At 65.8% G+C, this 53,516-nt stretch carries 49 protein-coding genes; 21 read left to right on the forward strand and 28 right to left on the reverse strand.

What is annotated here, in order from left to right; translation table 11 throughout:
• Positions 1-573 (reverse strand): UvrD-helicase domain-containing protein (locus tag ASE66_RS14565; protein ID WP_156412176.1); only part of this gene is annotated, 573 nt, incomplete at its 3' end.
• Positions 574-693: 120 nt separating this feature from the next.
• Here ASE66_RS14565 and ASE66_RS14570 point away from each other — a divergent pair.
• From ASE66_RS14570 to ASE66_RS14580, 3 genes are all read left to right on the forward strand, one after another.
• Positions 694-1,503 carry an exodeoxyribonuclease III gene (locus ASE66_RS14570; RefSeq protein WP_057190417.1) on the forward strand — a complete coding sequence of 270 codons (810 nt, stop codon included), beginning with the start codon at positions 694-696 and terminating at the stop codon, positions 1,501-1,503.
• Between the two features lie 288 nt (positions 1,504-1,791).
• Positions 1,792-3,024, forward strand: coding sequence for a putative DNA modification/repair radical SAM protein (locus ASE66_RS14575; RefSeq protein WP_057190556.1), 1,233 nt, complete (start codon positions 1,792-1,794; stop codon positions 3,022-3,024).
• Positions 3,024-4,475: a UdgX family uracil-DNA binding protein gene (locus ASE66_RS14580; protein WP_057190419.1), complete on the forward strand. Its 1,452-nt coding sequence runs from the start codon at positions 3,024-3,026 to the stop codon at positions 4,473-4,475. The genes ASE66_RS14575 and ASE66_RS14580 overlap by 1 nt, the downstream gene beginning before the upstream one ends.
• A gap of 180 nt (positions 4,476-4,655) precedes the next feature.
• On the opposite strand, the gene ASE66_RS14585 is transcribed toward ASE66_RS14580, so the two are convergent.
• Together ASE66_RS14585 and ASE66_RS14590 are read right to left on the reverse strand one after the other, a co-directional pair.
• Positions 4,656-6,719, reverse strand: coding sequence for a catalase (locus tag ASE66_RS14585; protein WP_274532956.1), 2,064 nt, complete (start codon positions 6,717-6,719; stop codon positions 4,656-4,658).
• Positions 6,720-7,001: 282 nt separating this feature from the next.
• The gene (locus ASE66_RS14590; RefSeq protein ID WP_057190557.1) at positions 7,002-7,718 is read right to left on the reverse strand and encodes an FCD domain-containing protein; all 717 of its coding nucleotides are present in this window, start codon (positions 7,716-7,718) and stop codon (positions 7,002-7,004) included.
• A 147-nt stretch (positions 7,719-7,865) separates the two neighbouring features.
• On the opposite strand from ASE66_RS14590, the gene ASE66_RS14595 reads away from it, so the two are divergent.
• From ASE66_RS14595 to ASE66_RS14640, 10 genes are all read left to right on the forward strand, one after another.
• The gene (locus tag ASE66_RS14595; protein ID WP_057190422.1) at positions 7,866-8,990 is read left to right on the forward strand and encodes a cupin domain-containing protein; all 1,125 of its coding nucleotides are present in this window, start codon (positions 7,866-7,868) and stop codon (positions 8,988-8,990) included.
• 12 nt (positions 8,991-9,002) lie between these two features.
• A complete protein-coding gene (locus ASE66_RS14600) occupies positions 9,003-9,914 on the forward strand; it encodes a fumarylacetoacetate hydrolase family protein (RefSeq protein WP_057190424.1) in 912 nt (303 codons plus the stop codon).
• 61 nt (positions 9,915-9,975) lie between these two features.
• Positions 9,976-11,172, forward strand: coding sequence for an ABC transporter substrate-binding protein (locus tag ASE66_RS14605; protein WP_156412166.1), 1,197 nt, complete (start codon positions 9,976-9,978; stop codon positions 11,170-11,172).
• A 62-nt stretch (positions 11,173-11,234) separates the two neighbouring features.
• On the forward strand, positions 11,235-12,149 hold the full coding sequence (locus ASE66_RS14610; RefSeq protein ID WP_200964600.1) for a branched-chain amino acid ABC transporter permease: 915 nt from the start codon (positions 11,235-11,237) through the stop codon (positions 12,147-12,149).
• Positions 12,150-12,157: 8 nt separating this feature from the next.
• Positions 12,158-13,129, forward strand: a complete 972-nt coding sequence (locus ASE66_RS14615; RefSeq protein WP_320409769.1) for a branched-chain amino acid ABC transporter permease — start codon at positions 12,158-12,160, stop codon at positions 13,127-13,129.
• Positions 13,122-13,898 carry an ABC transporter ATP-binding protein gene (locus tag ASE66_RS14620; protein WP_057190428.1) on the forward strand — a complete coding sequence of 259 codons (777 nt, stop codon included), beginning with the start codon at positions 13,122-13,124 and terminating at the stop codon, positions 13,896-13,898. Before ASE66_RS14615 ends, ASE66_RS14620 begins: the two co-directional genes overlap by 8 nt.
• Positions 13,892-14,587 carry an ABC transporter ATP-binding protein gene (locus ASE66_RS14625; protein ID WP_057190429.1) on the forward strand — a complete coding sequence of 232 codons (696 nt, stop codon included), beginning with the start codon at positions 13,892-13,894 and terminating at the stop codon, positions 14,585-14,587. Before ASE66_RS14620 ends, ASE66_RS14625 begins: the two co-directional genes overlap by 7 nt.
• Before the next feature lie 10 nt (positions 14,588-14,597).
• Complete coding sequence (locus tag ASE66_RS14630; RefSeq protein ID WP_057190431.1) at positions 14,598-15,491, forward strand: alpha/beta hydrolase; 894 nt, start codon at positions 14,598-14,600, stop codon at positions 15,489-15,491.
• A 46-nt stretch (positions 15,492-15,537) separates the two neighbouring features.
• On the forward strand, positions 15,538-16,506 hold the full coding sequence (locus tag ASE66_RS14635) for a carbon-nitrogen hydrolase family protein (protein ID WP_057190433.1): 969 nt from the start codon (positions 15,538-15,540) through the stop codon (positions 16,504-16,506).
• Positions 16,503-17,108 (forward strand): flavin reductase family protein, encoded by a 606-nt coding sequence (locus ASE66_RS14640; RefSeq protein ID WP_057190435.1) that lies wholly within the window; start codon positions 16,503-16,505, stop codon positions 17,106-17,108. The genes ASE66_RS14635 and ASE66_RS14640 overlap by 4 nt, the downstream gene beginning before the upstream one ends.
• Positions 17,109-17,610: 502 nt before the next feature.
• On the opposite strand, the gene ASE66_RS14645 is transcribed toward ASE66_RS14640, so the two are convergent.
• From ASE66_RS14645 to ASE66_RS14700, 12 genes are read right to left on the reverse strand one after another with little or no spacing between them, the layout of a single operon-like run.
• On the reverse strand, positions 17,611-18,522 hold the full coding sequence (locus ASE66_RS14645) for a hydroxymethylglutaryl-CoA lyase (RefSeq protein WP_057190560.1): 912 nt from the start codon (positions 18,520-18,522) through the stop codon (positions 17,611-17,613).
• 1 nt (position 18,523) lies between these two features.
• On the reverse strand, positions 18,524-19,771 hold the full coding sequence (locus ASE66_RS14650; protein ID WP_057190437.1) for a CaiB/BaiF CoA transferase family protein: 1,248 nt from the start codon (positions 19,769-19,771) through the stop codon (positions 18,524-18,526).
• A 39-nt stretch (positions 19,772-19,810) separates the two neighbouring features.
• Positions 19,811-20,503 (reverse strand): cysteine hydrolase family protein, encoded by a 693-nt coding sequence (locus tag ASE66_RS14655; RefSeq protein ID WP_057190439.1) that lies wholly within the window; start codon positions 20,501-20,503, stop codon positions 19,811-19,813.
• 15 nt (positions 20,504-20,518) lie between these two features.
• Entirely contained in the window at positions 20,519-21,778 is a 1,260-nt protein-coding gene (locus tag ASE66_RS14660) for a TRAP transporter large permease (RefSeq protein ID WP_057190442.1), read from the reverse strand.
• The gene (locus tag ASE66_RS14665; RefSeq protein WP_057190444.1) at positions 21,775-22,284 is read right to left on the reverse strand and encodes a TRAP transporter small permease; all 510 of its coding nucleotides are present in this window, start codon (positions 22,282-22,284) and stop codon (positions 21,775-21,777) included. The genes ASE66_RS14660 and ASE66_RS14665 overlap by 4 nt, the downstream gene beginning before the upstream one ends.
• A 21-nt stretch (positions 22,285-22,305) precedes the next feature.
• Positions 22,306-23,301, reverse strand: a complete 996-nt coding sequence (locus ASE66_RS14670) for a TRAP transporter substrate-binding protein (RefSeq protein ID WP_057190446.1) — start codon at positions 23,299-23,301, stop codon at positions 22,306-22,308.
• A 53-nt stretch (positions 23,302-23,354) separates the two neighbouring features.
• Entirely contained in the window at positions 23,355-24,158 is an 804-nt protein-coding gene (locus ASE66_RS14675) for an alpha/beta fold hydrolase (protein ID WP_057190448.1), read from the reverse strand.
• 26 nt (positions 24,159-24,184) lie between these two features.
• Positions 24,185-24,805, reverse strand: coding sequence for an isochorismatase family protein (locus tag ASE66_RS14680; protein ID WP_057190449.1), 621 nt, complete (start codon positions 24,803-24,805; stop codon positions 24,185-24,187).
• Positions 24,802-25,911: a CaiB/BaiF CoA transferase family protein gene (locus ASE66_RS14685; protein ID WP_057190451.1), complete on the reverse strand. Its 1,110-nt coding sequence runs from the start codon at positions 25,909-25,911 to the stop codon at positions 24,802-24,804. Before ASE66_RS14685 ends, ASE66_RS14680 begins: the two co-directional genes overlap by 4 nt.
• Positions 25,912-25,920: 9 nt before the next feature.
• The gene (locus ASE66_RS14690) at positions 25,921-27,108 is read right to left on the reverse strand and encodes a CaiB/BaiF CoA transferase family protein (protein ID WP_057190453.1); all 1,188 of its coding nucleotides are present in this window, start codon (positions 27,106-27,108) and stop codon (positions 25,921-25,923) included.
• Complete coding sequence (locus ASE66_RS14695; protein WP_057190454.1) at positions 27,105-28,268, reverse strand: acyl-CoA dehydrogenase family protein; 1,164 nt, start codon at positions 28,266-28,268, stop codon at positions 27,105-27,107. Before ASE66_RS14695 ends, ASE66_RS14690 begins: the two co-directional genes overlap by 4 nt.
• 8 nt (positions 28,269-28,276) lie before the next feature.
• Positions 28,277-28,795, reverse strand: coding sequence for a MaoC family dehydratase (locus ASE66_RS14700; protein WP_057190455.1), 519 nt, complete (start codon positions 28,793-28,795; stop codon positions 28,277-28,279).
• Positions 28,796-29,098: 303 nt separating this feature from the next.
• On the opposite strand from ASE66_RS14700, the gene ASE66_RS14705 reads away from it, so the two are divergent.
• Positions 29,099-29,890: a GntR family transcriptional regulator gene (locus ASE66_RS14705; protein ID WP_057190456.1), complete on the forward strand. Its 792-nt coding sequence runs from the start codon at positions 29,099-29,101 to the stop codon at positions 29,888-29,890.
• A 274-nt stretch (positions 29,891-30,164) separates the two neighbouring features.
• Here ASE66_RS14705 and ASE66_RS14710 read toward each other — a convergent pair whose 3' ends face one another.
• The gene (locus ASE66_RS14710) at positions 30,165-31,259 is read right to left on the reverse strand and encodes a helix-turn-helix domain-containing protein (RefSeq protein ID WP_057190457.1); all 1,095 of its coding nucleotides are present in this window, start codon (positions 31,257-31,259) and stop codon (positions 30,165-30,167) included.
• Positions 31,260-31,423: 164 nt separating this feature from the next.
• On the opposite strand from ASE66_RS14710, the gene ASE66_RS14715 reads away from it, so the two are divergent.
• The gene (locus tag ASE66_RS14715) at positions 31,424-34,504 is read left to right on the forward strand and encodes an autotransporter domain-containing protein (RefSeq protein ID WP_057190458.1); all 3,081 of its coding nucleotides are present in this window, start codon (positions 31,424-31,426) and stop codon (positions 34,502-34,504) included.
• Positions 34,505-34,993: 489 nt separating this feature from the next.
• On the opposite strand, the gene ASE66_RS14720 is transcribed toward ASE66_RS14715, so the two are convergent.
• From ASE66_RS14720 to ASE66_RS14730, 3 genes are read right to left on the reverse strand one after another with little or no spacing between them, the layout of a single operon-like run.
• Positions 34,994-36,499, reverse strand: coding sequence for a tripartite tricarboxylate transporter permease (locus tag ASE66_RS14720; protein ID WP_057190459.1), 1,506 nt, complete (start codon positions 36,497-36,499; stop codon positions 34,994-34,996).
• A gap of 15 nt (positions 36,500-36,514) precedes the next feature.
• A complete protein-coding gene (locus tag ASE66_RS14725; protein ID WP_057190460.1) occupies positions 36,515-36,964 on the reverse strand; it encodes a tripartite tricarboxylate transporter TctB family protein in 450 nt (149 codons plus the stop codon).
• 14 nt (positions 36,965-36,978) lie between these two features.
• Positions 36,979-37,968, reverse strand: a complete 990-nt coding sequence (locus ASE66_RS14730; RefSeq protein WP_057190461.1) for a Bug family tripartite tricarboxylate transporter substrate binding protein — start codon at positions 37,966-37,968, stop codon at positions 36,979-36,981.
• A 242-nt stretch (positions 37,969-38,210) separates the two neighbouring features.
• Here ASE66_RS14730 and ASE66_RS14735 point away from each other — a divergent pair, with 242 nt between their 5' ends.
• The 4 genes from ASE66_RS14735 to ASE66_RS14750 all read left to right on the forward strand — a co-directional run bounded on the left by ASE66_RS14735 (position 38,211) and on the right by ASE66_RS14750 (position 42,496).
• Positions 38,211-39,203, forward strand: a complete 993-nt coding sequence (locus tag ASE66_RS14735; protein ID WP_162262489.1) for a Bug family tripartite tricarboxylate transporter substrate binding protein — start codon at positions 38,211-38,213, stop codon at positions 39,201-39,203.
• Between the two features lie 47 nt (positions 39,204-39,250).
• Positions 39,251-40,168: a LysR substrate-binding domain-containing protein gene (locus tag ASE66_RS14740; RefSeq protein WP_057190463.1), complete on the forward strand. Its 918-nt coding sequence runs from the start codon at positions 39,251-39,253 to the stop codon at positions 40,166-40,168.
• Positions 40,169-40,251: 83 nt separating this feature from the next.
• Entirely contained in the window at positions 40,252-41,202 is a 951-nt protein-coding gene (kdgD, locus tag ASE66_RS14745) for a 5-dehydro-4-deoxyglucarate dehydratase (RefSeq protein ID WP_057190464.1), read from the forward strand.
• A 208-nt stretch (positions 41,203-41,410) separates the two neighbouring features.
• Positions 41,411-42,496 (forward strand): lactonase family protein, encoded by a 1,086-nt coding sequence (locus ASE66_RS14750; protein WP_057190465.1) that lies wholly within the window; start codon positions 41,411-41,413, stop codon positions 42,494-42,496.
• A 229-nt stretch (positions 42,497-42,725) separates the two neighbouring features.
• On the opposite strand, the gene ASE66_RS14755 is transcribed toward ASE66_RS14750, so the two are convergent.
• From ASE66_RS14755 to ASE66_RS14795, 9 genes are all read right to left on the reverse strand, one after another.
• Positions 42,726-44,165: an NAD-dependent succinate-semialdehyde dehydrogenase gene (locus ASE66_RS14755; RefSeq protein WP_082613461.1), complete on the reverse strand. Its 1,440-nt coding sequence runs from the start codon at positions 44,163-44,165 to the stop codon at positions 42,726-42,728.
• A gap of 17 nt (positions 44,166-44,182) precedes the next feature.
• Entirely contained in the window at positions 44,183-45,907 is a 1,725-nt protein-coding gene (gene araD / locus ASE66_RS14760) for an L-arabinonate dehydratase (RefSeq protein ID WP_057190466.1), read from the reverse strand.
• Positions 45,904-46,725, reverse strand: coding sequence for an SDR family NAD(P)-dependent oxidoreductase (locus ASE66_RS14765; RefSeq protein ID WP_057190467.1), 822 nt, complete (start codon positions 46,723-46,725; stop codon positions 45,904-45,906). Before ASE66_RS14765 ends, araD begins: the two co-directional genes overlap by 4 nt.
• Positions 46,722-47,363 carry an ATP-binding cassette domain-containing protein gene (locus tag ASE66_RS14770; RefSeq protein ID WP_057190468.1) on the reverse strand — a complete coding sequence of 214 codons (642 nt, stop codon included), beginning with the start codon at positions 47,361-47,363 and terminating at the stop codon, positions 46,722-46,724. The genes ASE66_RS14765 and ASE66_RS14770 overlap by 4 nt, the downstream gene beginning before the upstream one ends.
• A gap of 2 nt (positions 47,364-47,365) precedes the next feature.
• Positions 47,366-48,061, reverse strand: coding sequence for an ABC transporter ATP-binding protein (locus ASE66_RS14775; protein WP_057190469.1), 696 nt, complete (start codon positions 48,059-48,061; stop codon positions 47,366-47,368).
• Positions 48,054-48,803, reverse strand: a complete 750-nt coding sequence (locus ASE66_RS14780) for an ABC transporter ATP-binding protein (RefSeq protein ID WP_057190470.1) — start codon at positions 48,801-48,803, stop codon at positions 48,054-48,056. Before ASE66_RS14780 ends, ASE66_RS14775 begins: the two co-directional genes overlap by 8 nt.
• A complete protein-coding gene (locus ASE66_RS14785; RefSeq protein WP_082613462.1) occupies positions 48,803-49,831 on the reverse strand; it encodes a branched-chain amino acid ABC transporter permease in 1,029 nt (342 codons plus the stop codon). Before ASE66_RS14785 ends, ASE66_RS14780 begins: the two co-directional genes overlap by 1 nt.
• Before the next feature lie 4 nt (positions 49,832-49,835).
• Positions 49,836-50,756 carry a branched-chain amino acid ABC transporter permease gene (locus tag ASE66_RS14790; protein ID WP_057190471.1) on the reverse strand — a complete coding sequence of 307 codons (921 nt, stop codon included), beginning with the start codon at positions 50,754-50,756 and terminating at the stop codon, positions 49,836-49,838.
• Positions 50,757-50,828: 72 nt separating this feature from the next.
• A complete protein-coding gene (locus ASE66_RS14795) occupies positions 50,829-52,118 on the reverse strand; it encodes an ABC transporter substrate-binding protein (protein WP_082613463.1) in 1,290 nt (429 codons plus the stop codon).
• A gap of 157 nt (positions 52,119-52,275) precedes the next feature.
• Between ASE66_RS14795 and ASE66_RS14800 the strand changes: the two genes are divergently transcribed.
• Positions 52,276-53,133 (forward strand): MurR/RpiR family transcriptional regulator, encoded by an 858-nt coding sequence (locus ASE66_RS14800; protein ID WP_057190472.1) that lies wholly within the window; start codon positions 52,276-52,278, stop codon positions 53,131-53,133.
• Positions 53,134-53,387: 254 nt separating this feature from the next.
• Positions 53,388-53,516 (forward strand): Rid family hydrolase (locus ASE66_RS31395; protein ID WP_244494935.1); only part of this gene is annotated, 129 nt, incomplete at its 3' end.

Here is a 53,516-nt window from a genome sequence, read left to right on the forward strand (position 1 = left end):
TTTCAGCTCCTCCGCCCAGGCGATGCACCAGGGATAGGACAGCCGCAGCACCGCCTCGATCGGCTGCTCGGCGTTGACGCAGCGCGAATAGATCGACAGGCACGTTCCCTTGGTCGGAAAGCGCGCCTCGGTCTTCGAGAAGCCGAGCTCGTGCCGGACGAGGTTCATCAGGTCGGCGGCGTCCTCGCGATCATGGATGGTGAAGGCGGGGTCGAGCCCGATCTGCTCGGCAAGATCTCGCAGCAACCGCGCGCCGACGCCATGGAAGGTGCCAGCCCAGTTGAGCGCATCGACCGCGACGCCGGCGCCATCGCCCATTACTTTGCGGGCGATGCGCTCGACGCGGCGGATCATCTCCGAGGCGGCACGGCGCGAGAAGGTCATCAGCAGGATACGCCGCGGGTCGGCGCCGCAGACCAGCAGATGGGCGACGCGGTGCGCCAGCGTATTGGTCTTGCCCGACCCGGCACCCGCGATGATCAGCACGGGTGGGGCAGGGTCCGCACCACCGCCATGCGATACGGCCCGTCGCTGCGCCGGGTTGAGGCTGTCGAGATAAACGTGCGCGTTCATGCGTGATTCGTTCCGTGCTCACGAACAAGAACATACCATGACCGCTAGGGACCACATCGAATGACAACAGCACCACCGCGGGCGAGCGGAACAGCCGCCGCCCGAGGTAGTTCTGCCGCCATGGCTAAGAGAAATCCGTACCGGGAACAGCGGCTCGTCATTGCGACCTACAACGTCAACAATGTCCGGCGCCGCCTCGACAATCTCCTGAATTGGCTTGCCCATGCCGGGCCTGACATCGTCTGCCTGCAGGAGTTGAAGTGCCGGGACGATCAATTTCCCGAAGACGCCATCAACAAGGCCGGTTATCAGGCAGTCTGGCACGGGGAGAAGACTTGGAACGGAGTCGCTATCCTCTCCAGGAACGCAACGCCGATCTTGATCCGCGACGAACTGCCTGGGGATCCGTCAGATCGCCAAAGCCGCTATATCGAAGCCGCGGTGCGGGGCATCGTGATTGGTTGCCTCTATCTCCCCAACGGCAATCCGCAGCCTGGGCCGCGCTTCGATTACAAGCTCACCTGGTTCAAACGCCTGACGCGTCACGCGGCGACGCTCAAGGCTGCAGGCGTTCCGGTCGCTCTGGTGGGCGACTACAATGTCGCGCCAACCGAGCTCGACATCTACCCGACCCGATCATGGGATGATGATGCGCTGATCCAACCCGAGAGCCGTGCGGCTTTCGCCAAGCTCTTGAAACAAGGCTGGATCGACGCGTTGCGCGAAGCCCATCCTGCCGAACAGCTCTACACCTTCTGGGACTACAAGCGACAGCGCTGGCCGCGCAATGCGGGTCTTCGTCTCGACCACATTCTGCTTTCCCCTGATCTGGCTCAGCGGTTGATCGATGCTGGTGTCGATCGGGAGGAGCGGGGGCGCGAAGGTGCTAGCGACCACGCCCCGGCTTGGGCGCTCCTTGCCGCGGATTGACGTAAACATTTGCAGATATGTGCGGTGGGGGCCGAGCGGACTGCGCCCGAATCGCCCCGGGATTTCGCTTGGTCAAACTGCTCGCCATCGACACCGCGATCGCCCTTTCACACGGCAACTCAACAGCCATACAGGCCGTCAATTCGTTGGCTTCTCTCTGATCCAGTTGCCGCTTGAGAGGCAAACTGCTCATCGAGCAGGTGCGACGATCATGCAACCTGGAACCTCTGGCGGCTCCGCGGCGTTCGGTTCAAGATAGAACATACCATGAACATGGAGGCGCGCCTGGTGCAACTCACCACGCTTCAGAAGCTGGAGATCCTCAGCGACGCGGCGAAGTATGACGCCTCCTGCGCTTCCTCCGGCACGACCAAACGCAACTCGCTCGCCGGCAAAGGCATCGGCTCGACCACCGGCTCGGGCATCTGCCATTCCTATGCGCCGGACGGGCGCTGCATTTCGCTGCTCAAGATCCTGCTGACCAATTTCTGCACCTACGACTGCGTCTTCTGCATCAATCGCAGTTCGAGCAATGTCCAACGAGCGCGCTTCTCGGTCGAGGAGGTCGTCGCGCTGACGCTGAACTTCTACAAGCGCAACTATATCGAGGGCCTGTTCCTCTCCTCCGGCATCATCCGCTCGCCGGATTACACGATGGGCGAGCTGGTTCGCGTCGCCGAGAGCTTGCGCCTCGATCACGATTTCCGCGGCTACATCCATCTCAAGCTGATTCCGAGCGCGAGCCAGGACTTGATCGACCGCGCGGCGCTGTTCGCCGACCGGGTCTCGATCAACGTGGAACTGCCGAGCGAGACCTCGCTCAAACGCTTCGCGCCGGAAAAGCAGCCGCTCGATATCCGCAGTGCCATGGGCGGTCTCAAGTTGAAGATCGACGAGGCCGCTGCCGAGCGCGAGCGCTCGAAGCGGGCGCCGGCCTTCTCGCCGGCTGGGCAGAGCACGCAGATGATCGTCGGTGCCGATGAGGCGAGCGACGCGACCATCCTGCAGCGCAGCGCCCATCTCTACGGCGCCTATGGCCTGCGCCGGGTCTACTATTCCGCCTTCAGCCCCATTCCCGACTCCTCGAAGCAATTGCCTTTGTCGGAGCCGCCCCTGATGCGCGAGCACCGACTCTACCAGGCCGATTGGCTGACGCGCTTCTACGGCTTCGAGGTCGACGAGATTCTCGATGCGGCGCCGGGCGGCATGCTTGACCTTGCCGTCGATCCCAAGCTTGCCTGGGCCCTGCGCCATCGCGGGCGCTTCCCGGTCGACGTCAACCGCGCCGATCGCGAGATGCTGCTGCGGGTGCCGGGGCTTGGTACCCGCAGCGTCGATCGCATCCTTGCCATGCGGCGGTTCCGGAGCCTGAGGCTGGAGGATGTCGGGCGGCTGGTGCGCTCGCTGCGCGTGCTCAGGCAGTTCATCGTCACCACGGACTGGCGGCCGGGGGCCGCGCTAGACGGCGAGAGGCTGAAGGCGCAACTGGCGCCAAAGCCGCAGCAACTGGCGCTGCTCTGATGTTCGTCGCGCGCCTTTCCCATCCCACCGATTTCGAGGGCTGGCGCGGCTTTGCCCGGCGCTTCGCCCAAGCCCTGGTCGCGCCGTCGGCGATCGACTGGCGCGTCGGCGATGGCGATTCCGGCCTCTTCGGCGAAGATGTCGTCGCGGGCGGCGAGGGCAAGGCCTTGAGCGTGCCGCGTGCCTTCATCGCATTGGCGCAAGAGGTGATCTGCCATAGCGACCCCGCGCGCTTCGACCTGCTCTATCGCCTGCTCTGGCGGTTGCAGGAAGAGCGGGAATTGCTCCAGATCGCCTTCGATTATGACGTCCATCGCGCCGAGGCGCTGGCACGCTCGGTCCGGCGCGACATGCACAAGATGACCGCCTTCGTGCGCTTCCGCGAGGTCGATGACGGCGAGGGCGGCGAGGCCTTCGTCGCCTGGTTCGAGCCCGAGCATCATATCCTGGAGAAGATTGCGCCCTTCTTCGTCGAGCGCTTCACGACGATGCGCTGGACGATCCTGACACCGCGGGGGACGCTGCTCTGGAACGGCCGCGAACTCAGGCTCGGCGAGGCGGCGACGCGGGCGCAGGCGCCAACCAGCGACACGATGGAGGAGTGGTGGCGGACCTATTACGCCAGCATCTTCAACCCGGCCCGGTTGAAGCCGAAGGCGATGAAGGCGGAGATGCCGGTGAAATACTGGCGGAATCTGCCCGAGGCCGAGCTGATTTCTCCCTTGATCGCCGATGCGGCACGGCGAACGCAGGAGATGATCATGAGCGCTCCGACCTCACCGCAGAAGCGACGCACCGCAGCGGCCGCGCCCGAACCGGCTGCTGCCGATCTCTCGGCAATCGAGAGCTGGGAGGAAGCCGCGGCCGCCGCGCGCTCCTGCCGGCGCTGCGACCTCTGGTGCGATGCGACGCAGACGGTCTTCGGCGAGGGGCCGCGCAGCGCGCCGGTCGTCTTCGTCGGCGAGCAGCCCGGCGATCAGGAGGACCTTGCCGGCAAGCCCTTTATCGGCCCGGCCGGCAAGGTCTTCGACCGCGCCATGGCCGATGCGGGGCTTGATCGCGGCCGTGCCTATGTCACCAATGCGGTGAAGCACTTCAAATTCCAGTTGCGCGGCAAAAGGCGCATCCACGAGAAGCCGAATGCCGGCGAGGTCAAGGCCTGCCGCTTCTGGCTCGATATCGAGCTCGGTTTCGTCAAGCCGCAACTGGTGGTGGCGCTGGGCGCGACCGCGCTCAAGGCGCTGACCGGCCATGCCGGCTCGCTGACGGCGGCACGCGGACGCGAGCTCACTCTGCCGGATGGGACGCCGTTGCTGGCGACCGTCCACCCATCCTATCTGCTGCGCCTGCCGGACGAGAATGGGAAGGAGGCGGAGACCAAGCGTTTCATCGCCGACCTGAAGCATGTCGGTAGCCTTGTGCCGGGCTTACGCCTGCCCAAGGCGGCTTGATCGGGATTGGCGTCTTTTCCAGCTGCGGCCGCGTCCGTGCTCCCACTACCAGCCGTGTCCCATCAAACTTTGCTAAACGGCTTGTTTCGTCCTGCGCCGGCCCGCACGCAGACGCCGAAGGGGCGGCGAGGCGCTTTCAGCAACTCATCGCTGCTTACGGTGCCTCGCAGCCTCGTAGTCTCAGGCCAACATCCGGACATTTGGCTCACGCGCCCATTGCCGCGTTCGTGCCGGAGCCAGGAACGTTTCGGCCGACTTGCCGAGCGCAACGACACCGTCATCGACCTCGACACCGGCCTTGTCGAGCAAGGGCTTGGCCGCGGCACTGTAACCGATCCCCTTGAGATGGCCGAAGGCGTCCTTGGCAAAATCGACGGCGGCGCCCTCTTTCATCAGCATTTGGCAGCCCGCGTCCGAGAGGATGATCGCGACGGCGTCGAAGATCACCGACGGTGAGCCTGCCAACTGCCCGTCGGCCTTCAGCATCTTGCCGTCGTTCAGCTTCACGCCACCGATTTTTGGCGCGACAATCTTCACCGTCCCTCCTTCGCCTTCGACCGCTGCCTTCACGGCAGCGACCATGGCTCCGTCCGCGCCGTCAGAGACGAGGATGCCGACCGATCGGCCCTCCAGCGTCTGCGGGTATTTGCCGACGATGCGTAGCGCCGGAGAAGGCTCCATGTCGATCGCTGCCACGGCTGCAGTCGACGCCTTCGGCAAAGCCATGGCGAGGCCATCTGCCACACGCTGGGCCAGCGTCTCGTCGACATTGACGAGGTTGGCCATCACGCGGGTGCGGACATGCTCGAGCGTGACTTTCGACAGCTCGAAGACGAGTGCACTTGCCATATGCGCCTGCTCGATCTCGCTTTGCGAGCGGAAGAACAGGCGCGCATGGCTGTAATGATCCGCGAAGCTCTCCGCGCGCAGACGGACCTTGTGCTCTTCGACCGGAATTGCGGCCGTGCGGAATCCGCCGACCGGATCCTCGCGGGGACCACCGGCCTCGCCCGCGTCGGTGAGGCTGTTGGGTTCGTAATTGGCCCGGCCCGTGAAGACCTGTGTCTGCATCTGGCCGTCGCGCTGCAGGTTCTGGAAGGGGCAGCCCTTGGCGCTGTTGATGGGTAGCTGGTGGAAGTTGACGGTTCCGAGGCGCGAGAGCTGGGTGTCCTGATAGGAGAACAGGCGCCCCTGCAGCAGAGGGTCCTCCGAGACATCGATGCCCGGCGGCATGTTGGTCGGCAGGAAGGCGGCCTGCTCGGTCTCGGCAAAAAAATTGTCCGGATTGCGATTCAGCACCATGCGGCCGACGACCCGGATCGGAACTAGCTCTTCGGGGATGACCTTGGTCGCATCGAGGATGTCGAAGGGTAATGCGTCTGCCTCGTCCTGGCTCAGCAGCTGCACGCCGAATTCCCATTCCGGGAAATCGCCCTTGGCAATGGCTTCGTGGAGGTCGCGGCGATGATAGTCAGGATCGGCGCCGGCGATCTTCACCGCCTCGTCCCAGCAGGTCGACTGCGTGCCGAGCTTGGGGCGCCAATGAAACTTGACGAAGGTCGGCTCATCCTTGTCGTTGAGCAGGCGGAAAGTGTTGACGCCGAACCCCTCGATCATTCGCAGCGAGCGCGGGATGGTGCGGTCGGACATCGCCCACATGATCATATGGGTCGATTCCGGCATGAGCCCGATGAAATCCCAGAAGGTGTCGTGGGCGGTCGCTGCCTGGGGATAGCCGCGATCGGCTTCCATCTTCACCGCGTGGACCAGGTCCGGGAACTTGATCGCGTCCTGGATGAAGAACACCGGGATGTTGTTGCCGACGAGATCCCAGTTGCCTTCCTTGGTATAAAACTTGACCGCAAATCCGCGCACATCCCGGGGCGTGTCGACTGAGCCCGCGCCACCGGCGACGGTCGAGAACCGCGTGAACACTTCGGTCTTGGCCCCCACCTCGGTCAGCACTTTGGCGCGGGTGAATTCGCTCAGCGACTCCGTCAGTTCGAAGAAGCCGTGTGCTGCCGAACCGCGCGCATGAACGATGCGCTCGGGGATGCGCTCATGGTCGAAGTGCTGGATTTTTTCGCGCAGAACGAAATCTTCGAGCAGCGTCGGTCCGCGGCCGCCCGCCTTCAGCGAGTTCTGGTTGTCGCTGACAGGTACGCCATGATTGGTCGTGATGCGGGCCTCCGGCGCGGATGCCGTCTGATGCAGCTCTCCGCCATTGCCGGAGCTGGCTTTCATAGGAGCGGTGTCGTCGCGCGGGGTACGGGCCATGGGTTTGTCTTTCGTTCGGGGTGCTGAGGCTTTTAGGCGAACGAACTGGAATGGCTCTAAGTTCCGGCACGAGAGTGTGAATTCGAGACAGAGTCGTGCGCGTGCCGCTGCTGGTCGACGTGCCCGTAATCTGTTCGACGCGAGCAGGATTCGCCCCCCTATTCGAAGCAGAGCAGCTGTTGCGCTAGCATATCGCGCCCGTCGCAGAGCGAGCGGGCTTGGCAGCGCTTGGGCCCGTCCCGACGCAGGTCAGCCGGATCGAGGCGACATCTGCGCCTCGATCAGTTCGGCCGTCCTCCGGTAATGCGCGGCCAGAAGAGCCTCGGCCTTGTCGGATTCTCTCGCAAGCGTCGCGTCCATAATCTGCCGATGTTCGAATGCGACGTCGCGCGGGCCCGTCGGCATCTTTCCCGCGAGCGCTGGCAAGCGATAGCGCTGGGTCTCGACATGGAGCTGGTCGGACAGGTTGATCAGCCGGCGCGAGCCGCATTTGGCGATGAGCGCGCTGTGGAACTCCTGATGGCGGATTTCGAGCGCTGAAAGCTCGTCGACGCTGAGCTCACGGCCAAGCGGAGCGAGGCGGCGCACCTGCAGGTCGAGGGCGTGGAAGGCCGCGACGATGCCGGCCTCCCAGTCATCGTCGCCACGATCGATCGAGCGTTTCAGAGCCTCGCATTCGATCAGCGTTCTTGTCTCGGTCACATCCCACATCTCCTCGATCGAGACGGGCGCGACTGAAAACCCGCGCAGCGCTGCCGCGAGGACGAGCCTTTCGGTCTGCAGGCGGTTCAAGGCCTCGCGCAGGGGCGAGAAACTCAGGCCGTAGCGCTGGCGCAGGAATTCGAGCCTTAGCGGCTGGCCGGGCTCGAAGACGCCCGCGACGATGTCGCTCCGCAGCCGCCGATAGGCAGTTTCGGCCGCCGTGAACGACGCCTCGGGGGACGCCGTCTCGTCGTGGCTGGCCATGGCTGCCGCATTCCGCTTCGCGCGCACGTTCGATTCCAATCCTCGGTTCCGGGGCAACCCTACACGAATGCAGAACTAACGCAAAAACATCTTTCTTTCGAAAATCCTGCGTGATAACTAAAATCCATCGAATGAGAGGAGGCCGCAATGTCAGCTCCGAAGCAAAACCATCGCGAGGACGTCGCCGGGCGTGCGAACGTCGAGGATACGCCAGAGCTGCTGGCCTATTACGAGGAGCTGGAGGCGCTCGAAGCGGGCGCGCTCTGGACCGTGGCCAACAAGATCGAGCCCTGGGCGCCGAAATCGGCCTCCGTCCCCGTGCTCTGGCGCTATCGCGACCTGCGCGAGCATGTCCTGCGCTCGGTCGAGCTGGTGACGCCCGAAAAGGCCGGTCGCCGCGTGATCTACCTGAACAATCCCGGTCGCCGGGATGTCTCCGCCGCGGTGGGCTGGCTCTATTCCGGCCTGCAGGTCATGCATCCCGGCGAGACGGCGTCCGCTCACGCCCACAGTGCTTCGGCGCTGCGCTTCATCATGGAGGGCTCGGGCGCCTACACGATCGTCGACGGCCACAAGATGACGCTCGGAGCCAACGACTTCGTGCTGACGCCGAACGGCACCTGGCACGAGCATGGCGTCTCGTCGGATGGCTCGACCTGCATCTGGCAGGACGGTCTCGACATCCCGCTGGTCAACACGCTGGAAGCAAATTTCTACGCGGTCCATTCCGACCTGCGCCAGGCGGTCGGCTATCCCGTCGACGACATGACAGGGGCCTGGGGCAATCCCGGCCTGCGACCGGCCGGCCATGACTGGGGCAAGCCCTACTCGCCGCTGCTGAAATACGAATGGGCGCCGACCTACGAGGCGCTGACGCGCTTTTCCAAGGTGACGGACGGATCAAGCTTCGACGGCGTGCTGATGAACTACGTCAATCCGGTCACCGGCGGACCGGTGATGCAGACCATCGGCGCCTCGATGCAGATGCTGCGTCCGGGCGAGAAGACCAAGGCGCATCGCCACACCGGCAGCTTCATCTACCAGGTCGCCAAGGGCAGCGGTCACTCGGTGATCGATGGCAAGCGCTTCGATTGGCAGGAGCGCGACATCTTCTGCGTGCCGTCATGGGCCTGGCACGAACACGCCAACGCCTCGGACAGCGACGATGCCTGCCTCTTCGCCTTCAACGACATGCCGGTGATGAACTCGCTCGGGCTCTACCGCGAGGAAGCGTTTGGCGACAATGGCGGCCACCAGCCGCTCGCACTCTGAGGGCTGCCGATCATGCGTCTCGTAACCTATCGCAGCACGATCGAAGCTGCAGCGCGCCTCGGCGTCATCGAGGGTGACCTCGTCATCGACGTCGCCACGCTCGGCGCCGGCGCCGGGCTTGCCCTGCCCTCTGCGATGCTCGATCTGATCGATCTCGGCCCGGCCGGGCAGGCATCGCTGAGCGCGCTGCTCGACCAGTGTCGTGGGCGCTGGCCCGCTCATTCGGCCTTTCCGCTCGTCAATGTCAGGCTGCTCGCGCCGATCCCGCGTCCGCGGAAGAACATTTTCGGCATCGGCCTCAATTATGTCGAGCATGTCGCGGAATCGGCCGCCACGCTCGACACGCCGAAGGACTTGCCAAAGCAGCCCGTGATCTTCTCGAAGCCGCCGACCAGCGTCATCGGCCCCGGCGAGGCGATCGAGCATAACGCCAGGATCACGCAGCAGCTCGACTGGGAGGTCGAGCTCGCGGTGGTCATGGGCCGGACCGCGCGCCGCGTCACGGAGGCCGAGGCGATGGGCTTCGTCTTCGGTTACAGCGTGATGATCGACGTCAGCGCCCGCGACAACCGCCGGGCCGGCCAGTGGATCTACTCGAAGGGCCAGGACACCTACGCGCCCTTCGGCCCCTGCATCGTCACGGCCGACGAGATCACCGAGCCGCATGCGCTCGACCTCTGGCTGACCGTCAACGGGCAGACCAAGCAGCGCTCCAACACCCGCCACATGCTGTTCAAGATCCCGACCCTGATCGCCGACATCAGCGCCGCGATCACGCTTGAGGCCGGCGACATCATCGCCACCGGCACGCCGGACGGGGTCGGGGCTGGCCGGACGCCGCAGGAGTGGCTCTGGCCGGGCGACGTGGTCGAAGCCGGCGTCGACGGCATCGGGGAGATCCGCCACCCGGTCGTGGCGGCCTGACATCCAGGGATCAACGACAAAGGGCGACGGCAACGGCCGCGCCGAAACGGAGGGGAATTCGATGAACAGGTCAGCATTCACACGCCGGATGATCGTCGCGAGCCTCGCATCGGCAGCGGCGCTGCCGATGACGCAGCAGGCCTTCGCCCAGACCGGGGCTAGCGCTCCGGTCACGATCGGCTTCATCACCACGCTATCGACGCCAGCCGGCTATATCGGCGAGGACATCCGCGCTGGCTTCCAGCTCGCCTTGACCGACGGCAAGCTCGGTGGCGTACCGGTCAACCTCGCGGTCGAAGACGACGCGCTGAAGCCGGCGAACGCCAAGCAGGCCGCCGACCGGCTGATCCAATCCGGCGTCAAGCTATTCACCGGCGTGAACTTCTCGAACGTGCTCGCTGCCGTGGTTCCCGGTGTCCTGGAATCGGGCGGCTATTATGTCAGCCTCAATCCCGGCCCCTCCTCCTTCGCCGGCGAGCGCTGCCACCGGAACTATTTCGTCGCCTCCTACCAGAACGACGCCTTCCACGAGGCGGCCGGTCTCTCAGCCAACCGGCTCGGCTACAAGCGCGTCGCGCTTTTGGCGCCGAACTACCAGGCCGGCCGCGATGCGCTGGAGGGCTTCAAGCGCACCTTCAAGGGCGAGATCACCGGCGAGATCTACACCAAGCTCGACCAGACCGACTTCTCGGTCGAGCTCGCGCGCGTCCGCTCGCTCGCACCGGAAGCGATCTACCAGTTCCACCCCGGCGGCGCCGGCATCAATTTCGCCAAGCAATATGCCAATGCCGGCCTGGGCAAGAGCATTCCCATGCTGATCCCGGCCTTCTCGATGGATGCGCATATGGTCGGCGCGACCGGCGATGCCGCAGACGGCATCTACGCCTCCGCGCTCTGGACGCCCGAGGCCACCAGCCCAGCCTCCAAGGCCTTCGTCGAGGCCTTCCGCAAGGCCTATTCGCGGACACCGACCATGTATGCCCAGCAGGCCTATGATACGGCCAACCTGATCGGCAGCGCCCTCAAGGCGGTGAACGGCGACATCGGCAAGCAGGACGAGTTCCGCAAGGCGCTGCTGGCGGCGCAATTCACCGCGGTGCGCGGCAAGTTCTCATTCGGGCCCAACCAGCACCCGGTGCAGGACTACTACCTGACGAAGTTCGAGAAGCGTCCGTCCGGCGAAATCGTGCAGACGATCGTCCGCAAGATCGCCGAGGACTACGGCGACGCTTACGCTGCCCAGTGCAAGCTCAACTGAGCCCTGAAAAATCGACCGGCACGTTTGACGCCTGATTCACCGCGCAACAAGGGCGTGTGGAGATGATCCTTTTTATCGAGCAGGCGCTCAATGGCCTGCAATACGGATCGATGCTGTTTCTTCTGGCATCGGGATTGACGCTGATCTTCGGCATCATGGGGGTGATCAATCTCACCCATGGCGCCTTCTACATGGTCGGCGCCTATTGCGCGGCGTTCGCGGTCCTCTCCACCGGCTCCTTCCTGGTCGGCATCGCCGCCGCCTTGATCGGTGCCGGGCTCTATGCGGTGCTTGTCGAGGTCGCGGTGGTGCAATGGCTGTATCGCCGCGACCATCTCTACCAGGTGCTGGCGACACTCGGCCTGATCCTGTTCACCAACGAAGCGGTGAGCATGATCTTCGGGCGCCGTCCGCCGCTGATGGACATCCCGCCCTTGCTGCAGGGTTCGGTTCCGCTGCTTCCGGGCCTTGATTACCCGCTGATGCGCATCGCCCTCATCGTGACCGGGGGGCTGGTCGCGATCGGCCTGTGGGCACTGGTCAACCACACCCGCGTCGGCATGCTGATCCGGGCCGGCGCCGACGACCGCGAGATGGTCGATGCGCTGGGCGTCGACATCCGCCGGCTCTATACGCTGGTCTTCGGCCTGGGCGGCGCGCTGTGCGGGCTGGCCGGGGTCATGGCGGCACCGCTGCTGGCCATCGAGATCGGCATGGGCGAGCGGGTGCTGATCACCACCTTCGTCGTCATCGTCGTCGGTGGCGTCGGTTCGGTTCGCGGCGCGCTGGTCGGGGCGCTGCTCGTCGGCATGGTCGACAGCCTGGGACGAGCCTACATCCCGCAGCTCCTGCTCTTGTCGCTGCCCGCCACGACCGCCGACACGCTCGGCGCCGGGCTGGTGTCGGCCAGCATCTACCTGCTGATGGCGATCGTCCTGCTCGTCCGGCCGAACGGCCTGCTGCCGGCCAGGGGATGAGCGCGATGATGACCTCCCGTCTCCGCCTGGCCGTTGTCGCCGGCGGACTCTTCCTCCTGCTGGCGGCGCCCTTTCTCGCGCAACCGACCGGCTCGGCCGGGCTGCTCGGCCTCGCCAACCGCATTGCCATCTACGCCATCGCCGCCGTCAGCCTCGACCTCATCCTGGGCTATGGCGCGCTGGTCAGCTTCGGGCACGCCATGTTCTTCGGGCTCGGCGGCTACGCCGTCGGCATCGTCGCCTTCCACACCGGCTCGGGCGAGCCGCTCCTCGGCTGGTCGGGCTCGAATGCGGCGCTGATCGTCTGGCCGCTGGCGCTGGTGGCCTGCGCGCTTTTGGCCGCCATCGTCGGGACGCTCTCGCTGAAGACCAGCGGCGTCCAGTTCATCATGATCACGCTGGCCTTCGCACAGATGGTCTTCTTCGTGCTGGTCTCGCTGCAGAGCTATGGCGGCGATGACGGCCTGCTGCTCGACCGGCGCAACACGCTGCCCTTCATCGATCTCTCGCGGCCGACGACCTTCTACTATGTCTGCATCGCGCTGCTGATCGGCTGGACGGCCTTCTGCGCCAGGATCGTGAACTCGCGCTTCGGCCTCGTCCTCCAGGCGCTGCGGCAAAGCGAGCGACGCTCGATCAACCTCGGCGTCGATCCGTTCCCGTTCCGGCTAACCGCCTTCGTCATCTCCGCAATCGGGACCGGCCTCGCCGGCGTACTCTGGGCCAATTACGCCCGCTTCGTCTCGCCCGACATGGCCGCATGGAGCAAGTCGGGCGAGTTCATCGCCATCGTCGTGCTCGGCGGGCTCGGCACGCTGCTCGGCCCGATTGCCGGAGCCGCCGTCTTCATCGCGCTCGAACAGATCCTCTCGATCTGGACCGAGCACTGGATGATCGTGATGGGACCGATCCTGACGCTGGTGGCGCTGTTCGGTCGCCGAGGCCTCGCCGGGCGCCTGTTCGGAGAGCGCAATGGCTGAATGGTCCGCTCAGCAGCAGGCGCCCATCCTGGCGATCGACGGCCTGCGCAAGGCCTTCGGAGCCCTGGTCGCGACCGACGACGTCACGCTCGATATTCGCGCCGGCGAACTCCACGCGCTGATCGGCCCGAACGGCGCCGGAAAATCGACGCTGATCACCCAGATCTGCGGGGAATTGAAGCCGGATGCCGGGCGCATCCTGTTCGACGGGCGCGACGTCACGCGGTTGCGTCCCCATCTGCGCTCGCGGCTCGGGCTCGGGCGGACCTTTCAGATCACCCAGCTCTGCCCGGACTTCAGCGCGATCGAGAACGTGCTGCTGTCGATCGAGACCCGCGGCGGCGGCTCGTTCGACATGGTCTCGAACCCGCGCGGCAATGCCGGCGCCATCGCCAGCGCGCGGGAACGGCTCGCCGAAGTCGGCCTCGGCGATCTCGCCGCCAGGCGGGCGGAAACGCTCGCCCATGGCCAGCGCCGGCAGCTCGAGATCGCGGTTGCGCTCGCACGCGAGCCGAGGCTGCTCCTGCTCGACGAGCCGATGGCCGGGCTCGGGCCGGAGGAAACGGCGGCGATGACCCGGCTGCTCGACGGGCTGAAGCGGCGCTACGCCATCCTTCTGGTCGAGCACGACATGGCCGCCGTGTTCGCGCTGGCCGACCGCGTCAGCGTGCTGGTCTATGGGCGCCTCATCTTCACCGGCACGGTGGCGGAGGTGCGCAGCGACCCGCAAGTCCGCGCCGCCTATCTCGGGGGAGAGCCGGCATGCTGAGCGTACGCGACCTCGCGGCCGGCTACGGTCATGCCCGGGTCCTGTTCGGATTATCGTTCGAGGCCCGTGCCGGCGAGGTCGTCTCGCTGATCGGCCGCAACGGCATGGGCAAGACGACCACCATCCGCGCCATCATGGGGCTGACGCGGCCCACCGCCGGCGAGATCGCCTTCGACGGCCTGCCTCTGGCCGGGTTGGCGCCGAACGCCATCGCCCGCCTCGGCATCGGGCTCGTGCCGGAAGGGCGGCGGGTGTTCCCTTCGCTGACGGTGGAGGAGAATCTCATCGCCACCGCCCGCGGCGGCAGCGCCGGGCACTGGACCCTGCCGCGCGTCATCGACCTGTTCCCGCGCCTCGGCGAGCGCCGCCGCCAGTCGGCGAGGACCTTGTCGGGCGGGGAGCAGCAGATGCTGGCGGTCGGCCGGGCGCTGATGACCAATCCGCGCCTGCTCATTCTCGACGAGGCGACCGAAGGGCTCGCGCCACTGATCCGCGCCGAGATCTGGCGCTGCCTGCAGATGCTCAAGCAGGCCGGGCAAACCATCGTCGTCGTCGACAAGAACCTGGCGGAGATGGCGTCGCTGGTCGACCGCCACCACGTCGTCGAGAAGGGGCGGATCGTCTGGGCCGGTACGCCCACCGCACTGCACGACGATCCCGATCTTGCCAGCCGCTATCTCGGTCTGTGAGGACACCGCCATGGCACAAACCGCCAGCGAACTAGTCTATCGCGGCTTCGACCGCGCTACGCTCGACCGCGAGTACAATGCCCGCGAAAGCGTCGCCTCCTTCGACGCGGAATATGCCAAATACGTCTCCGTCAGCGCAGAGGTGCAGAAGCACGAGCGCATCGCCGACATCGTCTATGACGAGACCAGCGGCGAGACGCTCGATCTCTACCCGGCCGAGCCGGGCGCACCGCTCTTCCTCTGGGTCCATGGCGGCTACTGGCGGGCGAGCTCGAAGGATGACAACGCTTTCGTCGTGCCGGGCCCGAAGGCGCATGGCTTTGCCGTCGCGGTAATGAACTACACGCTGGCGCCGCAGGTCTCACTCGACGAGATCATCAGACAGACGCGCACCGCTGTCGCCTTCCTTCATGCCCGCCGCGCGCAATACGGAACCGGCGGTCTTGCCGTCGGCGGCTCCTCGGCCGGCGGCCATCTCGTCGGGATGCTGCTGGCTGGCGGCTGGCAGGCCGATTTCGGGCTGCCGGGCGATGCGATCACAGTCGGTATGGCTTTGTCGGGGTTGCACGACATCGAACCGCTGCGCTCCACCCATGTCGATGCCTGGCTCGGGCTGGATGATGCCGCCATCGCCCGCAACAGCCCGATCCGGCACATCCCCCAAAGCTCGCGTACCCGGCTGCTGACCTCGGTCGGCGGACTGGAAACCAGCGAATTCCGGCGCCAGACCGCCGACTATGCCGCGGCCTGGATGGCAGCGGGGCACGACGGCGAGGTGATCGCCATGCCGCAGCACAACCATTTCGACATCGCGCTCGACCTGGCCCGGCCCGATGGCGTGCTGGCGCCAGCGCTCGCAACGGCGATGGGCAAGTCGGCCAGACATTCTAAAAACCGCCCGTAGCTAACCTGCTCACCCCTGCCCTTTCACTCCAACGAGGCGATCGGCGATGTCCCGACTTCCCTTCAAGGCTGCGGTCGCGCAGGCGGCCTCCATACCGGGCGATCCGCTCGCCTCAGCCCGCAAGGCGGCCGATCTCATCGCGGAAGCCGCGGTGGCCGGGGCGCGGCTCCTGGTCTTCCCGGAGGCCTTTCTCGGCAGCTATCCCAAGGGCAACTCCTTCGGCGCGCCGGTCGGCATGCGCAAGCCGGAAGGCCGCAAGGCGTATCAGGCCTATTGGGAGCAATCGATCGCGCTCGATGGCGCCGAGGTCGAGGTCGTCGCGGAAGCGACGGCCCGGACGGGGCTCTTCGTCGTCATCGGCTGCATCAAGCGCGAGTTCGGCACGCTCTATTGCACGGTCCTGTTCTTCGACGGCGAGCGCGGCCTGGTCGGCAAACACCGCAAGCTGATGCCGACGGCGGGCGAGCGCCTGATCTGGGGCTTCGGCGACGGCTCGACCATGCCGGTGTTCGAGACGCAGTTCGGGCGCGTCGGCGCGGTGATCTGCTGGGAGAACTACATGCCTATGCTGCGCATGCACATGTTCGCGCAGGGCATCGAGATCTACTGCGCCCCGACCGCCGACGATCGTGAGACCTGGCTGCCATCGATGCGCCATATCGCGCTGGAGGGACGCTGCTTCGTCCTGACGGCCTGCCAGTACATCACCCGCGCCTCCCACCTGGACGATGACGAATGCGCGCTCGGCCATGACCCGGCGACGATCCTCATGCGCGGCGGCAGCGCGATCATCGATCCACTCGGGGCGGTGCTGGCCGGGCCGGACTTCGATGGCGAGACCGTTCTCTACGCAGAGATCGATCCCGGCGCGATCATCCGCGGCAAGTTCGATTTCGACGTCGCCGGCCACTACGCCAGGCCCGACGTGTTCCAGCTCGCGGTCGACGATCGGCCCAAGCAGGCTGTGTCGCTCGTCAGCCTGAGCTCCGGCCGAAGGACTGAGGCCCGGGCATGATCTTCGATATGGGCGCACTGCCGCCGCAGGACCGCTACAAGATCATGACGGCGACGATCGTGCCGCGGCCGATCGCCTGGATCACCACGCTATCGCGCAACGGCGTCGTCAACGCCGCCCCGTTCAGCTTCTTCAACATGATGGGCAACGACCCGCCGACCGTCGCCATCGGCATCATGCCGAAGGCCGGCCTGCTCAAGGACACCGCCGCAAACATCCTCGAAACCGGGGAGTTCGTGGTCAACCTTGTGGCGGAAGCCGACGCTTCGGCGATGAACCTGACCTGCATCGATGCGCCGCCGGAGGTCGACGAACTGGCGCTGGCCGAGCTTGAGGGTGCGGCGTCACGTTTCGTCGCTCCGCCGCGCATCAGGACAGCGCGCGTCGCGTTCGAATGCCAGGCGCTCACCTCGCTCGTCACCGGACCGCTGCAGACCATCGTGATCGGCCGCGTCCTGTGCGCCCATGTCGAGGACCGCTTCGTGCTGGATGCGGAACGCTGCCACATCGACACGGTGGCGCTCGAGCTGGTGGCTCGCATGCACGGCGGCGGCGCCTATCTCCGGAGCTCAGACTTGTTTCACCTGGAGCGGCCGAGTTAGGCCGAGCGGCGAGCGCAGGCACCGCGAGAGGAGAGCGCCGCTGCGACCTGAGCCGGCCCGTGCTGCGACCTCTCTATAATGCTGTGCTGAATCAGGACCCCAAATCGCTTCCCATGACGGGGCGATCCGAAGGGGCGCTGCTACCCCGCATATGTTCGCGCGAGCGGCGGCGGTATTCGACAGCACGCGCGGTTCTCCGTTACGCCAACCTCAACCGGCTCGTCTCACCGCCCGAAACCGGACCTCGCTAAAGTCGGCTTGGGCCAAGACACGACCTTAGCCCGCGGCCCGAACGCGAACTTCAAAGCGCCGCATGAGCAAGATCGGAGCTCGCCGATTACAGACTTTGGCAACGTCCGGTTGCAAGCAGCTCGAGCGCTGGTGTGAGCGGGCGAAGCTGGCGTGAAGGCGGGCTGAAGCGTCAGTTTCGTGGCGAGGTCCCCACGCTAGGTGGAACTTTGCCGGGACCGGCCAAATTGGCCGTTCGGGTAAGCATTGCGAATTAGCCGAACCAGCCGGCCTTGCCCAGCGAGCCGGGAACGGCATGGCCCAGCAACTCCGCGAGCCAGGGATCGAGCGCTGCGAGTGCACGCCCGTCAATGCCTGAAGCGACACCCATGCCGTCGAGCAGGTAGACGAGATCCTCGGTCGCGATGTTTCCGGTCGCGCGCGGCGCAAACGGGCATCCGCCGATGCCGCCGCAACTGGAATCCAGGATGCTGGCGCCGGCGCCGATCGCGGCAACGGCATTGGCGATGCCGGTGTTGCGGGTGTCGTGGAAATGCGCGCGAAGCGGCAGCTCGCCTAACAGGGCATGTGCGACAGCGAACAGATCGCCCACCTGCCCGGGTGTCCCGACCCCGATCGTGTCGGCGAGGCCGATCTCGTCGGCGCCGATCTCGGCGATCCTGGCGACGATTTCGATGACCGCCGCTTCCGCGACCCGTCCTTCGAACGGGCATCCGAACGCCGCTGCCACGAGGACGTTCCGGCGCCGGTCGGCAGCCCGCGCCAATGGCTCGATCTGACGCCAGCCGTCGAGGGCAGCGGCAATGCCGCGCCCCTGATTGCGCATGCTGAAGGTCTCGCTCGCCACGACGACATAGGTCAGCTCGTGGCAGCCGGAAGCGATCGCTCGCTCGGCGCCACGCGCGTTGAGCACGAGACCTGAGAAGCTGACCCCCTCATGGCGGTCCTTGAGGGCGGCCATGATCGCCTCGGCGTCGGCCATCTGCGGCACGCGCGTTGGGTTGACGAAGCTCGTCGCCTCGATCCGGCGTGCGCCCGCGTCGACCAGCCGGGCGATGAGGGCGAGCTTGTCGGTGGTGGACACCGGCCGCGCTTCGTTCTGCAGCCCGTCGCGCGGCGAGACTTCGACGATCGCGACTCGCGCCGGCAGCTTGCCGTATGTCATCTCAGGCCACGCGCGCGAGCGCTGCACCGATGACGCCGCTCTCGCGCAGTGCCGCCAGCCGTCCCTCGTCCAGGCCGAGCAGATCCCCGAAGACCTCGGCATTGTGCTGGCCGAGTTCGGGACCGACATCGCGGACCTCTCCCGGCGTCGCCGAGAGCTTGGGCGCGACGTTCTGCATGCGCAGCTTGCCGAGCCGCGGATGGAGCACGTCAACGATGGCCTTGCGGGCCTGGAAATGCGCGTCGGCCAGCATTTCAGGAGCGCGGTAGATGTCGCCACGCGGGACGCCTGCCGCGTCGAGCTTCTCGCCGAGTTCCTCACGCCCGAGGCCGCCCGTCCATTCGGCGATCAGCGCATCGAGTTCGGCCTGCCGCTCGCCCCGCGCCGTATGGGTGGCGAAGCGTGCGTCGGTGCCCAGTTCCGGACGGCCCATCGCCTCGGTCAGGCGGCGGAAGACACCGTCCTGATTGGCGGCGATGAGGACAAAGATGCCGTCCTTGGTCGGGTAGACGTTCGAGGGCGCGACAAAGGGCAGGATCGCACCCGTCCGCTCGCGGACATAACCGGTCTGGTCGTATTCGGTGACGAGGCTCTCCATCACCGCCAGCACCGCTTCGTAGATCGCGCTGTCGACGACCTGACCGCGGCCGAGCCGGTCGCGGGCATGCAGGGCCATCAGCCCGCCAATGCAGGCGAAGGTCGCCGCCAGCGTATCGCCAATCGAGATGCCCATCCGGCTCGGCGGAGCCAAGGGATCGCCCACGACATAGCGCAGACCGCCCATCGCTTCGCCGATCGAGCCATAGCCGGCCTTGCCGGCATAGGGGCCGGTCTGCCCGTAGCCGGAAACGCGGATCATGATCAGCCTGGGGTTGATCTTGGCGAGCTCCTCATAGCCGAGCCCCCATTTCTCCATCGTGCCGGGCCGAAAATTCTCGATCAGGATGTCCGATCTGGCCACGAGGTCCCGCACGATCTGCTGGCCCTCGGCGCCGCGCGCATTGAGCTCGATCGACTTCTTGTTGCGGGCGACGACCGGCCACCACAGCGATACGCCCTGGGGCTTCTCGCGGCCCCATTCGCGCATCGGATCGCCGATGCCAGGCTGCTCGATCTTGATCACCTCGGCCCCGAAATCGGCCATGAGCTGACCGCAGAACGGGCCGGCAAGAAGCTGCCCCATCTCGATCACCCGGATATCGGACAGCGGGCCCGATCGGCCGGTCGCTCTGGCGCTGGCATTGCTCATCATGGACTCCTGATTTCTTGCAACTGCGGATGCCGCGGCCTATTCGGCCGCGACACCGAGGGCGCGTCCGGCGCGCAGTTCGGCGATGACCTCGTCGGTCGCCGCGACCCGGCCCCAGAGCCGCGAAAAGCCTTTGAGTGTCGCGTTCTGCATCTCGTCGCTGCAGGTGCCGGTCGCATCGGAGACCATCACCACGCCAAAGCCGCGGTCGGAAGCCTCGCGGGCGGTCGTCTCGACGCAATTGTTGGTGGAGACGCCGGTGACGACGATCGTCTCGATGCCCAGGCCGCGCAGGGCGGATTCGATGCCCGAGGAAGCGAAGGCGCCCTGGGTGCGCTTGTTGATGACGAGTTCGCCCGGCAGCGGCTTGATCTCGTCGACGATCTCGTGCTCGCGGTTGCCGATTGTGTTCTTCGTCGCGGTGAAGAAGGCGCGGGTGCTCGGTGCCGCATCCGCATAGTCCGGCAGCTCGCAGCCGAGGGTTACGTAGATCACCCGGGCGCCGAGCCCGCGCCAGGCATCGAGCAGGCGCTTCGTGTTCGGGATCACGAGCTTCTCGATCCGGTCGAAGCGGTAGCTGGCCTCGTCGAGCTTGCCCTGGCTCGCCAGCAGGGCGCCGAGCCCGTGCTCGCGGCTGCCCGAGGCATATTGCAGGTCGACCGGGACCAGCGCGGTCGTACGGGGGTCGATGCCGACCTTGCGGGTGAAGGCTTCGATGTATTCGGGATGCATGGAGGTCCTCCGTTTTCAGCCGAGCAGGAAGAGCGCCGGCAGATAGGTGATGAGCAGGAGAGCGAGAGTCAGGATCAGGATGAAGGGCAGGACGCCGCGTACGACGGTCTCGAGCGGAGTGCGCGAGATGCTGCCGATGACGAACAGGTTCATCCCGACCGGCGGGGTGATCGAGGCGATCTCGATGTTGATGCAAAGGATGATCGCGAAATGGATCAGGTTGATATCGAGCAAGCGCAGGCTCGGCAGCAGCATCGGCATGATGACCGTGAGGATCGTGATGCCGTCGAGGAAGCAGCCAAGAATGAGCAGGATGATGTTGATGATCAGCAGGAACTGCCACGCTGAGAGGTTGAGTGCCTCGACGGCTCCGACGATCGCCTGGGGTATGCCTGCGAGGGTCGACAGCATGCCGATGAAGATCGCACCGGCGAGGATGATCAAGATCGTCGCCGTCATGCGCGCGCTGTCGACGAACAGAGCGGGAAGGTCGGCAAGGGACATGCTGCGGTAGATCAGGAGGCCGGCGACCAGGCCGTAGAGGGCCGAGACTGCGGCCGCCTCCGTCGGCGTGAAGATGCCGCCATAGATGCCGCCGAGCACGATCCCCGGCATGACCAGCGCCGGCAACGCCTTGACGCCGGTCTGCAGTATCTCGGTCGGAGAGAAGCGTTCGGCCCGGCTCCAGCCATTGCGAAGGCATAGCACGAAGGCGACGAGGCCGATCAGGAAGGCGAGGAAAATGCCGGGCACGATGCCGGCTGTGAAAAGTTCCGCCACCGAAACCTGGGCGATTGCTCCGTAGATGACGAAGACGATGCTGGGCGGGATCAGGATGCTGAGCGTGCCGCCCGCCGCCATGACGCCGGCCGAGAAGCTGCGCGGAAAGCCGAGCCGGTCGAGCTCGGGGATCGTGACGCGGCCAAGTGCCGCCGCCGCTGCGGCGGACGACCCGCTCATTGCACCGAAGATGGCTGATGCGAGCACTGCCCCGACCGCGGGGCCGCCGGTGATCGGGCGGGTCAGGGCCCGCATGAAGCCGTAGAGATAGGCCGCCAGATGCCCCTTCACCATGATGTTGCCGGCGAGCACGAAGAACGGGATCGCGAGCAGCACGAAACTGTCGAGATTGGCGAACTGCGATTGCGCGAGCTGGGTGAAGGAGGTCCCTTGGAAAATCGCCACCGCTCCGAGTCCCACGAGGCCGAGGGCAAAGGCGACGGGCACGCCTATCGCAAGCAGGATGAACAACGTGCAGACGATGAACAGCGTCATTGGGCACCAACGGTTTCGGGCTGAGCGCCAAGCGGCATCGGTCGGTCGCGGCTCGCGCGAACGGCCCTTGCGAGGAAGCGCAGGGTCATGATGGCGAAGCCGACCGGCACCACTGCCTGGAAGACGTAGATCGGGATCACCAGCGAGCTGTCGGCCGAGGAGAGGCCGAGCGCGGCACTGCCTTCGACCCAGCGGTAGCCGAAATAGCCGACCACGCCGGTGAAGAGCGCGCAGAGCAGGGAGACCAGCACTTCCAGAGCCCGCCGCAACGGGGCGGGCAACAGATCGATCAGCAGCTCGACGCGGATGTGATCATCGGTGCGGACGGCAGCAGCCGCACCGAAATAGGTCGAGACGATGATGAGGTAGCGCGAGAGCTCCTCGGACCAAAGGTGGGAGGTGTTGAAAAGCGACCGTCCGCCCATCTCGAAACAGACGACGGCGAAGCAGGCGAACAGCGCCAGTCCCGCGAGCCATTCGTCCAACCTGTTGAACCAGCGCAACATGGCGTCCTCCCACTGGCCCGGTCAGCCGCCGAAGGTTCGCATCTTGTCGATAAGCGGCTTGCCGAACTGTTTCTCGCTGGCTTCCCAGATCGGCGACATCCCCTTGGCCCAGGCCTTGGCCTCGTCGGCGGTCTGCTCGTGGAACTTGACGCCCTTCTGGGCGAGCTCGGCCTTGGCATTGTTGGCCGCTTCGCGCGCCCGAATCTTGTGTCCCGAAATGGTCTCGGCCGCGGCGTCGCCGATCAACTTGCGATCGGCCTCGGAGAGCCCCTCCCAGAACTTGCTGTTCACCGTCCAGGGATAGAATGCGAAGAAATACCTGGCGTAGGTGATGTTCTTGATCGCTTCGTGGAAGCGGTAGCTGAGGAAGGCATCGAGCGGAGTGTTCAACCCATCGATGACGCCCTGCTGGATGGAAGTCGCAACCTCGGTGATGTTGATCGCGACTGCGGTGGCTCCGATGGCGGAAAGGGCGGCGGCGTTGGTCTTGCCGACGGCACGCAGCTTCAGGCCCTTGAAGTCCTCGGGCTTGACGATTGGTCCCTTGCGGGAGCCGGGAACCACGTAATCATAGGGCAGCATGCCGAGCACCTTGACGCCCTTGCCCTCGAGTTCGTCGAAGACCTCCTTCTGGAAGTCGCGGTCGTCCATCGCCTTGTAGAAGGCTTCGTGGGTCGGGAAAGCGTAGGGCAGGTCGAAGACGCTGAGCTTCGGCGAAACGCCGACCCAGTAGGCGGAGACCAGCGTGGTCATTTCGGCGTCGCCGCGGACAACGCCCTGAAGCAGGTCCAGTCCCTTCAGCAGGCTGCCATTCGGATAGAGCTGGACCTTGATGCGCCCCTTCGAGCGCTCTTCCACCAGCTTCTTGAAGGCCTGGTTGGCAAGCCCCGGCGCGACATCGGCCGCGTATTCGAACGGGAAGCGGATGGTGATCGACTTCTCCTGCGCACTGGCCGTGGAGCCGAGCGCGAGCGTGGAGGCGATGGCGGCGACCGCATGGCGGCGGGTGATGGACATGGCATTCTCCCTCGATCTTGTTGTTTTCCCGGAGACGGCCGGGGCCGGCAGGCTCAGTGCTTCCCCAGGAAATCGAAGAGCAGCTCGGAGAAGCGCGCCTTCATCGCCTTGCCGGCGATGACATGGGCGGCTTCGGCGAGCAGGTAGCCTTCCGCGCCGGGAATCGCGTCCTGGATCGGCTGCGTCGTCCTGGGGCCGGTGACCTGGTCGAGGCCGGCATGCAGGACGAAGGTCGGCGCCTTGATCTGGCCGGCGCGCGCGGTCGTGTCATGGGCGATGCAGGCGTCGATCAGGCGCGAATGGGCAGGGTAGCGCCCGTTGAGATGGCCCCAGACGCCGTCGATGCCGAGCAGCCGGTCGATTTGCCGGTTGTAGTATTCCGGCTCGAAGGACAGCACCGTCACCGCATGCTGGAAGGGCAGGAAGCCCATGTCGCGATGAACGATCCGGAACAGCTCGAGCTGGTCGGTCAGGAATCGGTCGGTCTTCAGCCAGGCGCCGGTGTTGACCATCGAGCGGACGAGCTGCGGATGGCTGATCGCCATCTCCTGCGCGATGCAGGCGCCCATCCCGATCAGGCCGATCACATGCGCGTTCGGTATCTCCAGATGTGCGAGCAGGCCGATCGCGTCGTCGGCATACATCCGGGTCGTTGCCGGCCTGTCGAGCTCGTCGCCGGAATCGCCGATGCCACGATGATCGAAGATCACGACGGAGTAGCGATCGGTCAGGCCCCAGGGCAGGTGATGATGCTCACCGTGACAGAACGTGCCCCATCCCCCCATGAGGAGGACGGGTTCACCCTTGCCGTGGATCTCGTAATACATGTCGTGGCCGTTGATATGGGCGATCGGCATGGGTTTTCCTCGTCGATAGGCCGGCGTCAGGACGCCGTGAGCTTGCGGATTTCGGAGAGGCAGGCCTCGGCATCGACCACATCGGCATAGCGGCGGCCGACATCGAGCAGGTTGGCGCGGTGCGCCTCGATGCCCATGTCGCCGACGCAGTCCTCGGGGACGATCGTCCGGAAGCCGTAGGAGAAGCAGTCGATGATCGAGGCGCGCACGCAGCCGCTGGTCGTGCAGCCGGTGACGATCACCGTGTCGACCTGCGCCTTGATCAGATAGGAGACCAGTGGCGTGCCGAAGAAGATCGACGGCCCGGCTTTGACGAAGTTGACGTCATAGGCCGGGTCGAAGACGCGCGGATCCATCTGCGTCGGCCTGTCGCCATGGAACATGCCGTCGCGCACGCCGGTCGCCTTCCACAGGATCATGTCCTTCTCGCCGCACCAGGCGGTGCGGCAGGAGGCAACGGGCACGCTGTTGGCCCGGGCGAATGCCAGAAGGGCGGCGGTCCGGTCGACCGCTGCATGGATATGTGCCGACTGGCCCAGCGCGTAGGCCGGATCGGTAAACGCGAGCTGGAAGTCGACCACGATCACCGCTGGGCGCTTGCCCCAGCCGATGCCGATCTCGCCATAGCCTCCCGCTTCGAAGCTCATGCTCCCACCTCATTGCCTTCTGCAGCTTCGGCGGCCAGCCGCGGCACGCTCAGCCGCGGACGCGCCGGCTCGTGCCGGAATTTGATCGCCGGCCCGATCTGACGCGTCGCGCCGCCACCCAGCACCATGCCGCGATGCTGCGCGTGCGGATCGTCGAACGCCTCGCTGATGCGCTTGACCGGTGCGAAGCAGATGTCGCGCCCCGCGAACCATTCGACCCATTCAGCCTGGCTGCGGCGCACGAATGTTTCGGACAGGAAGGTGATGGCCGGAGCCTGATGCGGCCCGGGGCCGGCTTCGCAGAGCACGGCGAGATCCGGGCGTTCCAGCGCGGAGAGCAGGTTTCGGACGAATTTCGCCTCCTGGCCGCCGAGCACAATGTGACGTCCATCGGCTGTCGCGTAGATCCGGTAGAAGGCCGAGCCGCCCATGCTGCGTTCGTGCTTCGGCACGGGATCCCGGCCATGGGCGAAGACCGGGCCGACGACATTGGGATAGGCGGCGAGCACGGCGTCGTGCATCGACATGTCGAGATAGTCGCCGCGCCCGGTACGTTCGCGCCGAAGCAGCGCCATCAGCACGCCGGACAGGGCCTGCAGCGAGCTCAGCATGTCGGCCGCGGGGATGCCGGGAATGGCGGGGGTGCCGTCCTGCCCCTCGTTGATCGAGATCGCCCCGCCAAGCGCTTCGACAGCGAGGTCATGCGCCGGTCGATCGCGATAGGGGCCATCCTGGCCGAATGCGCTGATCGAGCAGTAGACGATGCCGGGATTGCGGGCGCTGACGGTCTCGTAGTCGACGCCGAGCCGCCGCACGACGCCGGGGCGGAAGGTTTCGACCACGACATCGGCCTCGTCGCAGAGTTTCAGCAGTCTTTCGCGTCCGACCGGGTCCTTGAGGTCGATGACGAGGCTCTCCTTGCCGCGGTTCGTGTTGCGGAAGAATACGGTCTCGCCGTCGACGCGCGGGCCGATCTCGCGGCCGGGATCGCCACCCGGGGGCTCGATCTTCAGCACGCGCGCGCCATGGTCGGCGAGCGTCATCGTCAGATAGGGCCCCGGCAGGAAGACCGAGAGATCGACGACACGGAGGTCTTCGAGCTTCATTGCCGCGGCCTAGGCTGCTGCGCCGGCGCGCAATGACGCGATCTCTTCGGCGCCTAGCCCGATCTCGCGAAGCACGCTTTCGGTGTCCGCTCCGAGCGCGCTGCAGGCGCTGGCCTTCGGTCGCTCGCCATTGATCCGCAACGGGCTGGCCAGGCAGCGCAGATCCGGGCGCTGTGGATGGGGGACCTGCGCGACCATGCCGGTGCGTTCGACGAAGGGGTTGGCGAAGGCCTGCGGTATGTCGAAAACCGGCGCCACCGGCAGCAGGCCGTTGAGGCGCGACAGCCATTCCCGCGTGCCTGCCTTGGCGAATTCGGCGTCGAGCTCCTGGGTCAGCAGGCCGCGATTGGCTCGCCTTGCCTTCATGGCCGAGAAGCGCTCGTCGTTCGCCAGATCCGGCCGGTTCATGGCACCGACCAGCGCGGTGAAGAACTTGTCGGTCATGCACATGATGAAGAGCCAGCCATCGGCCGTCTCGAAGGTCTGCACCGGCACGGCCGAGAGATGGGCGCTGCGGGCCATCCGCGCCGGTACGTCGCCCTCGTTCAGATACCAGGTCGCCGGATAGGAGAGCTGGTGCAGCGCGACGTCGAACAGGCAGGTATCGACATCGGCGCCGATGCCGCTGGTTCGCGCACGCAGGATCGCAGCGAGCAGGCCGACCGCACCGGTGATGCCGGTCATGAAGTCGATCATCGACAGGCCAAGCCTGGTCGGCGCGCCGTCGGGCTCGCCGGTGACGCTCATGATGCCAGCTTCGGCCTGCATCAGATAGTCGTAGCCCGGCCAGCCGCGCCGCTCATTGTCGCGGCCATAGGCCGAGATGTGCAGGCAGACGATGCGGGGGTTGACCGCCTTGAGGGCGTCATAGGTCAGGCCGAGCTTGTCGGGCTGGTCGCCGCGCAGATTATTGACGACCGCGTCGGCAGTGGCGACGAGCCGGCGGAAAGCCTCGGCGCCGAGCGGTGTCTTCAGGTCGAGAGAAACGCTCTTCTTGTTGAGGTTGAAGGTCTGGAAGTACTGGCTGTCGTCCTGGCCGAGCATATGCGGGCCGACATGGCGCGAGGCGTCGCCGCCCAGCGTCGGGCTCTCGATCTTGATCACCTCGGCGCCGAGATCGGCGAGCGTCATCGAGCCATAGGGCCCGGCTCCGAATTGCTCCAGCGTTAGGACGCGCAGGCCGGCGAGCGGGCTCATGCGGCTGAACTCCTCTTGATCCATTGCTTGGAAATGATGATGCGCTGCATCTCGTTGGTGCCTTCGCCGATGCACATCAGGGGCGCATCGCGGAAGTAGCGCTCGACGTCGAACTCCTTCGAATAGGAGTAGCCGCCGTGGATGCGCATGCTCTCGAGGCTGTTCTCGACGGCGGCCTCGGAGGCGAAGTACTTCGCCATGCCTGCCTCCATGTCGCAGCGCTCGCCGCGGTCATAGGCCTGGGCGGCATCGAGGGTGAGCAACCGCGCGGCGCGGGCCCGGGTGACCATCTCGCCGAGCTTGAGCTGGATCGCCTGGTGCTCGGCGATCGGCTTGCCGAAGGTTCGGCGTAGCTGCGCGTACTCCGTCGCCAGCCGTAGGGCACCTTCGGCGAGGCCGACGCCACGAGCGGCGACGTTGATGCGTCCGAGCTCGAGTCCGCCGGTCGCCTGCTGGAAGCCCTGGCCTTCGACGCCGCCGATCAGATGGCTGCCGTCGAGCTCGTAGTCGTCGAAGACGAGTTCCGCCGAGTCGATGCATTTGTAGCCTAGCTTCTCGATCTTCTTGCCGACACGAAAGCCCGTCTTCTTCGGCGCGAGGAAGAGGCTCATGCCCTTGTGGCGCGGCTCGGCTGCCGGGTCGGTCTTGACCAGCAGCGCGAAGCAGGACCCTTCGATGCCGTTCGAGATCCAGGTCTTGGTGCCGTTGATGATGTAGCGGCCGTCGTGGCGTCGCGCTGTCGTCCGGATTGCCTGGAGGTCGGTGCCGCAATCCGGCTCGGTCAGGGCAAGGCCGCCACGGATCTCGCCACTGGCGAAGCGCGGCAACCATTCCGCCTTCTGCTCGGGCGTGCCGAAGCGCTCGACCGCGGCAGCCATGATCAGATGCGAATTGAAGATGCCGGTGATCGCCATCCAGACATCAGAAATGCGCATGACGATCTTGGCATAGGTCGTCGCCGGCAGGCCGAGCCCGCCATATTCCTGGCCGATCGTCGCGCCGAACAGCCCGAGCTCCTTCATCTGCTCGACGATCTCTACGGGATAGATGTCGTCATGATCGTGCCGGCGCACCACCGGCCTGACCTTCGTGTCCAGCCAGCGATCGATCGTGTCGAAGAGCGCCTGTTCTTCGTCGGCAGGGAGCGGGGCGTTGCGCATCGGCCGGCTCAATAATTGGCTGCGTCGTCGACGCCGTGGCCACGCTTCGGGACCAGCATCGAGCGGACGAAGTCGCAGACGGCCTTGCCGTCCTGATTACGGCCGGTCGTCTTCACCGTGACGATGCCGTCGCCTGGCCGGCTCGCCGATTCACGTTTTTCGAGTACTTCGGTCTCGGCATAGAGCGTGTCGCCGCAGAACACGGGTGCGGTCAGGCGGATTTCCTTCCAGCCGAGATTGGCTTTGGCTTTTTGCGAGACGTCGGAGACGCTCATGCCGACGACGATCGACAAGGTCAGCGGGCTGGCGACGAGGAGCTGCCCGAATTCCGAATGCGCCGCGTATTCGCGGTCGAAATGCAGCGGATGGGTATTCATCGTCAGCAGCGAGAACCAGGTGTTGTCCGTCTCGCTGATGGTGCGGCCCGGCCTGTGCTCGTAGAGGTCGCCGATCGCAAACTCTTCATAGTAGCGACCGAACGTCTCGCGGTAGCGTTGCTGAGCTAGAGTTTTGACGGCGTCACGCATGGCGGCTCGCGGGGCTGCTGATATGTCCGGACAACTTTCAATGATATGCCTGGGCAGTCAACCACCTGGATATGCTGCGCAGCATTAAATCGATGCTGCGACGCAACAGTCCGCCACGTGACACACCGGCCGGATGAGTGGAGCCGAGTCACCACGCAACCGAGCATGGCCCTAAAATCATACGTATCGGCAGATTTTCCTTACCGCACTTGTCAAAACACCTGTGCTGCCGGCGAGATTTTCGCTCTGGAGTAGACACGCTGGATGATCTAGATTAGTCCGGATAAATTATCAGGGATCGCGATGGATCGGGACAGCATGGACGGGGCGGTGAAAGTGCCGTCGAAGGAGCATGGCACGGCTTTGGACGCCGCCGGCTCGCCGCTTTATCAGCGGATCGCTCAGACCCTGCAGGCGGAGATCGAGGCGGGGATGTTCGCCGTCGGCTCGATGCTCCCGACCGAAAGCGAACTTTGTGCGCGCTTCGATGTGAGCCGGCACACGATTCGCGACGCCCTTCGGGTACTCGGCGAGCTGGGGATGGTGTCGCGGCGGCGCGGCTCGGGAACCCTGATCGCAGCGGGCGCCCCGACCACCCGCTATGTCCAGGCCATGCGCTCGCTGGAAGAGCTGACGCAATACGCTCACGACACGCAATACGAGATCCAGCGGCTCGAGCGTGTCGCGATCACCGCCGATGTCGCCCTGCTCATCCCTGCGCCGGTCGATTCGACCTGGATGCGTCTGGAAGGCATACGCTGGCGGCCACATTCGGCCGAGCCGATCTGCGCGACCGCCGTCTTCGTGCACCTGCGCTTCGCCGAGCACCTTCACGACGTCGCTTCGGCTGAAGGGCCGGTCTACGACCTCATCGAGCGTCGCTCAGGCGAGCGCATCGCCGAAGTCGTCCAGGAGATCTCGGCGGAGCCGCTGCCACGTTTTGCGGCGCGGGCGCTTGGCTTGCGGACCGGCGCCCCCTCCCTGCGCTTCGTCAGGCGCTATATCGATGACAGCGGCTCGACGATGCTGACCTCCATGAACTGGCATCCGGCCGAGCATTTCGTCTACCGCATGAGGTTGAAACGGGACGGCTAGCTTCCCCAAACATCCCTTTATCGCGGCCAATCGATGAGATGTGTCCATTACAAAAGTGGCTTTCCGCAAATTCCGCCTTCGGGTGGTGCGTCAGCTTCCGCTTATGGCGCTTCACGGCAGCAAGGCATGCTGTTCTGACCTATCGTGAACGTCTGGAATGTCTGTATCGAGTAGTTCATTAGAGCGCTCGGCTGACCGAACTTGGTGCAGGGCGCTCCAGGTCCGATTGGAAGCATCAAGCTTTGATAGCGGCAATAGCTGAGCGAACCCGTCATTAACGCCCCAGCTTCTGGACGCGGTCCGGGGCGACGCCGACCGTTTTAGGCGGAAGCATGTCAACGCCGCGCTGGCGCGCGACGGCCCGCAGTTCGCGCGGCGCCATGCCGAAGCGCTCTTTGAATGCGCGGCTGAAATGCGCCTCGCTGCGGAAACCGAAGGAAAAGGCGATGGCGCTCAGCGTCTCGCCGGCACGGTCGTCGCCATTGATGACCTCGTAGCAGCGCTGCAGCCGGCGTTCGCGGATATAGGCCTGCACGCCGCCATGCTCACCGAAGACAGCGTAGAGCGCGCCGCGTGTCGCCTCCAACGTCTTCATCAGCGAACCGACGGTCAGTCCGAAGTCGCCCAGCGAGCGCTCGACATGCGCCTGAGCCCGGCTGAACAGGTCGAGATCGGCGGGCGTCGGCTCTTCGCGCGCGCCATGGCCACCTTGTGAGGCCGCAATCGCCAGTTCGACGATGGCTGCGGCAGCAGCAATGCCCTGCGCCAAGGTGAGGCCCGGCAGAGCCGCGTAAACGTCGCGCATCAGTTGCGACAGCAGGCGTGTGGCCGGCAGCTTCATATCCGGTACGAGGCCATGGACCGCCCGCGCGCGGAGGGCTTCGGGCATGGCACTGCGCGGCACCGTGAGCGCCATGGTGCGGTAGGGCGAGGTCTCGAAGTCGAAGGGCAGGCCGAAATCGATGAAGCTGACATCGCCGGGCTTGGCAAGGAAGGCGCGGCTGCCGCAGGAGCCCTCATAGGTGCCTTCGAGATGCAGCGAGATGTTGACGTGATCGACGCCGGTGCGCGCCGCATCCTTGGCCGTGCGGACGAGGTGGTTGGCATGCGAACTCGTCGACTCGCTGAGGATGAAGCGGTCGAGCATGTAGAGGCTGGTCGAGGCGTGGAACGCCGGGGCATCACTGGCTGAGACGAGTTCGGCGCTGCAGGCGAAAGTCAGGTGGTGCTGCCAAGCCTTGAAGGACGCCCCGTCGGCTGTCGGCGGCAGCACGATGGCAACCTGCGGCCCGCCGAGAACCGGCTCGGCCGCACGCCCGCTGCCGTTCGCATTGGGGGAGCTGCCTGCAGGCTGATGGTCGTCCGTCATCGCCTGCACTCTCACGCGCCGTTGCGGATTCGCAACACATTGGCCCCAGAACGGAATATCAAAAGATAGCGGACGTAGCGTCAAGTAGCCCGGATTTCAAACCTTAAACTGCCCTGGGTTTCGCCTCTCCCGACAGCGGCGAGTTGCGGATGTCCGGAGGATCGATGAGCACTTTCATGCAGCGCGTCTTTCGCAGCGCGTCCGCCCCTATCGCGCCGGCGGGCTCGCCTGTCCTTGGGGTTGCGCGCAGCCTGTCGGCGCGAGGCTTGCTCGCGCTCGCCTCGCCGATCGTGCTGAGCCTCGGCGCCGGAACGATCCCTGGGGCGGCGCAGGATGCCTTCATCGACGGCGGTTTAGCGGTCACCGTGCCGAGCGGCCAGCCCTCGCCTTGGCTGATCAACGGGACCCTGGTTGTTGGCGCGACGAGTGCGGGCACGCTCCAGGTCGAGGCTGGCGGCCAGGTTGGGGACATCAACGGCTATATCGGCTTCGGCGGCGCCTCGCATGGTATTGCGATCGTGACCGGCTCGAACTCGTTATGGTCCAACAGCAACGACCTGCTCGTCGGCATCGCCGGCCGGGGCGAGTTGACCGTAGCCAATGGAGGCCAGGTTCGGAACGTCCTCGGCTTCATCGGCTACAACTCCGGCTCCCATGGCGTCGCGGCGGTGACCGGCGCCGGCTCGCTCTGGGCCAATAGCGGCGATCTTTACATAGGCACCGCCGGCCAGGGCGTGTTGGCCGTTATGAATGGCGGCCAGGTTCGGAACACCTACGGCCTTCTCGGCTATTTTGCGGACTCCACCGGCACCGTGACCGTAACAGGCGCTGGGTCGCTCTGGGCTAACTCTCTCGGCATAGCGGTCGGCGAGAGCGGCACGGGAACGCTGACAATCGCGGATGGCGGCAGGGTCGAGAGCGGCGGCACGGGCAGCGCAATCGGCGACCTCGCCGGCTCGCGCGGCACGGCGACTGTGACCGGTGCGAACGCGATTTGGGCCAACAGCAGCATCCTTATTATCGGTAATCTCGGCAGCGGAGCACTGACCATTGCGAATGGCGGCCGCGTCGAAAGCGGACGCAGCTATATTGGCGGCGTCGCCTCCGGATCGGGCAGCGCCACCGTATCCGGCGCCGGCTCGGTCTGGTCCGTGATGAACGAGGACCTTCTGGTCGGCTTTGCAGGCCGCGGAGCGTTAACCGTCAGCGCCGGCGGGCGCGTGCAGAATAACTGGGCGACGATCGGCTCTCTCGGCGGATCGATCGGTTCGGTGGTGGTAATTGGCCAGAACTCAACCTGGGCAAATAGCCGGCGTATCGCCGTCGGCGAAGCCGGCGCCGGGACATTGACCATCACCGCCGGCGGCCTGGTCTCGGCTCAGAGCGTCGTCGTGGCGGCCAATGCCGGCTCGACCGGCACGCTCAACATCGGTGCGGCTTCAACGGAAGCGGCTATGGCAGCGGGAGTGCTGCAAGCTGGCGGCCTCGGCTTCGGCAGCGGCAATGGCCGGCTGGTGTTCAACCATACCGGCGGCAATTACGATTTCACGCTGCCGATCAATGGTCTCGGTAGGATCGATCATCTTGCTGGAGTGACGCATCTCTCGGGCGACAGCTCGGGATTCTCGGGCACGACCGTTGTGTCGGGCGGAACGCTTGGTATCGACGGCAAGCTCGGAGGCCTGGTCGATCTTCGCCTGGGCGGGCGCCTGCAAGGCACAGGCACCATCACCGGCAACTTCGTGGCGAATGGCGGCACGATCGCGCCGGGCAACTCGATCGGCACGCTCACCGTCAACGGTGCCTATGTCCAGAATGCCGGCACGGTCTACGAGGTTGAGGTCGATCCGGGGACGGTCACCTCCGATCGCATCCAGGTCCACGGCAACGCGATGCTGGCCAATGGCGCGGCGGTCTTGGTGATCAACTATACCGGCGCCGCCTATGTCGCCGGCCAGCGCTACACCATCCTGACCTCGACCGGGCTCAGCGGCAGCTATGGCGCCGATATCGCGATCGGCCCGATCCTCAGCCTGCGCAACAGCACCGACGCGACGAACGCCTATCTGACAGTGGTCCAGACCAACACTGCCGGCGGTATCGGCGGGACCGGCAACGAGCAGGCGGTCGGCCAGGCGGTCGACAGCCTGCCGACCGGCAATGCCGCCCAGACCGGTGTCTACAACCAGGCGAGCCTCGATGCCGCGCGGAGGGCTCTCGGGCAGCTCTCCGGCGAGATCCATGCCTCGGCCCGCGCCGTGCTGGTCGACGAGAGCTGGCTGCTGCGCGCAGCGGTCAACGACCGTCTGCGCTCGGCTTTCGGCACGGTCGGCTCGAGCCCGATGGCGACGCTGAGCTATGGCTTCACCGCCGATCTCGCGCCGCGCATCCAGGGAGCGATGCCCAGGCTCCCCGCGGCCGAGCGCTTCGCTGTCTGGGGCCAGGGCTACGGCTCCTGGGGCCGCACAAGCAGCGACGGCAATGCCGCGAGCCTCTCCCGTTCGACCGGCGGCCTGCTGGTCGGTGCTGATGCAGCGGTGTTGGAGAACCTGCGCCTCGGCGTCGTCGCCGGCTACAGCCGGACCCAGTTCGACGTGAACCGCCGGCTCTCCTCGGGCGAGAGCGACAACTACCATCTCGGCCTCTATGGCGGCGGCCAGTTCGGCGCGCTCAGCCTGCGCACCGGCCTGAGCTACACCTGGCACGACCTCTCGACCCGGCGCGGCATCGTAGCGGCCGGGCTCGGCGACACCTTGCGCGCCGGTTACGATGCCGGCACGGCACAGGCCTTCGGCGAGCTCGGCTATCGCATCGAGTTTGGCCAGGTCGCGTTCGAGCCTTTCGCCGGCCTCGCCTATGTCGTCCTGCGCAGCGACGGATTCACCGAGCGCGGCGGTGCCGCGGCGCTCTCTTCCGGCAGCGACGACACCGGCCTCGGCTATGCCACGCTCGGCCTGCGCGCCGCGACGACGACCCGCCTCGCTGGCGCGGATCTGACGCTGCGCGGCGGCCTCGGCTGGCGCCATGCCTTCGGCGATGTCGATCCGAAGACGACGCTTGCCTTCACCGGCAGCAACCCGTTCAGCATCTCAGGCTTGCCGATCGCCAGGAACGCCGCCCTCCTCGAGGCCGGACTCGGGCTTTCGATCAGCCCAAGCGCCACGCTCAGCCTAGCCTATACCGCCCAGCTCGCGCAGGACACACAGGACCATGCCTTCAAGGCGAACCTTGCCGTCAGGTTCTGAACGCGAAGGAGAAGCTCGGCTAAGCGGGACAAAACCGTCGGACGTCGTTTTCCGAGAGCCTCTAGCCGTGCGGACCAACCCCAGCCCATGGAACTGGATACCCTTCGCGCGATACAAGTAGCACGACCGAGCAGTCAGGTGCGTCAAGAGCCGTCTCGTCGAGCTTGACGAGTCCCTCGAAGCGCCGGGTCCCCGACCTCTTGTCCTCGTCGAGTTCGTAAGCGCGTTGGTCAGGATCTTCCAATCGCTTCTGAAAGCAGCCCGAACCTCAGCGCCTCAGTTATTCTTGAACGAGGGTGGCAGGCCCGAATCTGTAATAGGCGCCTTGGTCTCCGGTAAAAGCTCGATGAGCATCGTCCGGGCGCGCAGCCCAACGTCCGCTTTCCGGCAGCGGTCTAAGGTCAGGAAATGGCGAATATTGGCTCCAAGAGGCGCAATTGGCGCTATGCAGGCGTTGGTCGTTACTTTTTTGTCTAGGCCGCCGGAATTTCAGGTCTCTTCTATGAGAGCGGCCTTCCGGTTTCGCATGATCGTCGGCGACAGCATTGCAAGCAGCATGACTGCGACGATGCCCAGCAGCACCGCGCTGATCGGGCGCTGCAGGAAGACCGAGAAATCCCCCTCGGACAGCAGCATAGCGCGGCGGAAGTTCTCCTCGAGCTGCGGACCGAGCACCAGCCCCAGCAGCAGCGGAGCCGGCTCGACGCCGACCTTGATGAAGAAGTAGCCGATGGCCGCGCAGCCCAGCATCAGCCAGACATTGAACAGGCTGTTGGCGACGCCATAGGTGCCGATGCAGCAGAACAGAACGACCGCCGGGAAGAGCAGGCGATAGGGGATCTTCAGCATCGAGATCCACAGCCCGACCAAGGGCAGGTTGATCACCAGCAGCATCAGATTGCCGACCCACATCGAGGCGATCACGCCCCAGACCAGCTTCGGCTGCTCGGTCAAGATCTGCGGGCCGGGCTGGATGCCCTGCATCATCAGCGCGCCGATCATCAGCGCCATCAGCGCGTTTGCCGGGATGCCGAGCGTCAGCAGCGGGATGAAGCTGGTCTGGGCGCCGGCATTGTTGGCTGCTTCCGGGCCGGCGACGCCCTCGATCGCGCCCTTGCCGAAGCGGGAGGGGTCCTTCGCCAGCTTCTTCTCGAGCGCATAGGAGGAGAAGGGCGGCAGCGCCGCCCCACCACCCGGCAGGACGCCAAGCACCGAGCCGAGCGCCGTACCGCGGACCATGGCTGGAAAGGCCGCCCGCAGATCGGCCCGGCTCGGAATCAGGCTGCGGATCGATTGGCTCACGACGCGCCGTTCCGCCGGGCGCTCCAGATTGGCGATGATCTCTCCGAGGCCAAACAGGCCCATGGCGACCGGAACGAAGTCGAGCCCGTCGGAGAGTTCGGCGACCCCGAACGTCATGCGCGCCGCGCCCGAGCTGACATCGACCCCGACGAGGCCGAGCAGAAGGCCGAGCAGCACCATCGCCAGGGATTTGGCGACCGAGCCATGCGCCAGGACGACGGCGGCGATCAGACCGAGCACGAGTAGGCTGAAATACTCGACCGCCGTGAACTTCAGCGCCAGCACCGACAGCGGCACGCTCATCACGGCGATGACGACAGTCGCCACCGTACCGGCAAAGAACGAGGCGAGCGCCGCGATCGCCAGGGCCGTGCCGGCCTTGCCCTGCTTGGCCATCTCGTGGCCGTCGATGCAGGTGACGACCGAGGAGGTTTCGCCCGGCACGTTGACGAGGATGGCGGTGGTCGAGCCGCCGTACTGCGCGCCGTAGAAGATGCCGGCGAGCATGATCATGGCGCCGGGCGGCGACAGGCCGAAGGTGAAAGGCAAAAGCAGGGCGACGGTCGGGATCGGGCCGATGCCGGGCAGCACGCCGATGGCTGTGCCGATCACGACGCCGAGCAGGCACAGGCCGAGATTGTTCAGCTCGAGCGCGGTCGAGAGCCCGAGCAGCAGGTTGTCGAAGAGTTCCATCGGGAGCTTGAGCCTTCAGCGCGGCCAGACAGGCACGGGCAGCGCCAGCACCTTGACGAAGAGAAGGACGGCCGCTGCCGAAAGGGCCAGCGCGAAGGGCAGGCTCTCGCGAAGACGCCCCTCGCGGGTTGCAAAGCTCGCCAGGATGACGGTGACGACCGCGGCGACGGCAAGCCCCAGCCGCTCGGCGGTCAGCACGAAGACGCCGACCGCGCCGAGCACGGCGAGCAGCGGACGCAGCTGGACGGCATCGATCGCGACCGCCGCCCGCCTGACGCCGCGCACGCAGAAGAACAGGCCGAAGCCCAGAAGGCCGAGCGCGACGGCGCGAGGCATGTAGCCCGCGCCCATATCGGCGGCGTGGCCGACGACGAGCTTGCGGGTCGCAATGAGCGTGCCCGCTGCGACCGCCGCGAGGAACAGGCCGAAGAGCAGGTCCTGCCAGTCGATCCTGGAACGCGTCATCGGCCGAACTCCGCTCAGCTGCCCTTGATGCCGGCTTCACGGATGATGCCGCCCCAGCGCGTGGTCGCATCGCTCAGCCAGCTCGCGAACTCGGCCGGGGTGCCGGCGCGGACGACGCCGCCCTGCTCGGCGATCTTGTCCTTGATCTCCGGCATCGCGAGGATCTTGCCGATCTCGGCGTTGAGGCGCGCGACCATCGCCGGCGGCGTGCCGGCGCGGGTCAGGATGCCCTGCCAGGTGCCTGCGTCGCCGCCAGGCAGGCCGACTTCCTTGAAGGTCGGAAGCCCCGCGACGCGCTCCTCGCCGGTGACGGCGAGACCGACGAGTTGCTTGTTCGAGACGAAGGGCAGTGTCGCGGTCGAACCGTTGATGATGACGCCGCTTTCGCCGGAGACCACGGCCCGCGAGGCTGCCGCACCGCCTTTGTAGGGCACGTTCTTCCACTGGATGCCGAGTTCCTTGGCCATCTGCACCGCGGTGATGTGATTGGCCGCGCCGACCCCGGAATTCGCGACCGCGAGCTTGTTTGGATTGGCTTTGGCGTAGGCGATCAGCTCCTGCGCCGACTTGGCCGGAATGGATTCATGCACCGCCAGCACATAGGGGCCGAACATCACCATCGAGACCGGTGCAAGATCCTTGACGGGATCGTAGGTCAGGTCGGAGAACAGGCTCGGCGCGGTCGCGAGCGAGCCGACATCCATCAGCAGCAGGGTGTGGCCATCGGGCGGCGCCTTGGCGACGGCGTCGGCGCCGAGATTGCCGGCAGCGCCCGGCTTGTTCTCGATCACCACGGACTGGCCGATTGCGGCCGAGAGCTTGGGGGCGATCAGGCGGGCGAGAATGTCGGAGGTTCCGCCGGGCGCGAATGGCACGACGAGCCGGACGGGGCGCTCGAAATTCTGGGCCGCGATGGGCGGGCCGGCCAGCGCTACGCTGGCGAATGCTGCCAGAACGAGGCTTTTCTTGAGGGACGCTGCGAAGCGGAATCTGGGTGGGATCATGATTTCCTCCTGGGGGCGCAAGCCCGGCCCGGTGGCCGGATTGCGAGGGCGCAAGCAATCTGAAAGCTGCCTTGTCCGCCGCAGGATAGGTCAGGCACGATGCGTCGATGAGTTAGATTGGCAATGGAACGATGTCTTTTTTGGATCGCACGATAGCGGCAAAGAGCTTGCCGGAGCTTGGCGGCCGCCTAATCTCGCCAGCAGACGACAAAAGTCGCGACGGGGATCTTCGGGAGGACATGATGAGCAGATCGATCACGCGCCGCGCGGCTCTCAGCCTCGCAGGCGGCGCCGTCGTAGCGCCGCTGGTTTCGCGTGGCAGCTTCGGACAGGCCTATCCGACCAAGCCGGCGACGGTGATCATTCCGTTCGGGGCCGGCGGCACGACTGACCTCGTCGGGCGCATCATCTGCGAGAAGCTGACGCAGCGGCTCGGCAAGGCCTTCGTCATCGAAAACCGGGCCGGTGCTGGCGGCAATACCGGCGTCGCCGCGCTCTCCCATGCCACGCCCGACGGCTATACGATCGGCATGACGACGCCCTCGACGCATGGGATCAACCCGAACCTCTACAAGGAAAAGCTGCCCTTCAAGCCGTTCGAGGATTTCGAGTTCCTGTCGCTGGCCTCGTCGCAGCCGAACTTCCTGTGCATCCATCCCTCGATCCCGGCGCAGAACGTCGCCGAGCTCATCGCCTATCTGAAGGCCAATCCGGGCAGGGAGAATTTCGGCTCCTCCGGCATCGGCACCTCGATCCACCTCTCCGGCGAGCTGTTCATGCAGCTGGCCGGCGTGACGATGCAGCACGTCACCTATCGGTCTTCCGGCGCGCTGGTGCAGGACCTGATCTCCGGCAACGTCAAGATCTCCTTCGACAACTTCACCTCGCCCTATCCCCACTACAAGGCGGGCACGCTGCGCGGGCTCGCCGTCACAACCCTTGAAAGGGCCAAGATCGCGCCGGAGGTGCCGACGCTCGCCGAGACGCTGCCGGGCTTCGACATCAGCTCCTGGAACGGCTTCCTCGCACCGAAGGGCACGCCGAAGGAGATCTGCGACAGGCTCACCGGCGAGATGCAGGCCGTGCTGAAGGACCCGGCGGTGGTCTCGCGCTTCGAGGAATTGGGCGCGGCAGCGACGCCATCCAGCGGCGCGGAGGCCAGAAAGAAGGCCGAGACCGAGATCGCCAAGTTCAAGGGCATCATCGACAAGGCCGGGATCACCATCCAGAACTGACATCGCGCCTCTGCCGGACCGGGCTGGCGCCGCCGGAGAGGCTGGACATGTTCGAGTTGAGCCAGCTGCGCTGCTTCGTCGCCGTCGCCGAGGAGCTGCATTTCGGCCGGGCGGCGGTGCGTCTCAACATGACGCAGCCGCCGCTGAGCCGTCAGATCCAGATCCTCGAGCGGGTACTCGACGTGGTGCTGCTGGAGCGGAGCAACCGGACGGTGAAGCTCACCCCGGCGGGTGAGAGCTTTCTCGCGGAGGCTCGCCACCTGCTCAAGCTCGCCGAGAGCGCGGCGCTGCTCGCCAAGCGCGTGGCGAACGGCAAGGCCGGGTCGATCAATATCGGCTTCACCGCGACCTCGGCCTATTCCTACGTGCCGGAGCTTGTCGCCGCCTGCCGCCGCGAACTGCCCGATGTCGAGGTCTCGCTGAAGGAAATGGTCAGCGGCGACCAGCTCAAGCGGCTGGATTCGGGCGAGATCGACATCGGCCTGCTGCGCCCGCCGATACCGCGCAACGGACTCAGCGCTTTTCGCGTCACGGCCGAGCCCTTGATTGCCGCCGTCAACGCCGACCACGCGCTGGCGCGCTCCGAGACGATCGCGATCGAAGACCTCGCGGCCGAGCCCTTCATCATGTACGCGCCGTACGAGGCGCGCTACTTCCACGACCTGCTCGTCGAGCTGTTCTCGCGGGCAGGGCTCGTGCCGAATTATGTCCAGCATCTGGCTCAGATCCACTCGATCCTCGCCATGGTCCATTCCGGGGTAGGCGTCGCGCTGGTGCCGCAGGCCGCGATGAACCTGCGTTTCAGCGGCGTCGTCCTGCGCCCGATCGACCTGCCGAAGCAGAGGCCGGCGGAGCTGTTCTTCGTCAGCCGGGAGGACAATGACAACCCGCTCCTGCCGACCGTTGCGGCGCTGGCGCGGGGATTGGCTCAGGACCCGGCGAAAGCCGGCCGAACGATCCAATGAATGGATCGCCCGATACAGTGATTGGTCTCAATCGGCATCGTTCTTGATCTACTCCTGCGGCTGAGTTCAGCGAGGAGCCGATCATGAGCAAGATGACCCCCCAGGAGATGGCACGGCATATCGGTAACGGGCTGCTGTCGTTTCCGGTCACGCCCTTCGCCCCCGGCAATGTCTTCGACGAGGCGCGCTACCGCTCCAATCTCGACTGGCTCTGCGGCTACGACGTCGCCGGCCTGTTCGCCGCGGGCGGCACGGGCGAGTTCTTCTCGCTCTCGCCGGCCGAGGTCGTGACCGTGGTCGCGACGGCGGTCGCCGAGACCGCGGGGCGGGTGCCGGTTCTCGCCGGCGTCGGCTACGGCACGCAGATCGCGACCGAACTGGCGGCCGGGGTCGAGCAGGCGGGCGCCGACGGCATCCTGCTGCTGCCGCCCTACCTGGTCTTCTCCGAGCAGGAGGGGCTCGCTGCCCATATCGAGGCCGTCTGCAAGGCGACTAGGCTCGGCGTCATCGTCTACAATCGCGACAACGCCATCGTCACCGAGGAGACGCTGGCCAGGCTCTGCGAGCGCAATCCCAATCTCGTCGGCTACAAGGACGGCATCGGCGACATTGAGCTGATGACGCGCATCCATCTGCGCATGGGCGACCGGTTGACCTATATCGGCGGCCTGCCCACCGCCGAGACCTTCGCGCTGCCCTATCTCGAAATGGGCGTGACGACCTATTCCTCGGCGGTCTTCAACTTCGTCCCGCACTTCTCGACCAAGTTCTATGCCGCAGTGCGTCGCCGCGACCGCGAGACGGTGCAGGCGGGGCTGCGTGACTTCATCCTGCCGCTGATCGCGATCCGCAACCGCAAGCGGGGCTACGCCGTCTCGATCATCAAGGCGGGGATGAAGGTGGTCGGCCGCGATTCCGGCCCCGTCCGGACGCCGTTGACCAACCTCACGCAGAGCGAGACGGAAGAACTCGCCGCCCTGGTCGCCCGGCTCGACAAGGGCGAATTCGCGACGCGCGAACTCGCCGCCGCCTGAACACCATCTCTGCGGAGACGCCGACGATGTCGCACCGGGCCGGTGCGGCATCGCTTTCGGCTGCGACGGCAACCGGCGCCACGATGCGTCGATTGCATCGGTCGATACGTCATTTGAGCTGTCTCAGTGCGATCGCGGCCCTCTAACCTGCCTCCTCATAGAAGGTCGAGCTGCCGGCAAAGACGGCCGACGCCACGGGGGGACGATCATGATCGCCGCGAAGAACACTGGTGTCGCCGCATTGGTTGCGGTCATGATGACGGCCATGCCTGCCACCGCGAAGACCATGGTCTATGTCTCGAACGCCGACAGCCGCGAGATCAGCGTGCTCGAACTCGACGCGCAGCTCGGCGAACTGAAGCCCGTCGAGACTGTGCCGGTGACCGGCACCGCGATGCCGATGGCGGTCTCGCCCGACAAGCGCCATCTTTATGTCTCGCTGCGCTCGCAGCCCTTCTCGGTCAGCACGTTCGCGATCGACCGGCAAAGCGGCAAGCTCGGGCTGCTGTCCACGGTGCCCCTGCCCGACAACATGGCCTATGTCGCGACCGACCGGACGGGCCGCTTCCTGCTCAGCGCCTCCTATACCGGCGACAAGATCGCCATCAACCCGATCGACGCGCAGGGCGCCGTCGGTGCCGAGCCGGTCCAGGTCGTGCCGACCCGCAAGCACGCTCATGCGATCCTGGCCGACCGTGCCAACAAGCATGTCTTCGCCAGCAATCTCGGCGGCGACATCCTGCTGCAATACAAGTTCGACGCCATGACCGGTCGCGTCACTCCGAACGAGCCGCCCTTCGTCGAGACCAAAAAGGGCGCAGGGCCGCGCCATTTCGTCTTCAGCCCCGACGACAGGTTCGCCTATCTGGTCAACGAACTCGACGGCACGCTCAACGCCTACCGTTTCGACGCAGCCAGGGGCACCCTGGCCGAGACCGGCAGCGTCAGTATCGTACCGAGGGGTTTCCAGGGCGGCGCACCGGCCAGCGCCGAGCTTCGGATCATGCCGAACGGCCGTTTCATCTATGCGTCGGAGCGGACATCGAACACGATCGCGGCCTTCCGTGTCGACGGTGCCACCGGCGCGCTGACACCTGCCGGCAACTTCGCAACGGAGACACAGCCGCGCGGTTTCAACATCGACCAGAGCGGGCGGTTCCTGATCGCGGCCGGGCAGAAATCCGATTCCGCGACGCTGTATGCGATCGACGCCGAAAGCGGGGCGCTGAAGGAATTGAAACGCTATCCGCTCGGCAAGAACCCCAACTGGGTGGAAATCATCGATCTGCCCTAAGCGACCATCTGTCGTGAACTGCAACGGCGAGCCCACCTGGAACGGGCCTCCTGCGCCACCCGCCGCTCGGCCATCATCGCACCGCCCTCCATCCGAGGACGACTGGAATCAGGACTTCACACCCGCAGCACCGCCGACTTTTTCAACGACATCGGCCCATAGCTGAAGTCTAGGAGGTCTGCTTTCGGGTAGGCTCCTAATGTCGCAAATGCTTCGCCAGAGCTTCCGATTAGCACGCCATGAAATGCGTCAGCTTGACGTTGAGATAATCGTGGATCGCCTGCCGGCCGCCCTCGCGCCCCATGCCGGAATGGTTGATGCCGCCGAACGGCGCCTCGGCGTGGGCGATCATGAAGGTGTTGACCCCGACCATGCCCGCGCTGAGGCCGGCGCTGAGCGCTTCAGCATAACGCTGGCTGCCGGTGAAGCCATAGGCGGCAAGGCCGTAGGGGGTCGAGTTAGCCCGCGCGATCGCGTCGTCGAAGTGGCGGAAGGTGGCGATCGGCGCCAATGGCCCGAAGGGCTCGTCGCGCATGATGCGGGCCTCGTCGGGCACATCGGCGAAAACGGTCGGCTCGAAGAAGAAGCCCTTGTTGCGGCTGGCCGGACGCCGTCCGCCGGTGAGGCGCCGCGCGCCGGAAGCCTCCGTCTCGGCCGAGAGAGCCTCGACGCGGTCGCGCTGGCTGGCGAGCGTCAACGGGCCCATCGATGTCGCCCGGTCCTGGCTGTCGCCCAGCACAAGCGCCTCAGCTGCCTTGACCATGCCGCTGGCGAAGCGTTCGGCCAGGCTCTCATGCACGTAGAAGCGGTTGGGAGCGATGCAGACCTGGCCGGCATTGCGGAACTTGAACAGCGCGCAGAGCGTCGCCGCATTGTCGACATCGGCATCCTCGCAGATCACGACGGGCGCATGGCCGCCGAGCTCCATCGAGCAGCGCTTGACGGTCCTGGCGGCCTCGGCGAGCAGCATCTGGCCGACGCGGGTCGAGCCGGTCAGTGAAATCTTTCGGACCTCGTTGGCGGCCATCAGAAGCGGCGTGATCGTCTCGGCCGGGCCGAAAAGCATCTGGACGGTGCCGGCAGGCGCACCGCCTTCGGCACAGGCCTGCGCGATCAGCGTCGAGGTCAGCGGCGTCTGCTCGGACGGGCGGCAGATGATCGGGCACCCGGCGGCGAGCGCTGGCGCGATCTTGCGGGCGAGCAGGTTGATCGGGAAATTCCAGGCGGTGAAGGCGGCGACGATGCCCACCGGCTCCAGCCCCGTGGCGAGGCGCCCGCCCTGGCGGGAGGGGATCGTCTCGCCGAAAAGGCGCTCGGCCTCACCGGCGAACCAGTCGAACTGCTCGATCGCGATCAGCACCTCACCCTCGGACTGGGCGATCGGCCGGCCGATCTCATGGGATAGCGCGCTCGCCAGCGCGTCCTTGCGCGCTTCCATCGCCCGGGCGATGCCGCGCAGCACCTTGGCCCGCTCCCAGCCATGCACCTTCGACCATGTCTTGAGCGCGACTTGCGCATGGTGCAGCGCCTCCTCGACCTCGGCTGCGCCGGCGCAAGGCGCCGCCCAGAGCAACTCCTCTGTGCAGGGATTGCAGACGGAAAGCGGCGGCCGCGACGTGGTCGGCCGGAACTCGCCCCCGATCAGAAGTTTTGGCGCAAGGTTTGACATGAATATCTCCAGGACTGTCACAAGATGTCTGGCTCGCCGACCGGCGCACCGAACGAAGTTTCAAGGAAATCGAAGTCGCAGCCTTCATGGGTCTGGCCGATATGGCGCGAGAACATCCAGCCATAGCCGCGCTCGAAGCGCGGTTCAGGCAGTCGCAGCGCGGCGCGCCGGTGCGCGAGCTCGGCCTCGTCGACACAGAGAACGATGCTGCGGACCGCGACATCGACGCGGATGAGGTCGCCGCTGCGAACGAGAGCGAGCGGGCCGCCGATATGGGCCTCGGGTGAGACGTGCAGGATGCAGGCGCCGTAGCTGGTGCCGGACATGCGCGCATCGGAGACGCGCAGCATGTCGCGCACGCCCTGCTTGAGGAGCTTCTTCGGGATCGGCAGCATGCCCCATTCCGGCATGCCGGGGCCGCCCTGCGGGCCGGCACCGCGCATCACCAGGATCGTGTCGGCGGTGACGGCCAGATCGGGATCGTCGATCTCGGCCTTCATCTGCGCGTAGCTGTCGAAGACCAAAGCGGGGCCGGTATGGTCGAGCAGGCGCGGCTCGGCCGCCGAGGGCTTCATCACGCAGCCTTCAGGCGCGATGTTGCCGTAGAGCACAGCCAATGCAGGCTCGGTCGAAACCGGTCTGTCCAGGGGGCGGATGACGTCGTCGTTCCAGATCGGCGCACTCTCGATCGCGGCGCCGAGCGTACGCCCCTCGATCATCAGCGCATCGAGGGACAAATGCTGCGTCAGCCGGCTCATCAGCCCGGGCAGGCCGCCAGCATAGTAGAAATCCTCCATCAGATAGCGCTCGCCGGACGGGCGGATGTTGGCCAGCACGGGGATGGTCCGACTCGCCGCCTCGAAATCGCCGAGGCCGATATCCTGGCCGGCGCGGCGCGCCATCGCGATGAGGTGGATGATGGCATTGGTCGAGCAGCCCATCGCCATAGCGACCGCGATGGCGTTCTCGAACGAGGCGCGCGACAGCACGGCCGTCGGCCGCAGATCCTCGGCCACCATCGCGACGATGCGCCGACCGGTCTCGGTCGCCATGCGGATATGGCCGGAATCGGCGGCCGGGATCGAAGAGGCGCCCGACAGGGTCAGCCCCATCGCCTCGGCGATGGCGGTCATGGTGCTGGCCGTGCCCATCGTCATGCAGTGGCCGTAGGAGCGCGCGATGCCCGCTTCGACCGCCTGCCATTCCTGCGCGTCGATCTTGCCGGCGCGGCGATCGTCCCAGTATTTCCAGGCGTCGGAGCCGGAGCCCAGCACCTCGCCGCGCAGATTGCCGCGCAGCATCGGCCCGGCCGGCAGGAAAATCGCGGGAATGTCGGCGCTGATCGCACCCAGGATGAGGCCGGGCGTGGTCTTGTCGCAGCCGCCCATCAGCACCGCGCCGTCGACCGGATGCGAGCGCAGCAGCTCCTCGGTCTCCATCGCCAGAAGGTTGCGGTAGAGCATCGTTGTCGGCTTGACGAAGTTCTCCGAGAGCGAGATCGCCGGAAGCTCCAGCGGAAAGCCGCCGGCCTGCAGCACGCCACGCTTCACGTCCTCGACGCGCTGGCGGAAATGCGCGTGACAAGGGTTGATGTCGGACCAGGTGTTGATGATCGCGATGACGGGGCGACCGTTCCAGTCCTCGACGCCATAGCCCATCTGCATCAGGCGCGAGCGGTGGCCGAAGCCACGAAGATCGTCGGTGTCGAACCAGCGGGCGCTGCGAAGCGGCGGCTTCGTCATTGGCTCGCCGTCACGCCGCCGTCGATATAGACGATCTGGCCGGTCATGTAGCTGCCGGCAGGCGCGGCGAAGGTGATGACTTGCCCGACCACCTCGACGGGATCGCCGATCCGCCCGAGCGGGTTGCGGTCGAGGATGAAGTCGCGGAAGCCCTCGCGCTCGAGATGATGGCGGATACGCTCGGACTGGATGAAGGTCGGCGCGACGCCGTTGACGGTGATGTTGTGCTCGGCGAGTTCCATCGCATGCTGCTTGACCAGCATGACGAGGCCGCCCTTGGTGGCGCAGTAGGCCGAATAGCCGCGGTTGCGCAGCGCCAGTTGCGAGCGCACCGACAGCAGGTGGATCTGGCGGCCGCCGGTGCCCTGCGCGATCTGGTGGCGCGCCGCCGCCTGGCCCAGGAACATCGCCGATTTCAGGTTGATTTCGTAGACGTTGTCGAAGGTCGCCTCGTCGACATCCATCAGCCTCTGCTCGCGCTGGATGCCGACGCAGTTGACCAGCACGTCGATGCCGCCCATCGCCTCGGCGGCACGGTTGGTCGCCTCCGCGATCGCGGCCGGGTAGCGCGCATCGAGCTCGAAGCCATGGGTCTCGACGCCCTGCCCGCGCAGCCTGTCCGCCAGCGCTTGCGCCTTGGCCCCGCAGGGTCCGGCGATGGCGACATGGGCGCCGTGCCGCGTCATCGCCGAGGCTATCGCCTCGCCCAGCGCACCATAGCCGCCGGGCAGAAAGACGCGCAGTCCGCGGATGGTAAAAAGCCGGTCGATCGCATCGAGGTCGATCTGCGGCGTCAGATGTCCTTCGGGCCGGTTCATGCGGCAGGCTCCAGGGCGGCGGCGCGCTCCGTCAGCAGGTTGCCGAGATAGTCGCGCGCCGGCTCGAAGCCGAGCAGGCCGGCATAATCCGGCAGGGGCGTGACGACGCCCTTGTTGACGAAGATGAAGCGCTCGCAGATTTCCTCGAGGATCTCGAGATGGAAGCGCTCATTGGGGTGAACGCAGAGGAAGACCAGCCGGCCCTCCGAACGCAGGCGCCGGAAGAAATCCAGCATGAAGCCGATATAGCCGTCCTGCGTGTTGAATTGCGGCTCGTCGAAGAGATGGACCAGCGGGTATTCGCTGCCCGCGCGCTCCATCAGGGCGTTGGGGCGCAGCGACCGGAAATGCCGGACCTGGTAGGACTGGTGATAGTGGATCGCGAGGCGGTCGCGCTCGTCGGTGCGGACGCGGTGAATGTTGCGGCCGCAGACCGCGACGGTGCCCTCCGTCGGGCTGTTCGAGCCGGTGATCAGCTCGAACAGTGTCGTCTTGCCGGAGCCGTTGGGGCCCATCATGCCGACGATCGCCGGCTCCTCAATGCGGAAGTCCGCGTCGAGCCGGAAGGTCGGCGTGCGGTCGAGCCGGCCGCGCGTGTAGATCTTCGAGAGATTGCTGACGTCAAGCATCGCGCTCATGGTCACATTCCGATCAGGCGCTGGCGCCGGGATTTGTCGTCGAGCAGGTCGCGGGCGGCCCCCTCATGGACGATACGGCCGCGGTCCATGACATAGGCGCGGTCCGAGACCTCAAGCGCGGCGAGGGCATTCTGCTCGACGATCAGTACCGAGATGCCCTCGGCCTTGAGGCGCCGCACCGTCGACAGCACGTCCTGGACTATCTTTGGCGCGAGGCCCTGGCTCGGTTCGTCGAGCAGGACGAGGCCGGGCGAGCCCAGCAGCGCGCGCGAGATCGCAACCATCTGCATCTCGCCGCCGGAGAGGTTCTCGCATTCGCGCGGCATCAGATGTTCGAGCGCCGAGAAGATCGAGAACATCTCGCCGACCTGCCAGGACCGAAAACGGGTCTTGCGCATGCCGATCTGCAGGTTGCGGGCGACGGTCAGCGTCGGGAAGATACGGCGATCGTCGGGCACCCAGCCGATGCCCATGGCCGAGATGCGATGGGTCGGGTGACGGGTGATGTCCTGCCCGTCGAAGCGGATCTGGCCGCGACGCGGCGGCGTCAGGCCCAGGATCGAGCGGATCGTCGTGGTCTTGCCGGCCCCGTTGGCGCCGAGCAGCGAGACCACTTCGCCCTCGCCGACACGCAACGAGGTGCCAAACAGCGCCTGCGTCTCGCCATAGAAGGTTTCGATGTCGCGGACCTCAAGCATGGGTCGCCTCCGCCAGCGTCGAGCGGCGAACCCATTTGTTGTCGCCAAGCTGCGCTGGAGGCCCCTCCGCGATGACCTGGCCCCAATGGATCACCGAAATCCTGTCGGCGAGCTCGAACAGGAAGCGCATGTCGTGCTCGATCATCACGATCGTGTAGCGATCGCGCAGCCGCTTCACGAGCTGGGAGAGGCGACGCGTCGCCTCCGCGCCGAGACCCGAGGTCGGCTCGTCAAGGAAGAGGATGCGAGGCTCGGCGGCTAGCGCCACCGCGATCTCCAGTGCACGGCGGTCGCCATAGCTGAGCGAAGCGGCCGCATCCCAGGCGCGTCCCGCAAGACCGACCTGATCGAGCACAGCGAGCGACTGGTCGATCAGGGCGCGATCCGAGAAGACGGCCGCCATCGCGTGCAGACGGCGCTCCCGGAAGGCCGGCAGCGCCAGCATGACGTTCTCGATGACGACCGTGTCGTCGAAGAGGTTCATCAACTGGAAGGAGCGCGACACGCCCATCCTGGCGATGCGCTGCGGCGGCAGGCCCGAGATGCGCTGGCCGTCAAACGTAACCTCGCCGCGATCAGGCTTGTGCTGGCCGGTGAGGACATGGAAGCAGGTCGACTTGCCGGCGCCGTTGGGACCCATGATGCCGCTGACCTGGCCTGCCTCGAAGGACAGCGAGATGTTCTCCAGCACGACGCGCGAGCCGAAGCGCTTGTGGATGTTGCGGGCCTCGAAAAGAGCCATCACGCGGCCTCCGTCGCGGGAGCCGGTGCTGCGGTCGTCTGGAGCGGCGGCTTGCGCCGCGCGAGGCCGTGCAGCATGCCCGCCAGCCCCTCGGGCCGCAGCATCACCATCGCCATGAAGATCAGCCCGTACCAGAGCAGCCAGGTCTCTGTGATGCTGCCCAGCACGTCGCGAGTGACGAAGTAGAACACCACACCCAGCACCGGCCCCCAGAAACTGACGAGGCCGCCGCCGACCAGCACCATCATCACGACAAGCCCGGATTGATGCAGGCTCATCACGTCGGGATAGGCGCTCTGTTGGGCCATCGCGAGCAGGCTGCCGGCGAGGCCCGCGATCATCGTCGACAACGTGAAGACGGCCCATTTGAAGCGCCAGACCTCGTAGCCGACGAAGCGGGCGCGGGTCTCGTTCTGGCGGATGGCCTGCAGCACCCGGCCGAAGGGCGAGTTCGCCAGCCGCCAGCACAGCACGACCACGATCATCAGCAGCGCAGCGGCGAAGTAGAACAGCGCGCGGCTGTCGGTCAGGGAGACCTGCCAGGGCCCGAGCGTCAGCGGGGGGCGCGGAATGCCGAGCAGCCCGTCCTCGCCGCCGGTGACGCGATGGAGCTTCATGGCGAGGAACCAGAAGATCTGGCCAAAGCCGATCGTCAGCAGCGCATAGTAGATGCCGCGGCGATGGGAGAGGAACGCCCCGACAAGGGCGCCCGCGATCCCGGCCGCCAGTACGGCCGCCAGCAGGCCGCCCCACAGGCTAACTGCGACATGGTGCTGGAACAGCCCGAAGGCATAGGCGCCGATGCCGAGATAGGCGCCATGGCCGAAGGAATGCAGGCCGGTATAGCCGAAGAGCAGGTTGAACCCGAGCGCGAAGGCGACCCAGATCGCGATCTCGATGCCGAGATACTGATAGAGCCCGACGGCAGGCAGCAGCCAGGGCGTGGCCAGGAGCACCGCGGCGAGGACGATCATAGGCGGCGTGATCCAGGCCGATGGGCGCGCGGGAATGTCCGAGAGCGAGATCATGGCGTCAGTTCTCCAGCGCGCTCTTGCGACCAAGCAGGCCACGGCTGCGGAAACCGAGAACGGCGATGAGGAGGAGGTACATCGACATCGTCGCCCAGGCGGCCGCATAGGCGCCGGTGATGCCCATGGCGAGGCCGACCAGAAGCGCCGCGATGACGGCGCCCCAGAAGCTGCCGACACCGCCGATGACGATGATGAGGAAGGCGGGGATGACGATGTCGACGCCGACATGGGGACGAAGGCCCCAGATCGGCACCATCACCACGCCGGCAAGTCCTGCCAGGGAGGCGCCAAAGCCGAAGACGACCAGCCTCAGCCTGGCGAGGTCGTAGCCGAGCGCACGGACCATTTCGCTGTCATGCGCGCCCGCCTTGATGACAGCACCGGCCGAGGTGCGTTCGAGGAACAGCCAGACGGCAAGGATCGCGGCGATGCTGAAGCCGGCGGCGAAGAAACGGTAGGTCGAGAAGATCATGTCGTTCAGCAGAAAGGCGCCATTGATCGCCCGCGGCAGCGCCAGATTCTGCTCGCCCGTGCCCCAGACCAGCCGGATCAACTCCTCGATGACGAGCGCGGCGCCGAAGGTCAGCAGCAGGCCGTAGAGGGGCGGCTTGCCATAGGCCGGGCGCAGGCACAGCTCGAGCAGCATGCCGGCGAAACCCGCCAGAGCCGGCCCGATCGCCAGCGCCAGCACATAGCGCAGGCCGAGCGGCAGGCTCAGCCACCAGGCACCGAAGGGCGTGCCCGCGAACCAGCCGCCGCCGATCACCGTCAGCGCGAAATAGGCGCCGATCGCAAACAGCGAGCCATGGGCGAGGTTGATTACCTCCATCACGCCGACGATCAGGGTGAAGCCTAGCGCGATCAGGGCGAAGAGCAGGCCCAATGTCAGGCCGTTGATGATGTGGGGCAGAAGATCGATCATGCGTGTTCCGTCCGGATGCAGCGATGCCGTCACCCGCGGCCGTCGGGCGACGGCCGCGAATGGCAGGACGGATCAGGCGTCGAAGGTCGGCGTCTGCTCGTAGGATTCGAGCTTGCAGAGCTTGGCGGAATCCGTGTCGCGGACATCTTCCGCCTTGGCCTGGCTCAGGACGTCGAAGATGTCGTCCTTCTCCTTCGGCGCCTTGTTGGCCGTGGCGAGGTAGATCGTCTGCTGGACCTGATGCGTCTGGGCGTCGATCGTCGCATCGAAGTGCTGCATGCGGTCGCGGGCCGAAATCTTGTGACCTTCCAGCGCCCTGATCACGGCGATGTTGTTGGTCGTGCCCGCACGCTCGATGGCTCCGAGGAGTTCCCGGATCGACATGTAGCCGTTGTAGAAGACGTTGCCGGGCGAGCGCATGGCCGTCTCGGGATACATCGTCTGGTAGCGCTTGACGAAGTCGGCCACGCCGGGGAGGTCGAGGCGATAATACCAGGTCGTGCCGAAGACGCCGAAGAGGTTCTCGATCGGCAGACCGTAAACATCATCCCAGTCCTGCTGACTGTTGATCCAGGCCGGCTTGTCGCCCATCTTGAGCTGGACCACCTGCTGGCGCATCGCCTTCTGGTCATCGCCGCCGATCGCAGCGGACACGACGCCGGGCTTGCGCTGCTGCACCTTCAGCAGGGCAGAGGTGAAGTCACGCGTGCCCTGCGGGATCAGCACCTCGTCCATGACCTTGCCGCCATATTCCTTCAGCAAGGCCTTGGTCGCCGCGGCGGTGTCGTGCCCCCAGACATAGTCGTTGGTCAGGAGCATCCAGTCCGGCCCGAAACGCTCGATCGCGCTCTTGACCGCGGCCTTGGCGAAATTGGTGCCGTTGCCGTCGAAGACGAACTTGACGCGATGGCAGTTCTGGCCGGCCTCGGTCGGCGAGGACGAGTTCGTGTTGATGTAGATCACGCCGTATTTCTGGGCGACCTGGCTGATCGCATTGGCGACGCCGGAATGGACAGCGCCGACGAGGAAGCCGCATTGCTCACGGCTGATCATCCGTTCCGCCACGCGGCTGCCGGTGGCGGCCGTGGTCTCGGTGTCGATATGGACGAACTCGACCTTGCGGCCGAGGACCCCGCCGCGCTCATTTGCTTCGGCGATCGCCATTGCCATGCCGCGTTTGTCGCTGGCGCCGGAGTTCGCATACATGCCGCTGGCATCGGCCGTGATGCCGATCCGCAGCGGCTTGGCCGCGCCTTGCGCCCAGGCGCGATTGTGTTTCCACGGGCCGGCGAACAGCGAGACTGCGGACGCAGCGCCGGCGGCGCCCAACAGACCACGTCGCGAAACCTGAATCTTCGACATCGATGTCCTCCCCGAAACGGACGGGCTCGTGCCCGTCTCTTGCCTGATCGAAAGTCAGAATTAATTTTCAAAGAGCATGAATATTTTTTCTGTCATGTCAACAGCGGCTCCGAACTTAAACGCTTTGCGTCGCAGATAGGGTGAGATAGAAGGTCGAATGAACGAAAATTCATTCAATAGGCCGGCTGCGACCGCTTCCGCGAGCGATGCGCCGCAGGAGACCTTCGAGGCCCTTCGCCAGCGCCTTCGCAACCGCTTCGACCAGCTCAGCCCGCATCTGCAGCGCATCGCGCGGTCGGCGCTGGAAAAGCCCAACGACTTCGCCCTGAACACGGTGGTCGGCATCGCTGGCGACCTCGAGGTCCAGCCATCGACGCTGATCCGCTTCGCCAAGGAATTCGGCTATCGCGGCTTCTCCGAGATGCAGCGGGTCTTCCGGCTACGCCTGATCGAAGGCGCCCCTCGTGCGCGCGAAGAGGTCTTTGCACGCCAGGCCGCCCCGCAGCAGGCGAACGACTACGGTGCCCTGCTGAATGGATGCGTCGATGCGCTGATCGCCTCGCTGGAAGATCTGCGTCGGAGCGTTTCGCCGGAGGCGCTCGACAAGGGAACGCAAATGCTGCGGCAGGCCGAGCATGTCTATATCGCCGGCCTGCGCCGGTCCCGGCCGATCGCGACCTATCTGGCCTATGGGCTGACGCGCTGCGAACGGCAGTGCAGCCTGCTCGATTTCGGCAGCGGCATGGCGGCGGAGCAGATCGCTACCATGCGGTCGAGCGACCTTCTCGTGGCGATTGCGTTCACGCCCTATACCCAGTCGGTGGTCGACATCACGCTCGACACCCATCTCAGCGGCAAGCGCATCCTCGTCCTGACGGATGTGCCCGAGAGCCCGTTGGCGCGCCACGCGGAACTGACCTTCCTCGTCGACAATTCGACCACCAGCCAGTTCAGGCCGATCTCGGGGGCGATCGCGCTCGTGCAAACCTTGATCACCGGGCTCGGAGCGGGATGAGCCGATGCGTCGTTCGTCGCATTCGCAGGGGGTACAATTTGAATGTCGTCTTTCGGGCGTTGTCTCAATGTCCGTTGTTGGCGCACCGCGGCGATATGGCGTCGTCGCGATGTGCGTCATAGAGGCGATCAGCGCCGGCGAACCGACCCCGGGAAATCGGCCGAGGACCGAATAGATGGAGCTGACCCCATGATTGAACGAATTGGCATGACGGAACGCTGGAGCGACGCAGTTATNNTGGACAATCCGTCAAGGTGCAGACCGAGGAAGTTCTGCTCAGCCTCGATGAGACGCTGGCCCAGGCCGGCGTCTCCAAGAACAACCTGGTCAGCGTTACCATTTACCTCGCCGACATGGTGGGGTTCGCCGCCATGAACGAAGCT

Source organism: Allobosea sp. Root483D1 (genome assembly GCF_001429505.1).
In the GTDB taxonomy this organism is placed as follows: domain Bacteria; phylum Pseudomonadota; class Alphaproteobacteria; order Rhizobiales; family Beijerinckiaceae; genus Allobosea.

What these genes read in the sequence shown, in the direction of transcription:
- ASE66_RS14570 (WP_057190417.1), top strand. Translation starts at nt 694, where the DNA reads ATGGCTAAGAGAAATCCGTACCGGGAACAGCGGCTCGTCATTGCGACC.
- ASE66_RS14580 (WP_057190419.1), top strand. Translation starts at nt 3,024, where the DNA reads ATGTTCGTCGCGCGCCTTTCCCATCCCACCGATTTCGAGGGCTGGCGC.
- ASE66_RS14585 (WP_274532956.1), bottom strand. Translation starts at nt 6,719, where the DNA reads ATGAAAGCCAGCTCCGGCAATGGCGGAGAGCTGCATCAGACGGCATCC.
- ASE66_RS14590 (WP_057190557.1), bottom strand. Translation starts at nt 7,718, where the DNA reads ATGGCCAGCCACGACGAGACGGCGTCCCCCGAGGCGTCGTTCACGGCG.
- ASE66_RS14595 (WP_057190422.1), top strand. Translation starts at nt 7,866, where the DNA reads ATGTCAGCTCCGAAGCAAAACCATCGCGAGGACGTCGCCGGGCGTGCG.
- ASE66_RS14600 (WP_057190424.1), top strand. Translation starts at nt 9,003, where the DNA reads ATGCGTCTCGTAACCTATCGCAGCACGATCGAAGCTGCAGCGCGCCTC.
- ASE66_RS14605 (WP_156412166.1), top strand. Translation starts at nt 9,976, where the DNA reads ATGAACAGGTCAGCATTCACACGCCGGATGATCGTCGCGAGCCTCGCA.
- ASE66_RS14610 (WP_200964600.1), top strand. Translation starts at nt 11,235, where the DNA reads ATGATCCTTTTTATCGAGCAGGCGCTCAATGGCCTGCAATACGGATCG.
- ASE66_RS14615 (WP_320409769.1), top strand. Translation starts at nt 12,158, where the DNA reads ATGACCTCCCGTCTCCGCCTGGCCGTTGTCGCCGGCGGACTCTTCCTC.
- ASE66_RS14620 (WP_057190428.1), top strand. Translation starts at nt 13,122, where the DNA reads ATGGCTGAATGGTCCGCTCAGCAGCAGGCGCCCATCCTGGCGATCGAC.
- ASE66_RS14625 (WP_057190429.1), top strand. Translation starts at nt 13,892, where the DNA reads ATGCTGAGCGTACGCGACCTCGCGGCCGGCTACGGTCATGCCCGGGTC.
- ASE66_RS14630 (WP_057190431.1), top strand. Translation starts at nt 14,598, where the DNA reads ATGGCACAAACCGCCAGCGAACTAGTCTATCGCGGCTTCGACCGCGCT.
- ASE66_RS14635 (WP_057190433.1), top strand. Translation starts at nt 15,538, where the DNA reads ATGTCCCGACTTCCCTTCAAGGCTGCGGTCGCGCAGGCGGCCTCCATA.
- ASE66_RS14640 (WP_057190435.1), top strand. Translation starts at nt 16,503, where the DNA reads ATGATCTTCGATATGGGCGCACTGCCGCCGCAGGACCGCTACAAGATC.
- ASE66_RS14645 (WP_057190560.1), bottom strand. Translation starts at nt 18,522, where the DNA reads ATGACATACGGCAAGCTGCCGGCGCGAGTCGCGATCGTCGAAGTCTCG.
- ASE66_RS14650 (WP_057190437.1), bottom strand. Translation starts at nt 19,771, where the DNA reads ATGAGCAATGCCAGCGCCAGAGCGACCGGCCGATCGGGCCCGCTGTCC.
- ASE66_RS14655 (WP_057190439.1), bottom strand. Translation starts at nt 20,503, where the DNA reads ATGCATCCCGAATACATCGAAGCCTTCACCCGCAAGGTCGGCATCGAC.
- ASE66_RS14660 (WP_057190442.1), bottom strand. Translation starts at nt 21,778, where the DNA reads ATGACGCTGTTCATCGTCTGCACGTTGTTCATCCTGCTTGCGATAGGC.
- ASE66_RS14665 (WP_057190444.1), bottom strand. Translation starts at nt 22,284, where the DNA reads ATGTTGCGCTGGTTCAACAGGTTGGACGAATGGCTCGCGGGACTGGCG.
- ASE66_RS14670 (WP_057190446.1), bottom strand. Translation starts at nt 23,301, where the DNA reads ATGTCCATCACCCGCCGCCATGCGGTCGCCGCCATCGCCTCCACGCTC.
- ASE66_RS14675 (WP_057190448.1), bottom strand. Translation starts at nt 24,158, where the DNA reads ATGCCGATCGCCCATATCAACGGCCACGACATGTATTACGAGATCCAC.
- ASE66_RS14680 (WP_057190449.1), bottom strand. Translation starts at nt 24,805, where the DNA reads ATGAGCTTCGAAGCGGGAGGCTATGGCGAGATCGGCATCGGCTGGGGC.
- ASE66_RS14685 (WP_057190451.1), bottom strand. Translation starts at nt 25,911, where the DNA reads ATGAAGCTCGAAGACCTCCGTGTCGTCGATCTCTCGGTCTTCCTGCCG.
- ASE66_RS14690 (WP_057190453.1), bottom strand. Translation starts at nt 27,108, where the DNA reads ATGAGCCCGCTCGCCGGCCTGCGCGTCCTAACGCTGGAGCAATTCGGA.
- ASE66_RS14695 (WP_057190454.1), bottom strand. Translation starts at nt 28,268, where the DNA reads ATGCGCAACGCCCCGCTCCCTGCCGACGAAGAACAGGCGCTCTTCGAC.
- ASE66_RS14700 (WP_057190455.1), bottom strand. Translation starts at nt 28,795, where the DNA reads ATGCGTGACGCCGTCAAAACTCTAGCTCAGCAACGCTACCGCGAGACG.
- ASE66_RS14705 (WP_057190456.1), top strand. Translation starts at nt 29,099, where the DNA reads ATGGATCGGGACAGCATGGACGGGGCGGTGAAAGTGCCGTCGAAGGAG.
- ASE66_RS14710 (WP_057190457.1), bottom strand. Translation starts at nt 31,259, where the DNA reads ATGACGGACGACCATCAGCCTGCAGGCAGCTCCCCCAATGCGAACGGC.
- ASE66_RS14715 (WP_057190458.1), top strand. Translation starts at nt 31,424, where the DNA reads ATGAGCACTTTCATGCAGCGCGTCTTTCGCAGCGCGTCCGCCCCTATC.
- ASE66_RS14720 (WP_057190459.1), bottom strand. Translation starts at nt 36,499, where the DNA reads ATGGAACTCTTCGACAACCTGCTGCTCGGGCTCTCGACCGCGCTCGAG.
- ASE66_RS14725 (WP_057190460.1), bottom strand. Translation starts at nt 36,964, where the DNA reads ATGACGCGTTCCAGGATCGACTGGCAGGACCTGCTCTTCGGCCTGTTC.
- ASE66_RS14730 (WP_057190461.1), bottom strand. Translation starts at nt 37,968, where the DNA reads ATGATCCCACCCAGATTCCGCTTCGCAGCGTCCCTCAAGAAAAGCCTC.
- ASE66_RS14735 (WP_162262489.1), top strand. Translation starts at nt 38,211, where the DNA reads ATGAGCAGATCGATCACGCGCCGCGCGGCTCTCAGCCTCGCAGGCGGC.
- ASE66_RS14740 (WP_057190463.1), top strand. Translation starts at nt 39,251, where the DNA reads ATGTTCGAGTTGAGCCAGCTGCGCTGCTTCGTCGCCGTCGCCGAGGAG.
- kdgD (WP_057190464.1), top strand. Translation starts at nt 40,252, where the DNA reads ATGAGCAAGATGACCCCCCAGGAGATGGCACGGCATATCGGTAACGGG.
- ASE66_RS14750 (WP_057190465.1), top strand. Translation starts at nt 41,411, where the DNA reads ATGATCGCCGCGAAGAACACTGGTGTCGCCGCATTGGTTGCGGTCATG.
- ASE66_RS14755 (WP_082613461.1), bottom strand. Translation starts at nt 44,165, where the DNA reads ATGTCAAACCTTGCGCCAAAACTTCTGATCGGGGGCGAGTTCCGGCCG.
- araD (WP_057190466.1), bottom strand. Translation starts at nt 45,907, where the DNA reads ATGACGAAGCCGCCGCTTCGCAGCGCCCGCTGGTTCGACACCGACGAT.
- ASE66_RS14765 (WP_057190467.1), bottom strand. Translation starts at nt 46,725, where the DNA reads ATGAACCGGCCCGAAGGACATCTGACGCCGCAGATCGACCTCGATGCG.
- ASE66_RS14770 (WP_057190468.1), bottom strand. Translation starts at nt 47,363, where the DNA reads ATGAGCGCGATGCTTGACGTCAGCAATCTCTCGAAGATCTACACGCGC.
- ASE66_RS14775 (WP_057190469.1), bottom strand. Translation starts at nt 48,061, where the DNA reads ATGCTTGAGGTCCGCGACATCGAAACCTTCTATGGCGAGACGCAGGCG.
- ASE66_RS14780 (WP_057190470.1), bottom strand. Translation starts at nt 48,803, where the DNA reads ATGGCTCTTTTCGAGGCCCGCAACATCCACAAGCGCTTCGGCTCGCGC.
- ASE66_RS14785 (WP_082613462.1), bottom strand. Translation starts at nt 49,831, where the DNA reads ATGATCTCGCTCTCGGACATTCCCGCGCGCCCATCGGCCTGGATCACG.
- ASE66_RS14790 (WP_057190471.1), bottom strand. Translation starts at nt 50,756, where the DNA reads ATGATCGATCTTCTGCCCCACATCATCAACGGCCTGACATTGGGCCTG.
- ASE66_RS14795 (WP_082613463.1), bottom strand. Translation starts at nt 52,118, where the DNA reads ATGTCGAAGATTCAGGTTTCGCGACGTGGTCTGTTGGGCGCCGCCGGC.
- ASE66_RS14800 (WP_057190472.1), top strand. Translation starts at nt 52,276, where the DNA reads ATGAACGAAAATTCATTCAATAGGCCGGCTGCGACCGCTTCCGCGAGC.